We start from the raw sequence: 57,671 nt of genomic DNA on the forward strand, positions 1-57,671 counted from the left end.
CCTTCCATTCCAATGAAAGGATCGCACCATCAAACCGTGGGATCAAACACCTAGCTAACAGCCTCGTCTCGCCGTCGCGCGAGATAGGCATCAACATCAGCCTTTAGGTATCCGACACGGCGTCGCCCTACCTTGATCTTAACGGGAAAATCGACACCATTTTTTGCATACCGCCGCAGTGTGGGCTCACTAAGTTTCACCCGTTCGCACACCTGTTCGACAGTTAGAATCATGATGGGGTCTGACATGGGATGCCTCAAAAAAATCGTTAGGGAGTGCAGGCATCCACCTGCAAGCGCCGCGACTCTCACCCGGCAAGGTCATCCGACCCTAGCTCCACTTCACTTTCACGGCTCCAGCCGCCAAGCGTTCCCGCACGAACGAGGAAGTGGCGGACTAAGAATGCACATTGCATCATGAACGGTCAAGAGGGAACCATGAATGCAATCGAACCGGCTTGAGCGCTAAACTTCCTCGACTAGTCCCCGGCTTTCTCGATTTGCTTTATGACAATTTCGGCAGCTTGCTTCACCCAAGGCGCTCCTGCTCTCGTGGCTGCGCTGCCAACCGCAATTGCCCCAGCTAGAGCAATTCCTAAAAGGCCAGCGACAATTACTGTCGAAGCGGCAGATGAAGCACCCTCTACAGTTTTATCGGCGGTCTTGTCTAAAAATGACATGGTGTGTCGAATTATAACTGCAACAAGGTTTTCGATCGTCCGTAGCATGGCTAGCGCGGCTTTTTTTGCCGATCGACCTGGGTAAGCCAAAAATTCTCTAACATACTTTATAGTCTTTGGAACATCTGGATGAGACAGACTGGGATTTGTTTCTAGCTCTTCAATAATTGCTATTGCTGCATTGTCTATTTCTTCAATGTCGTTATTGTCCAGTTCCACCGATTGGGCTTTTTGCATAAATTTTTCCCATTGTGGGAACTGTGCAACATATAGAGATACACTGGAATTGTAAGAATTAAATCGAGCAACGACAGCATCAGGGAGTTCGCTTTGAAACTGCGCGGCCATAATTGCGCAGCCCATATTTGTTAGGCCAATCTTTACGATATTTTCGTTACAAACGAGTTGAGTTTGAAGGTCTTTTACGATATCTATCAGTCTCCGATCGCAATTTGAGTTCTCAAGATTTTGTAGTAACTGATCGCCAGCTCCAGTTATATGTTGCAATGCAGATTCAATATTTGTGCGATCAGTTTCATAAATTTCTGGCGTGTCTCGCAGAACTACAATTACATTGTTAACAATACTAAATTGTGCTGGGGCAACTTGCTGGGGCGGAACGAGCTTTGTTAAATCTTTCGCAGTTAATGATTTCGGCGGGAGGCTTCGTTCTACGCCAACGTAACTTAAGTACGATTTGAACTTAATAATGCTTCGCCGATTGTCAGGTACGGACTTCGATCGACAGGGTCGGCGTAAAATATTGATAGCAATGCGCTGTTTTCGGAAGATCCACGAGAAAACGTAGGTGATATCAAAAATCGGCGGTCATAAAATTCTCGATCAAGATATTTATTATCCGAAAACTTATACAGAAACTGCAATAGGTGATCTCGTATGACAATCCATTGCTCGTAATTGGGCGAGGATTGAAATCTAGTATAGGAATTGAAACGGATTTTGGCTTCTTCGATCATCAGCATCGTTTCAGTGAAGCGATCACGCTCTAACTCGGTATTGGCTGACCTTGAACGAAAGGGACGGTCAGCCGATTGCCGTAACGCATTCAAAAACATCAATATGTCACTGCGCGATTCACCGAAGTCATCAGCCATTTCATTGCCCTATCGATTCCTAACGGTACGAGAATTCACATTATATCATTTTCCAGTTAGCGCCAATTCAGTTATCGTCCGAATATCGCCGATACGTTTACTCATTGAGTATGTGCATTGTCAGGAAGCAAGGTATTTGGCCCATTTCGCACGGTATGTTGCACTATCTAATGACAGGTAGTCACTCCACTGTTGCATCAAATCCTTGCGACGCGCGAACGCATCCCCACGTCGATAAGCCCGTTCGGTCTTGCTTTCGATAGCGTGGGCAAGAGCCTGTTCGGCAACAGCATCAGGATGCAAGGTCGTTTCGGTGATCCAGTCACGGAATGCCGATCTGAAACCGTGGACGGTAATCCCGTCATTCCTCATTCCGCGTAGCATCTCCAACATCGCCATGTTCGAAAGGGGGCGCCCCGATTTTGCGCCCGGGAACACGTATGGATTGCCTTCGACGCGGAGAATCCCGTCTATAAGCTGAACAGCGGTGGTCGAGAGCGGGACGCGATGCTCTTTATTGGCCTTCATCCGAGTAGCGGGGATTGTCCAAACGGCACGCTCGATATCGAACTCCGACCAAGTCGCGTTCAGCGTCTCATTGGTCCGCGTCGCGCACAATATCGTGAACGCCAATGCCTTTGCGGAATAATCTGGTTTGGTCAGCAAATCGGTGACGAAACTCGGGGCCTCGTTCCAGTCCATTGCCTTAAAGTGCCCTTTCGATTGCTTCCCGTTAAGCCAGTGCGCGAGGTTGTCCTTCCATTGCGCCGGATTGTGATGGTCACGCCAGAACTCGCGCGTGTCGGGATTGGATATGCCCTTGGCTTTGGCCGCACCGATAACGATTTCGATGCGGCTGCGGACGCGTGACGCCGTTTCGCGGGCGTTCCGCCAAAGCGTCCCCTTGGTACCTTTTTTCTCGTGCGGTTGGTGTAGGACTCGCAACACATCGTCGCTCGTAATCAGATGCGACTCCTTATTTCCAATCATTGGGAATACGTACGTGCAAAGCGTATTTTCCCACTGCTGCTTATGCTTCGGGTTCTTCCATTCTCCTTTGTGGTGAGCGATGTAGTCGCGAGCGACGTTCTCGAATGTCTCGCCGGCGCGTTTGGACTCCGTATCAGCCGCGATCTCGGTTGCTTTCCGTTCTGCGAGTGGGTCGCCTCCGGCCCTGATCGTTCGGCGATACTCCAGCGCGTCCAGTTCAAGGGCTTTAAGTTTGGCCGCATCAATCGTGGTGAATGGCTCAAGCGTCATGACCCGGCGTTTGCCGGCCTTCGTTGAATAGCGAAGGGCCCACGTGGCTGACCCGCTAACCGATATAACGAGATAAAGGCCATGCGTGTGTGCCCACATGCCCGGTTGTTCGGCCTTAATGAGCGATTGGATAGTGCGGGAATTCAGCGGCATGGGCGTTACCTTAGTTGGTTAGTCGACGTGTCGACCACCCACCAAAAATGCCCGCCAGCTTCGTATCTCCATGACCATCCGTGAGCGCTCATGGCGCGTCAAAACGACGGATAGTCAGATGGTTAGTTCCGCTGGTGACACCTTGTGACGGGTAGTGACGAGTCGAAACTAAGGACACCCTCTCCGCCACGAAGCCCCGGAATGGACCCGCGAACATGAGCGGCCAGGGGCCTCGCAACTCCGATAAGCCGCATGGGCCGAACAATCGCGCTCCGCCGCCTGGGCCTGATGGGGTATCGCGATGCATCCATATGCGATGCAACTCCGTCTCGCGATTGCTTCAAGTCTTTGGTAGCGAGAGGGAACGTTGCCGGAGAATTTTTGATTCCGGCCTTGGTGTTGGCGTGAAGCGTGCCCCGTTGTTTCGGGACTCTTTCGACCGGCGTATATTGGGAGAGGGATTGAGTGACTGGATCGGTGACGGCGCAGTTCGAGGCGCGCGGGGGGGGGGCCGCGACACGTTCAGGGTGTGGTTCGAGGCAGCGACATCATCCACCTGCTGGATCCAGCTTTGGGTTTCAAGGCTTACTGCACGGGATCGAACCTCGTGCTGACCTCGCCGGATACGACGATCACCATCCCGATCGGGCTGAACGCGACGATGCTCGACTTTGACGGGGCCGCACTCGCGCTGCGCTATGACACCGCAGCCGGCGATGAGGATCGGCGACCAGTCGATCACCGCCACCACTCCCGAAACCGCCGATCCCCTGGGTCCGTCGGCGCTGGCGGCGCAGGTCTTCGCTTAAGCCCGAACCAGCGGTGATTGAGATAGAAATCGAAAGGCGTGGAGCGCTTCATGGCTACATATGTCGGTGATGACGGGAACAATTCCTATCAAGGGGGTGCGGCTGCCGACACGATCATCGGCGAGGCCGGATATGATACGCTGGGCGGTGGCGCCGGTGCCGACAGCATCGAGGGCGGTGATGATCAGGATCTGATATCTTCGGGCAAGATCATTGGCCATTCCGAATGGAGGCACAGCTATTATTATTTCGACCCCATCGTGCCAGAACTCGACCGTGGCACTGAGCGTGATACGCTGAAAGGCGGCGCAGGGTTTGATATTATCTTCGCCGGCTATGGCGATGTCGTCGATGGCGGGGCGGATGGAGCGCTGCTGCTCCTCAGTCTGAGGGGTGCGACCAGCGGTGTGACCGCCGATTTCAATCAGCTTGCCGATGGCGGCACGATGACGATCGGCGGCGGAACAATCAGCAACCTCGACTCAATAACGATCATCGAAGGCACCGACTTTGCCGATAATCTGACCGCTCAGGCCGGCAACATCAGCGGACAAGTATCGCCCGATATGTTCGGCTTCGGCGGCAATGATGTGCTGATCTCCGGTTATTATACCAGCAACCTATACGGCGGCGATGGTGACGATACGCTTGAGGGTCCTTACTCGGGCTATGGCGGCTATTATTATGGCGAGGCGGGAAACGACCTCATCCGTGCGAAAGGTCTGGCGCAGGGTTACGGCGGCGATGGTAACGACACCATCGAAGGTGCCGCTCACGCATTTGGCGGTATCGGCGACGATATCTTGATCGTTGGCGAGAATCCTTACGGCGCCGATTATCTGGGTGACGAAGGGAATGATCTTCTTGTCGGCGGCCAGCAGGACGATGCTCTGTCTGGCGGTGCCGGCGAGGATACGTTGAAGGGCGATATCGGTAACGATGCGCTTTATTCGGGCGATTTTTCGGGTGATCCTGCGCAGGAGCTCGACATACTCGAAGGTGGCGACGGGAATGATTACCTGTCGATCGGCTATGGGGACCATGCCGATGGCGGCGCGGGCTACGACATTCTCGAGATCGACCTGAGCGCGGCCAGTACCGCGATCACGATCGACTTCGCCAGAATCGCCGAAGGATTTACGATCGGCGGCAGTGTCGTTCAGAATATCGAACAGGTCGTCAAGATGAAGGGAAGCGCGTTCGACGATACGATTACGCTGAGCAGCACAACGCAGGATCTGACGTCGCTTCGTGCATTCGGAGGCGGCGGCAATGACCATCTCGAAGCCTTGAGTGGCCAGGTCTCGCTCTATGGCGAAAGCGGCAACGACACGCTGATCGGCGCATCGGGTCAGGATTCGCTTGATGGCGGCGACGGCAATGATGTGCTCGACGGCGGGTTCGGTGAGGACGAATTGAACGGCGGGTTCGGCGACGATTTCTATCGGATCAATTCGATTGGCGATCGTATTTATGACTATGAAGGCGGCAACGATACCGTTGAAAGCAAGATTACGTATGTGCTGTCGGATCTACTTGAAAACCTGATCCTGGTTGGCAATGCGCTCGACGGCACCGGCAATATCCATGCGAATATGCTCACCGGCAATGCGCGGGGCAACCTGCTCAACGGCATGGCCGGCGCCGATACGATGAGCGGTGGTCTTGGCGATGATATCTATGTGGTCGATGATACAGGCGACATTGTCGTCGAAGTGGCGGGTGAAGGGCTGGATACCGTCAGGACGGCGCTGACCCACTATAAGCTCGCGTCGCATGTCGAGATTCTCGAATATCTGGGCTCCGCTTCAGCAGCACTTGTCGGCAATGGCCTTGCGAACACCATCACCGGCGGTCGCGGCGACGACACGCTCGACGGCGGTGCGGGGATCGATCGTGCGATTTTCAGCGGTAACCTTGCGGATTACCGGATCGTTTTCGAAGATAAGAGCTACCGCGTGACCGACCTGCGTGCCGGCACCAATGACGGCAGCGATCTTTTGACCAATGTGGAACGACTGGTCTTCGCCGATGGCGAAGTCACGCCCCTGCCATTGCCCGGCACCAACCTCGATTTCCGTCTGGTGACGATGAGCGGCTTTGTCGGCGGCGTCAGCGGCTATGGGACAGTGTTCGGCACGAATGATTTCGAGGACATCGCCATCCTCGACGGACCGGCCAGCATCGCCCTGGATGCATCGTTCGCACGCGGTGGCGACGTGCTGCGCCTGCCGGGCAATGCCGGTGATTATCAGGTCTCGATCTCGGGCTCCAATGCGCTGCTGGCGGCGGAGAATTTTGCGGTCACCGTTCCCATCGGTTCTACGGGGCTGCCGATCGTCTTCGCCGATGGCGTGCGGACTTTGGTGTATGATGCCGGGGCCGGCGGCGCCAGGATCGGCGCGCAGCTGATCACCCAGCCTGCACAGATCGCCGCCGCCCCCGACGGCGCCGCCCTTCCCGATCACGGCGATCCGGCGGTTGCGGGTCGGCTTATCCTGTTCCCCGATATCGATGCTCCCTTGGTCGCTGCCGGTAAGCTCAATGTCTTCGGCACCAACGGCAGCGACGAGGTGGCGCTGGACAAGGGCAGCTTCGTGCTCGACGCATCGTTCGCGCGCGGCGGCGATACGATCCATCTGCTGGACCCCGCTTCGGACTTCAGGGCCCATGTCAAGGGATCGAACGTAGTGCTGACCTCGTCGGACACGACGATCACCATCCCGATCGGCGCCAACGGAGTGATGCTGGACTTTGCCGGAACTGAACTCCGGCTCCGCTATGATGGATCTGCCGATGCGATCAGGATCGGCAGCCAGGCGATCATTGCCACCAGCCTGGAAACCGCCGATCCGCTGGGGCCATCAACCCTGGCAGTGGTAGCGCAAAGCTTCGCCTGAAGCGGCCATCACCGCTTCGCTCTCGACGCCCAAGCGCTCAGCGTCGCGACGATCGGCGCGGCGCCCAGCGTGAGCAGGCCGAACCACAGCACCGTGCCATAGCCCCAGCCGAGCGCGGCGATGGCGGCTGCCAGGCTCAGCGCAATCACGGTGAAGCCGGTCAGCCTGATTCCCCGCGATGCGGAATCGGAAAGCCGCCGGCCGAGCAGGTCGCGCTGGTGGCGGTCCATGGCGAGGCACAGGCAGGCGAAGCCGAGCCATGCCGTCGCGGCGGCCAATATGCCGATCATGCCACGGCCTCCAGCTTCGCCGCGGGTGTGGGCCGGACGCGTTGCTTCGGTTCGGCGCGTTTATGGGCCGCCTTGCGCGCGGCCAGCGCGAACAGCACGGCGCAGACCAGCATCGCCGCATCGAACCCGATGAACAGCAGGTCGCGATGGATCAGGCTATGCACGATCCCGCGTTCGGTGGTCATCAGATTGACCATCGGCACGCTCGCGAAGAGCAGCGCGCCCGCACCCAGTATCTCGACCCAGCCGCGCCGCGCGGGGCGCAGGATCGCCCATGTCGCGAACGCCGTCCAGAGCATGAACATGGCATGCACTTCCCAGTCGGCGCGTCCCTCCATGCGGAGCGGCAGCAGGCGATTGGCGAGGAAATAGCCGGCCAGGCTGGCGGGGAAACCTGCGACGGTGGCGACGTTCAGTTTCTCGACGATGCGGAAGCCCAGATGCGGCCGGGTGGGATCCGGCAGTTTCTGGCGCCGCTTGACCGTCCACAGCACCAGCCCCGTGCCCACCATCGCGATGCCGCCAAGGCCGGAGAGGAAATAGAGCCAGCGCAGGCCGATATGCGCATAGCGCCCGGCATGAAGGCCGATCATCGTGCTTTCGGTCAGCGCCGCGCCACCGAGCCCGGCGGCAACCGGCGTGATCGGTGCGCCGGTCACGCCGTTGAATTCCAGCGTCTCGCCGCGCGACGCGATCGAGGCTTCCGAGGCGCGCGTCAGCGATATGCGCGCCGACGCATCGCCGGGATTGGCGATACGGATCGATCCGACCGGCGCGCCGTTCCAGGCGGTGCGGGCGGCCGCCATCATCGGGGCGATCGGCGCGAGCGGGGCGGGGCGATCCTGCCGCTCCACGTCCTCGCGCGACGGAAAGCGAGCCTCGAAGAAACTGTCGCTCGACTGATAGGTCGCCGCGATTCCCCAGGGCATATAGAGCGTCGCGAGCGTGACCAGCCCGGTATAGGTGATCATCAGGTGGAAGGGCAGCGCGAGCACGGCGGTCACATTGTGCGTGTCGAGCCAGCTCCTCTGCCCCTTGCCGAAGCGCAGCATGAAGAAATCGGTGAAGATCTTCTTGTGCGTGATCACCCCCGAGACGATGGCGACGAGCATGAACATCGCGGCAAGGCCGACCAGATAGCGCGCCCAGATCACCGGCATATAGTGAAGGTCGAAATGGAAGCGGTAGAGGAAGAAGCCGCCGCGCGTGTCGCGCGCCTCCACCTTGTTGCCCTCGCTGTCCAACTGCGCGCTGGTGTCGCGGCGCCGGCGCCGCTTTTCGCCGCCGTCATCGGCGGGCTGCCAGAACACATTGGTGGTCTGGGTGCGACGGCCCGGGGGTGAGATGAACCAGCTTTTCGCGTCCGGCGCGGTCCGTTCGAGATAGCGCCGCGCGCCCTCAACGGCTTCCGCCGGCGCGGCGCGGCCCTTCAGTTCGGGCTGCATCCAGCGCGTGATCTCTTCGTTGAAATAGGCGGCGGTGCCCGTCACGAACATGGTGAAGAGCAGCCAGCCGAACAGCAGGCCGGACCAGGTGTGCAGCCAGGACATGGATTGACGCAGCGACGCCTTCACAGCCGGCCCTCCAGAAGGATCGAAATCCAGAGTGGCCCCGCCATCGCCGCCGCCGAGAGCGCCATCAGCAATGCCGCGCGGCCCAGATGCCGCGCATGGACGATCCACACGATCAGCGCCGCATAGATGCCGAACGATGCGAGTGTGGCGGCGGTCGTCGCCTCCAGCGCGGACAGCGGCAGGAAGCGCGCTAGAAAACCGGTCGCCAGCGCCGTCCAGCCATAGCCAGCCGGAATCGCGAGCAACAGCCGCAGCGCGACATGCCAGCCGGGCGGTTCGATATTGCGGGGCGCGGCGGCGGTGCGGCGCGAGCCGGTGGTCTGCATTCCAAATCTCCTGTTCGGGCTGGCTTTATTCATTAATGATAGTGACTCGCAATATATCTTTTCACTAAGAGCCGATCACACGAATCGGAAAGGGCGCGCGATCGCGTGGATCGTCGCCGCGCGGCGGTCGATCGGAGCCGGCGCGACCCGCCAAATGGTCAGCAAGAAGGAGATGAAGATGAGGACTGGTTTGTGGCTGGCGGCGATTGCCGCGTTGTCGAGCGTGCCAGCGGCGGCACATGAAGTCTGGGTGGAGCGCGACGGCAACGGCCCCGCGCGCATCTATCTGGGCGAACCCGCCGAGCCCGTGTCCGCGACGGGCGATCCCGAATTCCATCGTCTCCGCGCGCCTGTCGTGCTGGCCGGCGGATCGCGGGAGGCCGTCGCGCTCGATCGCAAGGCCGATCATATCGAGGCAGCGGTCACGGTGCCGGGCGACGTCCGCGTGCGCGATGATGCGGTGTTCGACCCCTGGGACGGCAAACAGGGCAAGCAGGGCGCGATCTTCTATGCGCGCGCCGGCCGCGCCGAGACGCATGCCGCGCTTGATCTGGAGATCGTGCCGGTGGAGGCGTATGGCGATACGCTGACGGTGATTTTCCGGGGCAAGCCTGTTCCGGACGCATCGGTCAACGTCATCGCGCCCGATCGCGCGCAGCGCGAACTCAAGAGTGACGCGCAGGGGAGGATCAGCGTGCCCGCATTGGGGGCGGGGCGCTACATATTGGCCGCGTCACATCAGGAAAATGGCGCCGCCCGGATCGCCGGCAAGGATGTGGCGTCGATCGTCCATGTTTCCACGATCAGTTTCACGCGCTGACCGGCCCTTGCGTGGGGAGTGTCTGCCGCACTTCCCAGGCTTGCCGGGCCAATCTTTTCGATAAACTGCTTCTCCTCACTTGCTAATGAATATGATTCGCAATATCGACGCCGCGTCATCAGAACAGGGGCTGACATGCGGAAAATTGCGATCTCTTCGGCGACGACCATCGCGGTCATTTCATTGATGTTTGCCGAGGCGGCGTTCGCGGCCGAGGACGACAAGGACAGGGTCGATGATCCGATCATCGTGACCGGGGTCGCGATCCGCGAAACGCCGATGGCGGCCAAGGCGGACATTCCGCCGCTCGAGAATTCGCAGGCGATCTCGGTCATCTCGCAACAGACGCTGGCGGACCAGGGCGTGCTCCGGCTGGGCGACGCACTCTACAATGTCGCCGGCGTGTCGCGGAACAACACCTATGGTTTCTTCGACGGTTTCAACATCCGTGGCTTCAACGCCTCTTCGGGGGCGACCTATCTCGACGGCCTGCTCGACGATACCGGCTATGGCACCTCGGAACTGACCGGACTTGAACGTGTCGAGGTGGTGAAGGGGCCGGCGTCCGGCCTGTTCGGGCAGGGACCGCTATCCGGAATCGTCAATCTCGTCAGCAAGCGCCCGCAAAACGATGCGTTCCTCGATGTCGCGCTGACCGGTGGATCCTATGACATGCTGGAGGTGCGCGTGGATGCGAACGCACCGCTCACGCAGGACGGGCAGTTGCTCGCCCGGCTGAGCGCGGTCTATCGCGATCAGGATTTCTTCGTCGATCATTCGGGGCAGCGCCGCATCTTCATCGCACCCGCCCTGACCTGGCAGCCGACGCCGGACACCACGCTGACTGTGCTCGGCCGCTATGTCGACGACAATATCAATCCCTGGTCGCCCACCACCGCCTATGGCACCGCGCTGCCCAATCCCAACGGCCCGATTTCGATCAAGCTGTCGATCAACGATGCCGAATATCCCGCGGTCCAGAAGAACGACTATTGGAATCTCGGCTATGTGTTCGATCACAAGTTCAGCGATGCGATCGCGATCCATCAGTCGCTGCGCTACCAGGATTTCCACAATAGCTGGGACAATTGGCTGTTCGTGAGCAGCATATCGCCCGACTATCGCAAGGTCGGCCGCTTCTATTACGGCCCCTACGACCAGCACGGCACCTATTTCCGGGTCGATACCAATATCAGCCTGAAGTTCGATACCGGCCCGCTGGACCATTATTTGCTGGCCGGCTTCGATTATGGGCGCCGCTCCGCGCACGACACCAACTTGTTCGATCCCGGCCCCTATTGGCTCGATCTCTACGATCCGGTCTATGGCACCGTCAGCGCGCCCAATCCCGCAGTGGCGAAGACGAGCTCGACCTCGCTGACCAAGCAGCGCGGCTTCTATCTGCAGGATCACATCAAGTTTGAAGACCTGCTGACGATCACGCTCGGCGGTCGCTGGGACAAGGCGAAGAGTCGTGTCGGCAACAACGGCATTCCGAACCCCGAGGTCAGTGACACCGCGTTCAGCCCGCGTGCCGGCGCGACGCTGGCGCTCAGCGACAGCGTGTCGCTCTACGTCAACTATGCCAAGTCGTTCATGCCGCAGGGAACCTACAAGTCGTCCGACGGATCGACGCTGCCGCCCGAACGGGGCGTGAACTACGAAGGCGGCATCAAGGTGTCGCGCGCCGATGGCAAGCTGACGGGCATGGCGACGCTGTTCCAGCTGACCCGCGCCAATGTCGCCACCGCCGATCTCTCGCCGACGGCGCCGCCCAACACCTATGTGCTGACCGGCGAGCAGCGCACGCGCGGCATCGAACTGGAGGGCGTCTGGCGGCCGCTGGCCGGGATCGAGCTGACCGCCGCCTATACCTATCTCGATGCCAAGGTGACCGCGGACAGCCGCCTGCTCGTCGGCGCGCGGCTGTCGAGCGTGCCGAAGCATATCGCCAATCTATGGGCGCGCTACACCATTCAGGACGGTCCGCTCGCCAATCTGGGGGCGGGCCTGGGCGTGCATCATGAAAGCAATCGCCCGGCAAGCACGGCGACGAAGACCGCGCTGCCTTTCTATCTCGACAGCTACACGCTGGTCGATGGCGCGCTCTACTACAAGTTCGACGACTGGTCGGTGCAGGCCAATATCCGCAACATCTTCAACGAGCGTTATTTCCCGACGGCCTCGCTCACGCGCACCACGCCCGGCGAACCTCGCACCTTCATGGTCAGCCTGCAGCGGCGTTTCTGAAATGCGATCAGAGCCGGCTCGTCAATGCCGCGTCTGCGCCTCGCGCTGCAGCGCCACGCGTTTCAACAGGTGCAGGAAATGGTCGGCGGCGGGCGTGATGTCCGCGGCTGCCCTGCGGGTGACGCCGATCGCGCCGGAACCGATCACGAAATCGATCGGCAGCCGGCACAGGTCGGGCTGGGTATCGACGACGTTGCAGGGCAGTGCCGCCACCATGTCTGTCGCCTTGAGCATCGAGAAATTGGCGAGGATCGAGATCGATTCGACCGCTTCCCGCGGCAGCGCCCGTCCGGCACTGCGGAAGCAGAGTTCGAGCTGGCGGCGCAGCGCGGTTTCCGCGGGCGGCATGATCCATTGCTGCGCCTGCAGATCGTCGAGCGTCACCACCGCCTTGCCCGCCAGCGGATGGTCGCGCCGGACGGTGATCGCGACGGGCTCGTGGCAGAGTATCTCCTGCACGAGATCGGCGTCGGGCGCGGCGCCGGACAGATAGCCGACGACGCAGTCGAGATCGCCCAGGCGCAGCATCGCCATCAGTTTTTCGTTGCTGTCCTCGACCAGCGAGAAACTGATCTCCGGGCGTTCGCGCTTCAGCGTGACGATGCCGTGCGGCAACAGGCTGGGGGCTGCGGCGAGCAGGGTGCCGACGGTGACATGTCCGGTCATGCCTTGTGAGAGCGCCTGCAACTCCTCGCCGGTATGGTGGACCTCGCCCAGGATGCGCCGGGCGCGCCGCACCACCACTTCGCCATAATGGGTGGGGACCACGCCGTGCGAAATCCGCTGGAACAGGCGCCGGCCCAGCGCCGCCTCCAGGTTGCGGATGATCTTCGTCGCAGCCGGCTGGGCGACGTTGAGCGACGACGCCGCATGGACGATATTTCCGCGCGCCGCGACCTCGACCAGCAGGGTGAGATGGCGCAGCTTCAGGCGGCTGAAGACCTCATCCGTTGTCCGGGTGCGCAATCCGACGCTCGCCGCCATGGCTCAGCCTCCCTTTGGCGTGAGAACGGGTTTGCCCAGTGCGTCCGACGACAACAGGTAGATGCCGGCGGTGGTGAACGCCCAGATCAGCTTGCGGTCCCATTCGACATGGATGCTTTCGACCGGCGAATTATAGGAATTGAGATCGCCGAACTTGCCGCCCATCGGCGGGACGTAATAACCGACATTCTTCGGCTTCGTCGCGTCGGAGATGTCGAACACCTGCACGCCCGCGTTGAAATAGGGATAGATGGCGATGTTCGGATCGGGCTGGCCCGGCGAGTAGGATGGTGACGCCCGCTTGGGGCCGAACTTGCCGCGCCGCAGGCAGAAATCCTTGTAGGGCGCGTCCTTGGGCGGCATCGGGCGCGGCAGCACGCTCAGCACCTTGGGGTGCGCGGGATCCTTGACGTCGACGATGCTGACGTCCTTCCACGGTTCGTAGCAATCCTCGTTCATCGGATAGCCGCCCGTTAGCACGATGCCGCGCCGGGTGACGCGCGAGGCGTCGACATGATCGCCCTCGACGCCGCCCGCGCCCTTGGCGAGCTGCAAGGAGCTCACCGTCTTCGGATGCGCAGGATCGGCGATGTCGAGAACATAGAAGCCCAGGCTGCCCATCGCGGTATAGGCGTATCTGCCGCCCTTTTCGGGGGATATGGGGACTTCCATCGGCAGCCGCCCGCCGGTCCAGGATGTCTGGTCGCCTGCTGTCGGCCATTTGCGATAGGCTTCCTCCTCCCCCAGTCGCTGCCCCGGCACCCACCAGGTCGAAACCAGCCTGGGGTTCGCCGGATCCTCCATGTCGTAGATCATCTGCGCCGGCGAATAGAGCTGGTTGGAAAACTCCATATGCGTGAACGTGTTGTCGGGCGCGCCCAGCATATAGGCGTATTTGCCGCCGTCATAATTGGGCACGTCGTACCCGCCGCCGCCCTGCTGCACGACGGCGGAGGGGTTGAGCACGTCCATGCTGCGTTCTGCCAGCAGCACCCATTCGGTGGGGCTCTTCAGCTCATAGACGCGGAAGCCGCGCAGGCCGGGTGCTTCGAGCACATGATTGATGACGCTGGGATCGCTGTACTTCTTATCGTCGAGCCCACCCTTGGAGCGCGGCACCTCGAACGTCTGGATCATGATCCATTTGCCGAGCTTCTTGTTGAAGGCGATCGATGCGGCGCCGAACCAGGAGCCGTCCTTATATTCCTTGTCGAGCACGGTCTTCAGATTGGTCGGATCGGTGACGTCGTAGACGCGCACATATTGCCGGTAATAATGGAACATGTAGCGGCGGCCGTTCATGTCGACGAAGTGCTGCCAAGTATGGCCGGGGCGGACGATGATGTCCCAATGCCCCAGGATCTTCATGTTCTTGATATAGTCCTTCTGTTCCAGATGATCGAGGCTGCCCTTCACCGGATTGGGGCCGGCATAGGTGGTCGATGGCGCGGCCTCGGGATGGATGAAGCGGCCGGTCGCCGGGTCCATGCCATAGGTCGCCGGATCGACGGGCTGGGGCGGACCGCTCGCGAGCGAAGCCGTCGATGCCAGGCAAGATGCGATCGTCAGGAGCGTACGCAGTTTCATCGAGATCATCCTTTCCCGTCGGTCGCGTTCAGTTCGCGTCGTCGATCACCGCGACCGCCTGGATCTCGATCAGCATCGCCGGATCGGCAAAGCCGGTGACGGTGATCGCGGCGCTGGCGGGAAAGTCGCTGCCGAAGATTTCGGTGCGCAGCTCGGTCATGCGCGTCGTGTGGCGCACATCGACGAGGAACACCGTCATGGTGACGATGTCCTTGAGCGTGCCGCCCGCCTCGGCGAGTGTCGTTTCGAGGTTGCGGAAGGTCTGGTGGACCTGCGCGTCGAAATCGCCCGCCAGCGCATTGCCGGCATCGTCCTTCTGCCCGGTATGGCCGGCCAGCCAGATCGTGGTGCCGCCCCGCGTGATCACCGCTGGTGAGAAGGCCCGCGTCTTTTGCCAGGTTCCGCGCACAAAGCTCTTCTCCATCACATGTCCTCCATTCGCATTCGGCTTCGGACTCGCTGGAATCCGTTCTCGCAATCGATTGCAGAGAAAGATGGAGTCTGTCAATATTCAACGCGCATCGTTATTCGGAAACAGCGGCCCCGCAGCGATGCGCCGGGGCCGGCGGGAGATTATGGGATGGCGAAAAGGACGGGGCAGGTCCGCGCGATCACGCTGAAGCAGGTGGCGGAGGCCGCGGGCGTGCACGCGTCGACGGTGTCGCGCGCGCTCAACCCCGCCACCCGCTCGATGGTGGTGCCCGAAGTCGTCGAACGCGTGCTCGCCACCGCCACCGCGCTGGGATATCGGCCCAATCTGATGGCCGCCGGCCTGCGGACGGGGCGCTCGCACCTGATCGGCGCGCTCGTGCCCGATATCGCCAATACCGTGTTTTCGCCGATCCTGAGTGGCGCGAGCGATCGGCTCGCGTCGGACGGCTATTCGATCGTCGTCGCCGATGTCGGCACCAATCCGGCGCGGCACCTGGAACTTGCGAACCAGCTCGTCGCGCGGCGCATCGACGGGTTCATTCTCGCGACCGTCAGCCGCGACGATCCCGTTGTCGATTTCTGCCTGGATCAACATCTGCCGGCGGTGCTGGTCAACCGCGCGGAGGAACGACGGCGCATCTCGGCGGTGGTGTCGGACGATACACTGGGCATGCAATTGGCGGTCGATCATCTTGTCGCGCTCGGCCATGCGCGGATCGGCCATCTTGCCGGGCCGGAGGGGGTCTCGACGGGCTTCCTGCGGCGCAAGGGCTTCTACGACGCGCTGGAGGTCCACGGCCTGCCTGCCGGGGATTATCCCTGCGAACCGGCCGGCGCCTATAATCGCGAGGAGGGGGCGAAGGCCGCGCGCAGGCTGCTCGACGCGGCGCCGGACATTACCGCGATCGTCGCCGCGAACGACCTGCTGGCGCTGGGGGCTTACGATGTCGCGGCGGAACGTGGCCTGTCGGTCCCCGCCGATCTCTCGATCGTTGGCCATAACGACATGCCTTTGGTCGACATGGTCGCGCCGCCGCTCACGACCGTGCGGATCAGCCATCGCGAGATCGGCCGCGCGGCGGCCGATCTGCTATTGCAGCAACTCACCGGCGGCGAAAGCTCGACGCGCAACGTCGTGCTCGCGCCCGCCCTGATCGTCCGGGGATCGACCGCCCCGCCGCGCGCGCAGTCGCGCATGCGCAATCAGCGACGGGGCGCGGGCTGAGGTTCGATCTATCCTTTGCCATTCCCGCGCACGCGAGAATGACAAAGGGGCGTGATTACCCTCTGGCCAAAACCGAATCCCGCAGCGTTTCGTCGATAAAGGCCCCCGCATCGGATGCCGCGATCGCCTGCCCGCCATGCTGCCTGCGCAGATCCAGCACCGCTTCGGCACCCGCGCGATCGATCGCCAGCGAGCGCGTCAGCGCGTCGGGCGAATCGACGAGCAATTCATAAGCCTGGTCGGCAAGCCGCGCGTCGAGCCGGGGCATCTGCGCGTGCAGCAATTGCACGGCCTCGTCGCGGTTCACGGGATCGGCGAGCCACGCCAGCGCATCGTGCATGGCGCGGATGAACGCAGCGAGGGTGGCTGGATTGGCGCTCGCCCAGCTCTTCCGCGCGGCGCCGACGATTCCCTGATAAGGGCCGATCACGTCGCGCGCGCGGCGAAGCGGAATGCAGCCGGCACCGGCTGCGATCATGTCGAGCGGGCTGTTGAGCAAGGTCGCGGCCTGTTGTCTGGCGATCAGCGCGTCCAGCCGCTGTGCGCCGCCGCCCACCGCCTCCAGGCGATAATCGCCCGCCCCCAGGCCCGCATCCTCAAGCAGGGCGCGCAGCACGAAGGCGAAGCCCGTGGTCAATGCATCGACCGCCACGGCCTGGCCGCGCAGTGCCGCGATTTTGTCGAAACCCTCCGCGCCCACCAGGCTGAGCAGTCCGTTGTCGAACCCCGCAAAGGCGAAGAAATCGGGCGTTTCGGGAAGTGCGATCGCGCCATGCCCTTCGGCATAGGCGACGACATTGTCGAACGCGGTCAGCGCGATCTGCGCGGTGCCGTCGAACAGGTCGCGCGCCATCTGCGCCGATCCCGGCGTGACCGACAGCCGGACGTCGAGCCCGCGTGCCGCGAACAGTCCATTATGCTGGGCGATCCACAAGGGCCAGTTGGAGGCGCCGGCGAAGATCACGATATGAAGCGGGGTCATTTGGCGCCTTCCACGGCGCTGTCATTCTCCATCGCCAGCAGGATCGTCGCGGGCAAGGCCGAGTGGTTGGCGACCGCGCGATCGGCGCCCGGCGCGATCCGGCAGGAATCCCATCGATCGAGCGTCACGGTTTCTCCCAGGCTGGTCATCTCCACCCTGCCTTCAAGGACGACATAGACTTTTTCCAGTGGCGATATGCTGGTGGAAATGCCGCCGCCCGGCGCGATCGTCGAGATGGCGAACCACATCGCGCGCGACGGCCCCGCTTCCTTGCCCTGGATGCGCAGGCATTGCATCGCGAAATGCCCGGGCGCTTGATATTCGCGCGCTTCGGCGAACCGCGTCACGTGCATCGCGTCGCTCATCGCGGCACGATCACCACGCGCTCGCGATCCGAACGCATCACCTTGGCATAGGCGAGCGCGGCTTCCTCCAGGCTGTGCATGCCGTCGGGCTTCACCGCAAAGGGGCGGAGCGCACCCGATTCGAAATGCGGCGCCAGTTCGGTCAGGCAGGCCACGGTCGCGCGAGTGTCGAGCGCGAGCGTGTCGATACCCAGATACTGATGCTGGCCGCGATAGAATTGCAGGATGTCGAAGGGGACGACGCGATCGATCGTACCGATCAGGATCTGCCGGCCGCGCCGCGCCAGCCCGTCGGCCGCCGCCTGCATATAGGGGCTGCCGACCGTGTTGTAGATCAGCGACGCGCCTTGTCCTTCGGTCAGGTCGCGGATCGCGACGCCGACATCGGCGGCGCTCGAATCGATCATCTCCACCTCGGCATTGGCGTGGCCGACATAGCTCTCGTCGCGCCGGGTGACGCCGATCGCGCGCGCGCCGAGCATCGTCACCATCTGCATCGCCGCCTGGCCGACCTTGCCGTTGGCGCCAAGGATCACCACCGATTCGCCGCGCACGGGCAGCCCCGCGCGCTTCAGTCCTTCCCAGGCGGTGACGAACGGCACGCCAGCGGCGCCCGCCTCGATCAGCGAGATATTCGCGGGCTTGCGCGCCACACAGTCATGGTCGAGCACCAGGTGCGTGGCGTGCGATCCGTCGCGACGGATGCCGAGATCGCCGCTCGATCCCCAGATTTCCGCGCCGATCAGCTCGCTTGGGCCATCGACGACCCGTCCCGCGAAATCGCGGCCGGGCGTGCGCGGCCAGACGGCATAGGGCATCATGCCGATCGCCGCCTTCACGTCGCTGGGATTGACCGCTGCGCAGGCCACTTCGACGACGATCTGGTTGTCGCTGTCGCGCCGGGGCGCGCCGTTCTCGATCACCGGAGACAGGCCTTCGACGCTTTCGGCCTTGCTCAAGAGGCGCAGCCTGCGCGAATGGCTGCAATCGGTTGTCATAAAACTCGTCTCCTTCATTCCGTCCAGTTTCGCGCCCGGCGATCGCGCATCCCCGAATTTCAGCCAGAAATCGCGGCGTCTCCGATCGGGTCGGCCACGCGATTGCACTGGAGAAAACGCGTATTGCATTTTTCGTTTGCATCTTCTGCAATCGATTGTAAAGTCATTCTTGTCCGATGCGTCCTGGCGTCCGTGTTATTCGGTCGAGTAGCGCACTCGGAAGATAAGAAAATTACGTAATGGCCGCCGAGCGGGCGGCCGGGGCCAAGGGAGGCGGGGCATTGCCCGAACGGATTGCACCGGATCAGCCTGTATCGCGGACGCATGTCGTGACCGATGCGGTACTGCGCGCGCTGGCGGGGACCGGCGATGCGCGCCTGCGCGGCATTTCCGAGGCGATCACCGTCCATCTCCACGATTTCATTCGCGAGACCGGGTTGACCCGGGACGAGCTCGATATCGGTCTCGCCTTTCTCAACGCGGTGGGCCAGGCGACGACCGCCACGCATAACGAAGCGATCCTGCTTGCCGATGTGTTCGGCCTGACCACGCTCGCCTGCCATGGCGAAGAGGAGCGGGCGGGCGACGAGGCGTTGCTGGGGCCGTTCTGGCGGATGCATTCGCCGGTGACGCCCAATGGCGGCTCGATCGTTCGTTCGGCCACGCCGGGGCGGCCCTTATCGGTCGCCGGGCGGATCATCGATATCGACGGACGGCCGGTCCCCGATGTCGAGGTGGATGTGTGGCAGGCGTCGCCATGTGGCCTCTACGAGAATCAGGATGCCGAGCAGGCCGAGATGAACCTGCGCGGCAAGTTCCGCACCGATGGCGACGGCGTCTTCGCGTTCGAGAGCGTCATGCCCGCCGGATATCCGGTGCCGACGCATGGGCCGGTTGGGCGGCTGCTCGAACGTCAGGGGCGCCATCCCTTCCGCCCGGCGCATATCCATTTCCTCGCCTGGAAGCCCGGATATCGGACGCTGATCACGCAGATCTTCGTCCAGGACGACGAACATCTGGGCAGCGATGTCGTGTTCGGCGTGAACGACAATCTGGTGGGCACCTATGAACGGTCCGGAGACGGTGACGGCGCGCGCTTCAGCCTGATGCGGACATTCACGATGCATGCGGGGGAATCGCGGCTTCCGCATCCCCCGATCGATTGAGGACGGCGCGATGGCGATGGAGCTTCAGGGCAGAGCGGCGGTGATTATCGGCGGCAACGGCGCGATCGGTGCGGCGACCGCCGGGGCGCTCGCCGGCGCGGGCGCGCGGATCATCCTCGTCGATCGCGAGGGCGAGGCGGATCGCGCGCGAATGCAGGCGACTTTGGCCGGGCTGCCGGGCTCCGGGCATCGCGTCGCCACCGCGGACATCCTCGATCATGTCTCGCTCGCCCAATTGCGGGACAGTCTTGCAATCGATTGTGAGGGCGTGGGCATCCTGGTCAACTCCGCCGGTTTCACAAAACCCATCGCCCATGCCGATCTCGACGCGCTCGACGATGCGCTGATCGACGACATCTTCCGCGTGAACTGGCGCGCCCAGTTCGCGACGATCCGTGCGTTCGCGCCGCTGCTCAAGGCATCGGGCGACGGCCTCGTCGTCTCGCTCTCGTCGATCGCCGCGTTCACCGCGGTGGGATCGAACATCGCCTATTGCGCGGCGAAGGCGGGGATCGATGTGATGACCAAGGCGCTGGCGCGCGCGCTGGCGCCCGAAATCCGCGTGCTCGCGGTGTCGCCGGGCGTCGTCGATACCGCGTTCGTGCCCGGGCGCGGCGCCGATTTCAACGCGCGGGTGGAAGCGAGCACGCCGCTCGGTCGCATCGCCACCCCGCACGACATCGCCGACGCGATCCTCGCCTGCGCCACCCACCTCCGCTACTCGACCGGGCACATCGTCCAGGTCGATGGCGGGCGGGCGCTCTAGGGGGATCGGCGATGTTCCCGATCAACGATCCCGTCATCCTGACCTGCGCGATCACGGGCAATCTGACGACGCCCGAACAGACCCCGCATCTGCCGATCACGCCACTCCAGATCGCGAACGCCGCGATCGAGGCGGCGGATGTCGGCGCCGCTGTCGCGCATATCCATGTCCGCCACCCAGAAACGGGGATGCCGTCGATGGAGATCGCGCATTATCGCGAGACCGTCGATCGCATCCGCGATGCCCGGCCGGATCTGATCATCAACCTGACGACGGGGCCGGGCGGGCGTTTCGTGCCGTCGCAGGACGAACCGCGCGTCGCGGCCGCGGGCACGACCTTGCTGCCGCCGGAGGCGCGCGTCGAACATATCGCGCTGCTGCGGCCGGACATCTGCACGCTCGATCTCAACACGATGAATTCGGGCGCGGCGGTGGTGATCAACACGCCGGGCAATGTCCGGCGGATGGCGGCGGTAATCCGCGAGGCGGGCGTGAAGCCGGAGATCGAGCTGTTCGATTCTGGGGACATCGCGCTGCTGCACGACCTCGTTCGGGACGGGACGCTCGATCCCGCGCCCTTGTGCTCCATCGTGACGGGCGTGCGCTACGGCTTCCAGCCGGGCGCCGCGACCACGCTGTACGCGGCGGGGCTGCTGCCGGCCGGATCACCCTGGGCGGGGTTCGGCATCGGCCGCGCGGCCTTTCCGATGGTCGCGCAATCGGTGCTGGCCGGCGGGCATGCCCGCATCGGGCTGGAGGATAATGTCTATCTCGATCGGGGTGTCCTCGCCCCGTCGAATGCCGCGCTGGTCGTGAAGGCGCGGCGGATCGTCGAGGACATGGGCAGCCATCTGGCAGACTGCGCGACGGCGCGGCGCCTGCTGGGCCTGGGCGGGAACCGGGCGAATGCCGTGGTGACCGCCATTTCAAACAAGAAACCACAGGGATAAGGGAGCTTCGCGATGAAAAAGGGTAGCAGATTCATATTCGGCCTGCTGGCGGCGTCCGGACTGACGATGCCGGCGATTGCGCAGACCGATCCGCAGCCCGCCGAAGAGACCGGTGGGCTTGAGGAGATCGTCGTCACCGCGCAGAAGACGCGCGACAATCTGCAGACCGTGCCGCTGTCGCTGACCGCTTTCACTGGCGACAATCTCACCCGTTCGAACATCGAAAACGTGAAGGATCTGGCGGCGCGCACGCCCAGCCTGAACGTCGACACCTTCTCGCCCGGCCAGCCGCGCTATTTCATCCGTGGCATCGGCGGGACGGCGGCGGGCTCTGCGCGTGACGCCGCCGTCGGCGTCTTCGTCGATGAGGTCTATATGGGCCGTCCGTCGATGACGAGCACCGACTTCGTCGATATCGATCGCGTCGAGATCCTGCGCGGGCCGCAGGGCACCTTGTTCGGCCGCAACGTCGTCGGCGGCGCGCTGTCCTATTTCACGCGCAAGCCCGATGACGAGTTCCGTGCCCAGGCGGCGCTGACCGTCGGCAATTACGACAAGATCGACGGCAGTTTCGCGGTCAGCGGTCCGCTGTCCGAGGGGGTTTCCGCCAAGCTGTCCTTCTCGTCACGCAATCATGGCGGCTACGCCTTCAACGAAACCACCGACAAGGACATCGAGACCGAGCATTCCAACGCGGTTCGCGGCGCGCTGCGGTTCCAGCCCGGCGAGGGCGTCGATATCCAGTTGAACGCCGACTATTCGAAACTGACCGGAAACGGCAACTGGTGGCATCTGCTGCGCGAAGGGCCGAACTCGATCGGCAAGGCCAATGCCGATCCACGGCGCGGGCGCAACTACACCGATGACGGTTTCAACCGGATCCGCAACGGCGGCGTCAGCCTCAACGCGCGGTTCGAATCCCCGATCGGTGAAATCGCGTCGATCACCGCCTATCGCGAATCGAAGCTGCGCACGCGCGCCAACACCACCGGCCTGTTCGTCGCGGAACTGACCGACCCCAACCGCAATCAATATCACCACACCCTGTTCATCCAGGAGGATGACACCGATTCGAAGCAATTCTCGCAGGAGTTGCGGCTCGCCAGCGATATCTCCGATCGGTTGAGCTCGGTGGTCGGCATTTATTATTTCCACGAGAAGGTCGATACGACCAACATCACCGATTATCGTTTCCTGCGCTTCAATTCGCAGGGGCGTCGCCGCTTCGATGCGAGCAACACCACCGATTCCTATGCAGTCTTCGCCAATCTCGCCTGGGACGTGACCGATTGGCTGAAGCTGCGCGGCGGCCTGCGCTGGAGCCGTGACGAGAAGGATCATATCGTCGTCGCGGGGGGCAACAACTATACGCCCTATCGTGACGGCGGCGTCATCGTACCCGGCTTCACCGCACCCGGCCGTGCGGCGTGGAGCGCACTCACGCCCGCTTTCTCGGTCAATTTCCAGGCGACGCCGACCAAGTTCCTCTATGCCTCGGTCTCGCGCGGCTTCAAGAGCGGCGGCTTCAGCGACACCGAAGTCGAGCGGCTGAGCGCGATGGAGCCCTTCGATCCCGAATTCGCCTGGAATTACGAAGTCGGCCTCAAGAGCGAATGGCTCGATCGCCGGCTGCGCTTCAACGCCTCGCTCTTCTACACCGACTATACCGACCTGCAGGTCACCGTGATCCGCCAGGTCGATCCCAACTTCCCGCCCTTCGGCGTCACCGGCAATGCCGGCAAGGTGGTGATCAAGGGCGCGGAGCTCGAGATCAACGCGGTTCCGGTCGAGGGCTGGAACCTCTACGGGACCTATGCCTATACCGATTCCAACATCAAGGAATTGATCAGCGGCACGACGAACCTGCGCGGCAATCGCCTGCCGCGCGCGCCCAAGCATAAATTCTCGATCGGCACATCCTATTCGGTCGATGTGCAGAACAAGGTTCGGATCACCGGGCGTGCCGAATATACCTACAGCTCGAACTTCTATTCCTCGATCCTCAATTCCCCGGTCGATCAGATCCCCAATCTCAAGAATCTGGATCTGGGCTTGTCCTTTTCCACGCCCGACGACCGATGGTCGCTCGAACTCTGGGGCAAGAACGTCACAGACCGGCTCAATATCAACACCATCTCCGAAGTCCCGCCGCTCGACGGCTATGCGCAGTTCCAGCCGCCGCGTACCTACGGTGCGACGTTGCGGTTCCGCTACTGACGAGGCCGGGATCCGGCCGGGCGCGTACCGCGCCCGGCCATGTGCAGAAAACCGGTTGTGGAGGGTGCAAGTGAAAAAGTGGCTCGCTCTGTCGATGGGCGTGGCGGCGCTGGCGGGAAGCCCGGCGCTGGCCGAAACCCGGCAATTCTCGGTCGACGAAGGCACCAACTTCGCGGCTGCCCTGTCTCCCGACGGCAAGGACGTCGTCATCGATCTCCAGGGCGAACTCCGCATCCTCCCCGCCTCGGGTGGTGAGGCGCGCCTGGCCGTCACCTTGCCTGACGAGGCGCGGCTGCCGGCATGGTCGCCCGATGGCCGCTGGATCGCCTTCCAGCATTTTTCCGCCGGCCAGTGGCGGATCTTCGTGATGGCGCGCGACGGCACCGGCCTGCGCCAGCTCACCAACGGCGCGGCCGACGATCGCGAGCCGGTCTGGGCACCCGATGGAAAGTCGATCCTGTTCAGCTCCGATCGCGCGGGCAATTTCGATATCTGGCGGGTCGGCCTGGATGGGGGCGATCCCGAACAGGTGACGACATCGCCGGCCGAGGAATATTTTCCCGCCGTCTCCAAAACCGGCCGGCTGGCGTTCGTCGCGATGGGCAAGGAGGGCCGCGATCTCGTCGTGCGCGAGAATGGCCAGGATCGCGTGATCCTGTCGTCGAAGGACGAACTGGTCGGCCCAAACTGGAACGCGGCGGCCGATCGGCTCGCCTATGTCGAATATCGCGAGATTTATGAGGGCCGCGATGCCGGCATGAGCGCGCTCAATCTCGTCGATCCCGCGACGGGCAAAATGGTGCGCGGCAGTGGCGCGCGCGAGGATGTGTTCGTCGGCCGGCCGCAATGGGCGCCGGACGGGCAGCTTTTCTATACCGCCGATGGCAAGATCCGCCTGCGCCGCGATGCGCGGACACGCGACATTGGCTTCACCGCGCAATTCACGGTCGAACGCCCGGCGCCCTATCGCTTCAAGCGCCAGGATCTCCGGTCGGCGGCGGCACAGCCGGTCAAGGGTATCATGGCGCCGGTCGTGTCGCCCGATGGGCGCCGGATCGCCTTTGTCGCGCTGGGCGATATCTGGCTGCTCACCACCGGCAAGGCCGAACCCGAAAGACTGACCGATGATCCCTGGGTCGATATCGATCCCGCCTGGTCGCCTGACGGGTCGAAGCTCGCCTTCGTGTCCGACCGGCGCGGCACCGGCACGCTCGAAGTCTATGTGCGCGACATGAAGACCGGGCACGAGGAACGGGTGAGCGACACGGCGGAAAGCCTGACCGCACCGGCTTTCTCCCCCGACGGCAAGAGCCTGGCGGTGACCATGCTCAACCATGGCGACTGGCACGCCAACACGCTTCATGTCCTCGATCTGGCGACGCATGCCTTGCGCAAGCTCGACGATCCGCAGTTCAAGCCCAGCGGGCCGCGCTGGCTGCCCGACGGCAGCGCGATCGCCTCGGTCGCGCTCGACTATATCTCCAAACGCTACCGCAAGGGGCTGAACGAGGTCCGCCTGGTGCCGCTCGACGGCTCGCCCGCGCGCTTCGTCAGCCCCACGCCGGGCGTGGCGCTGGGCATCCGTTCGGCCAACGGCATCACCTGGTCGCCCGATGGGCGCCAGGCGGCGTTTATCGAGGACGGGATGCTATGGTCGGTCGCGACCGCGCCCGATGGCGGTTTCATCGGCACGCCGCGGCGGCTGACAAATGATGTCGCGGATTATCCGAGCTGGACGGGGGATTCGAAATCGATCGTCTTCGCGTCGGTCGAGAAGCTCAAGCGCCTGAACATCGACGACGGATCGATCGAGGAGATTCCGCTGGCGCTGAACTGGGCGCCACGCCGCGCCAAGGGGCGCAAGGTGATCCGCACCGGCCGCCTGTTCGACGCGGTCGCGAACGGCTATCGCACCGATGTCGACATCCTGGTCGAGGACAATGTCATCAAGGAGATCGTGCCCCGCCGCGCGCGCTGGGACGATGCCGAGATTATCGACGCGTCGGACAAGACGGTGATCCCCGGCCTGTTCGAGAACCATATCCACAATTTCATCATCAACGGCGAGATCACCGGTCGCGTCGCATTGTCCTATGGCATCACCGCGATCCGCGAGCCCGGCACCGAGCCGAGCGAAGGACGCGAGTCCAAGGAAGCCTGGGCAAGCGGGCGCCGTGTCGGGCCGCGACTCTTCACCACCGGGCTGATCGAGGGCGGACGGGTCTATTATCCCATGTCCTATCCGGTGCGCTCGCCCGCAGCACTCGAACTCGAGCTCGATCGCGCGGCGCGCTTCGACGTCGATTTCATCAAGACCTATGAACAGCTCGACGCGCCCTTCCTCAAGCGCACCATCGAATTTGCGCATGGGCTGGGCATTCCCGTCACCTCGCACGATGCCTATCCGGCGGCGCGCTTCGGCGTCGATGCCGTCGAGCATCTCACCGCGCGCGATCGCGCGTCGATCGGAGACCGGCAATCGGCGCTCGGCAATATCTACAAGGATGTCGCGCAGATCTACGCCCAGTCGGGCATGGCGGTGGTGCCGACCGCGATCGGCGGCTCGATGCGCACCGGCGGCTATTATCTGCAACAGGCCGGGCGTTCGATGCTCGACCTTCCCCAGATGCGGTTGCTGCCCGAGCGTTTCCGCAACTCGCGGCAGATCGCCGGCGCGGTCGTGCCGGGCACAGCCGCGCTCGATGCCAAGCTGCTCGCGGAGTCCACCGGTGCGCTGCGCACGCTGATCGCGGCGGGCGTACCGATCCCGACGGGCACCGATACCGCCTTCTACAATATCGGTTTCGGCGTGTTCGGAGAGCTTTGCTATTATGTCGATGCCGGGCTGTCGCCGGCACAGGCGATCCGCCAGGCGACGATCGAGTCCGCCAAGCTCAACCATGTCGAGGATCTGCTCGGCTCGATCGAACCGGGCAAGCTGGCGGACATGGTGATCCTGTCGGGCGATCCGCTCGCGCGCATCACCGATCTCGTCAACGTCTCCGCCGTCGTGAAGGACGGCGAACTCCACACGCTCGATCGGCTGCTGGCCGGGCCGCGCTGAAGGAATCATGATGCGCAAGACAATCAAGCTGCTGCTGCCGAGCCTGATCGCGATGGCGGCCTGCCCGGCGCTGGCAAAGCCGGTTTCGTTCGAAATTCGCGAAGGCACCAATTTCGCGGTCGCGGCGTCGCCCGATCGTTCGGCGATCGCGCTCGACCTCCAAGGACGGATCTGGGTGCTCCCCTTCAAGGGCGGCGCCGCCCGGCCGATCACGCCGGTGATGGACGAAGCGCGCTTCGCCGCATGGTCGCCCGACGGCAAGTGGCTCGCCTATCAATATTATCGCGATGGCGGTTGGCATATCTGGATCAGCCGCTCTGACGGCAGCGAGCAACGCCAGCTCACCTTCGGCACCAGCGATGATCGCGAGCCGCGCTGGAGCGCGGATGGCCGCGCGATCCTGTTCGGATCGGATCGCGCCGACGGTTTCGATATCTGGCGCGTCGATGTGGCGACCGGCGCGATCGCGAGGCATAGCGCGGCGTCGAGCGATCCCGCGCGCGAGGAATATTATCCCGACGCGTCACCCGATGGCCGCAGCATCGCCTATATCGCCGCTGCCGGCCGTGGGCAGAGCCTGGTGGTCGAGACCGATGGACAGGCACGCACGCTGTTGACGGTGGAGGGTGACGATCTCGCCTTGCCGCGCTGGAGCGCGGATGGCGCGCGCATCGCCGTCAATCGCTACAATGAGGATCGCGCCGAAAGCACGCTCCAGATCGTCGATGTCGCGACGGGCGCGGTCGTGCGCGCCGACGATGGCAGGGAGGATCTGTTCCCGACCGGCGCGTCCTGGCTCGATGGCGACCGGATCGCTTATGCGGCGGATGGTCGGATCAAGATCCGCCGGATTGGCGGCAGCGCCTTGGTCGTGCCCTTCCGGGCGCGCTTCGACGTGGTGTCTCGGCCCGATTATCCCAAGCGCCGTTTCGATCTGGACTCGACGGGGCCGCGCCCGGTGAAGGGCATCATGCGCCCGCGCGTGTCGCCGGACGGCAAGGCGATCCTCTTCACCGCGCTCGGCGATCTGTGGCAGCTCGATATCGGCAACCCCAAACCGCGCAGGCTGACCGACGACGCCTATCTCGACATGGATCCGGCATGGTCGCCGGATGGCCGGACGATCGCCTATCTGTCCGACCGCCGCGGCGTGGGGACGACCGACCTTTATCTGCGCGATGTCGCGACGGGCAAGGAAAGGCGGCTCACCGAAACGACGGACGATCTGATGCAGCCCGTCTGGTCGCCGGATGGCAAGAGCATCGCGGTGTTCATGCGCGACGCCAATGACTGGCATGCCGCGCGGCTCCATATCGTCGATGCGATGACGGGCACGCTACGCAAGGTCCATGACGGCCTGTTCCTGCCCTCCACGCCGACCTGGTCGCCCGACGGCAAGTCGATCGTCACGCTGGCGCTGCGCACGCCGGGCAAGCGCTTCCGCAAGGGATATAACCAGTTCATGACGATCGACGTCGCGACGGGTGCGACGCGGTTCTCGACGCCCGACAAAAGCCGGTCGGTCTCCGCGCGCAGCCAGACCGCGCCCGCCTGGTCGCCCGATGGCGGCAAGATCGCCTATCTGCACCAGGGCGTGTTGTGGACGGTGGCAGTGGATGCGCGCGGCGACATGGTTGAGGCGCCGGTGCAACTGACGCGCGGTGACGCCAGCTATCCGAGCTGGAGCGGGGATTCGCGATCGATCGTCTATCTCGACGGCACCGCGTTCAAGCGCATTTCACTGATCGACGGCGCGATCGAGACCATTCCGTTCGATCTGAGCTGGAGCCGCAAGACACAGGCGCAGCGCACCGTCATCCGCGCCGGGCGCGTGTTCGATGCGGTCACCTCGGGGTATCGTCGCGACGTCGATATCGTGATCGACGACAACCGCATCACCCAGATCGTGCCGCGCCGCGCCGACTGGCCGGGCGCGCGCATCGTCGATACAGCGGGCAAGACCGTCATTCCCGGCCTGATCCAGACGCATATCCATCATTTCGTCAGCGATGGCGAAACCCCCGGGAGGACCTGGCTGTCGTTCGGCGTCACGTCGGTGCGCGAACCCGGGGCCGAACCCTATGAAGCGCTGGAACGGCGAGAGGCCTGGGCCAGCGGCCGCCGCCTCGGCCCGCGCCAATTCTATTCGGTGATCCTGGAGGGCGACCGGCTTTACTACTGGATGAATATCGGCGTCGGACCCGATGCGCAGCTCGATATGGAACTGCATCGCGCGCTGACGCTCGATTACGACTTCATCAAGACCTATGAGACGATGACGCACGAGGTGCAGCACCGCATCGTCGATTTCGCGCACCGCAACGGCCTGATGGTCGCCTCGCACGAGCTGTATCCCGCCGCCACCTTCGGTGTCGATGCGATCGAGCATATGGGCACGCGTGACCGCATGCAGTTCGCCGATCGCATCTCGATGCACAATCGCGCCTATGACGATGTCGTGCAGCTCATGACGGCGTCGGGCATGTATATCAGCCCCACATCGGGCGGGCGGCTGCCGGGCACCAGCTTCACCTACCAAATGCGCAAGCTGCCCGGATTGCTCGACCTGCCGCAGGTGAAGGCGTTCCCGCCCCGCTATATCGCGGCCTACAAGCGCGCGATGGGCTATTTCGAAAAGGCGCATGGCGATCGTGCGGCGGAAGCGGCGCGCGACGAACTGGCGACGCTCAAGACCTTCAGTGATCGCGGCGTCGTCATCGGCGCCGGTACCGATGGCGGCACCGTCAGCTATGGCTTCGGCGAGGTCGCGGAGATCATGCATTTTGCCGAAGCCTTCGGTGCTGAAAAGGCGCTGCGGTCGGCGACGATCGAGGGCGCGCGTATCCTGGGCGCCGATGCGCAGCTCGGCACGATCGAGCCGGGCAAGCTCGCCGATCTGGTGGTGATCGACGGCGATCCTCTCGCCGATATCCGCGATCTCATGAAAGTCGATACCGTGATCCGCGACGGCGAAGTCCTGCCGATCGCGACCTTGCTCAAGGCGCCATGACGGGGGAGGGGCCGGTGGCCGACAACAGGATCGATATCGCGCGGGCGATCGACGATGCGCCGATCGGCGGATTGCAGATCCGCGTTTTCCTGCTGTGCGCGTTCGTCGCGATGCTCGACGGGTTCGATACCCAGTCGATCGCCTTCGTGACCCCGGTCATCGCCGAGGATTGGGGCGTGGACGGCAAGAGCTTCGGCCCGATCTTCAGCGCCGGCCTTGCCGGGCTGATGCTCGGCCAGCTCATCTTCAGCATGCTTTCGGATCGGTTCGGGCGGCGCCGCGTCATCATACTCTCCACCCTGTGCTTCGGCGCGCTCACGCTCGCCACCGCGGCGGCGCAGAACTGGTGGATGTTGCTGGGGCTGCGTTTCCTCGCCGGCTTCGGGCTTGGCGGCGCCATTCCCAACATCATGGCGATCACCGCCGAATTCGCGCCCCGGCGGATACGCGCGACGATGGTCGCGCTCGTCTTTGGCGGCTTCCCGCTCGGCGCGGTGCTCGGCGGCTATCTCAGCATGCATCTGATCGCGGCCTTTGGCTGGCATGCGGTGTTCATCGCAGGCGGGATCGCGCCGCTGGTGCTGGTGCCCGTGCTGATCGCCGCCCTGCCCGAATCCCCGCGCTTCCTGTTGCGTGCGGGGTCGGGCCATGAAACCGCGCTGGCGCGCGTGATGCAGGCGATCGTTCCTGCGGCGGCGCAGCCCGGCTGCACATTCTTCGCCGACGAACCGGCCGCGGCGCGTGCGTCGCTGGCGTCGCTGTTCAGCGATCGCCGCGCCGGGCCGACGACGATGCTGTGGATCGCCTTCTTCATGAGCCTGTTGGTGATCTATTTCCTGATGAGCTGGCTGCCGCTGATCATCAAGGATCGTGGGCTTTCGCTCGATACCGGCATCGCCGCCGCGATGGCGCTCAATCTGGGCGGCGCGTTGGGCGGGGTCGTGCTCGGCTGGCTGATCGACCGCCATAGTCCCTATCCGGTGCTGATCGGCGCCTTTCTGTCGGGTGCGCTCAGCATCGTCGCGATCGGGCTGAGTGGGGGGGCGATGACGCCGCTGATCGCGAGCGTGTTCGTCGCGGGTTTCTTCTCGGTCGGCACGCAGACTGGCCTCAGCGCGTTCACGACGGGGCAATATCCCACCGCCTTGCGATCGACCGGTATCGGCGCGGCGCTGGCGGTCGGCCGGATCGGATCAATCGTGGGGCCAATGGCCGGCGGCGCATTGCTGGCCGCCGGCTATCCGATCGATCGGATCTTCTTCGCCGTCGCCGTGCCGCCCCTATGCGCCGCGCTCGTGCTGATGGCGCATGGCGCATTTTCGCGCCGCGCGGCGGCGCCTGCGGCGATCTGAAGCCTCTCAGCCTTTCGCCAGATGGGCGTCGAGCGCGTCGTGCGCCGCCGCGACCGCCGCCCAGAGGTCGGGATGATGCAGATCCTCGGCGGCGATGGTTTCCGGCCACCAGGTCTCGACCAGCCGGACCAGCGCATCCCAGCGCCGCTCGTCGAGCAGGAAGGCGGGATCGATGCCGGCAATGGCGGCCTCGCTCGCCGGTACGCGCAAGCGCAGGCAGGCGGGGCCGCCGCCATTGCGCATGCTTTCGCGGACATCGACGATGATCGCCTCCGCGATCGGATTGTCGGCGGCGAGCAGCCGGTCGATCGCGGCCTTCACATCGGGGTCGCGATTGACCTCGGAGGGCAGGACGAGCGCCATGGCACCGGGTTCGAGCGTGACGAGCTGCGAGTTGAACAGATAGCTGCGCACCGCGGATTCGAGCGATACGCCCTCCACCGCGATCAGATGCGCGTCGGGCATAAGTTCGGCGATGCGGGCAAAGGCCCGTGCATCCTCATCGAACGCCTGGGGATGGGCGAGAAGAACGGTCTCGTTCGCGACGGCGACGACGTCATTGTGGAAAGCGCCCGCCGCGATCGCCGCCGCCGACTGGCGGATATGCAGCGCGCCGCCTTCGTTCAAACCGGCCAGCCGCGCGACCGCTTCGCCTGCGCGCCGGCACTGGCGTTCGGGGAAACGCCCGCCGCGCTCCTCGCCATGGACGAAGATGTTGAGCCCGGCAGCGCCATGATGCGCGGCGATGCGCATGTGATTGGCGGCGCCCTCGTCGCTCAGATGCCGGCCCGGCGCCAGCGGCGCATGCACCGCGAAATGCCGTTGGTCGGCAAAGACGCGGCGGAGATTGGCGAAGGTCTCTGCGGCTTCCAGGCTGCGGTGCAACATCGTGTCGAGATTGGCGGTGACGAGGTGGACGCGTCCGTCGCGCGCATCGGCGGCGGCGATGACGGTCGCGGCATTGGCGGTCCACATCGAAGATGCCGAACAGGCATTGTTGAACAGCGCCGGATCCTCATGCGCGGTCTGGCGCAACACCTCCTGATCGGTGCCCGCGAAGCCCAAGGCGCGCAGCGCGTCGATAGCGGGGCGGCGCAGCGGCGGCAGGAAGCCCTGGGCCAGGCCGCGATCGAGCAATGTCCGCATCTTCGCCAGGCCCTGCAGCGCGGCCGCGCGCGGATGCGACGTGCCGCCGGCATTGCTGGCGCTCGCGACATTGCCCAGCGAGAGCCCCGCATAATTGTGCAGCGGCCCCACGAGCCCGTCGAAATTGATCTCACGCACCTGCATTGGTTTGATGTCCTTCCTGTCGATGTGCCGGATGCGTCTCAGAAACGCGTATGCCGTGCCATGTCGCCCTTGCCCAGCTTGAGTGCCGTCGCCGTTTCCGGCGCGATCGCGATGCCCGATGCGGTGCGCGTGGCCGGCGCGCGCATCACACGGAAATCACCACCCTCGTGCGCGGCGATCAGGCTGTCGACGCCATCGGCGCCCACTGGCTCGATCGCGTCGATCCGGTCGACCATGCTCGACCGGATCGACGCGAGCCCGTCGATCTCGGCGATCAGCGTCGGCCCGGCGTCGAAGATGTCGATATAGCCATCCTCGCGAAACCCTTCGGCCAGCAGCAGGTCGCGCGCGCGCCGGCCATCGGCATGCGGTTGCCCGATCGCCGCCTGGGCCTCGTCGCTCAACAGGTTGGCGTGGATCGGATGGCGCGGCCCCATATCGGCGATCATCTGGTTGCCGGTCAGCGCGTTGAGCCGGTCGGCTTCCTCGAACGGCATGTCGTAGAAGCGGCGGCCCACCGCATCCCAGAAGGGCGAATGCCCGTCGACATGGACGCCGCGAAGGTCGGCGATCACCTTTTCCCCGAAGCGTTCGCGATGGCCGGCGATGAAGAGATAGCGGCTGCGCGACATCAAGGCGCCGGCGGCGCGGCCCTGGAACGCCGGATCGACGAGCAGTCCGCCGACTTCGGCATGGCCGTCGAGATCGTTGGTCAGTGTCAGCATGCGGAACGAGACGCGCCGGCCGGTCACCACCGATCGCTGGTTCGTGCGGCTGATGCGGTAGCTGTAGAATGGCCAGTCGACGCCGACGCGTGGAAACACCATGCCGCAGCCGATCAGGTCCGCGCCGTGCGACAGGACAAGGATGATGGGGCCGGGCGCCTGGGGATCGGCGAGCGCTTCGGTGCCGGCATGGAGCCGGGCCGCGAGCGCGTCGCGATCGGGCGGCAGGTTGGTCATTCCCGCGCCGCCCTTGCGGGCGAGCGCGAGCAACGCGTCGCTATCGTCGATGGTCGCGATCCGGACGAGCATGCCGGCACTGTCTCCCCTCAAACTTCGATCGGACAGCCGTAGCGGTCCTGTTGGCGAAGAGGTGATGGAAGGCTGGTCGGCCTGCCGCATTTTCTGCGGCAGGATGGCGTCAGGAACGCATCTTCTTGTTCATGGATCGCGCTAGTGCGAGGATTGAAGCCCAATCGGAAGGACGGCAGTGCAGCAGAATCTTTTGGATCGAATCGATCTCGCCATCCTGGATCGCCTGCAGCGCGACGGGCGCATGACCAATCAGGCGTTGTCGGAAGCGGTCAACCTGTCGCCAAGCGCGTGCCTGGCCAGGGTCCGCGCGCTCGAGAAATCGGGCGTCATCATCGGCTATCATGCGCGCGTGGCCGCCGAACGGATCGCGCCCACCATCATCGTGCTGGCGGAAGTGACGCTGAAGAGCCACCATCCCGAGGATTTCGGCCGGTTTGAACAGGCAGCCGCCGAGATCGACGAAATCGTCGAGGTGCTCGAACTGAGCGGGTCCTTCGATTATCTGCTCAAGATCGCGGTGCCCGATATCCAGGGCTGGCGCGCGCTGTCGGACCATTTGCTCGCATCGCCGCTCGGCATCGACAAGATCACCTCTCATGTCCTGATGAAGCAGAGCAAGGCCTTTACGGGCTTCCCCATTCGCCATCGCGATCCGCGGATTGTCCGCTAGCCGTCGCAGGGGCTTTGAAAGTCGAGCGGAAACAGTCTGATCTTGGCCGTGGCCTTGTTGATGATCGGCGCATCGGCAAGGATGACGTTACGGTCTTCGAACGAAATCTGTCCGCATTTCGTAAGCAAGATACTGTTCTGACTGCGAAAATCGCAGCATTATTGGGAGGGGGCAATGCCGGCTGTCAGCCGGCGCGATACCGATCCCTGTCGGCGGATACTGAGGAGGGATTATGAATCGTCGCGCCCGATTGATCATGCTGATGAACACCGTTGCCGCCATGCTGTGTGCCGAGCCGGCCTTCGCCCAGGCCGAATCCGCAGAATCCGCCGCCCCCGCCAATGACGAGATCGTCGTCACCGCACAGCGCCGCGAGGAAAGGCTGGTCGATGTTCCGATCTCGGTTTCCGCGATCGGCGAGCAGCGCCTCGAAAATGCGGGCGCGACCACCGTCACCGCGATCGGCACCGTTGTTCCCAATATCCAGATCAACGAGACCGTCGGCAATTCCTGGAGCCCGCTGATCTCGATCCGTGGCCTCGCACCGGCAGGCGATACCAGCCTGGGCCGTGACCAGCCTGTCGGCATCTATATCGATGGCGTGCCCGTCTCGAAATCGACGGGGGCCGCGTTCGACACCGTCGATCTCCAGCGCGTCGAAGTGCTGCGCGGGCCGCAGGGCACGCTCTACGGCAAGAACACGATCGGCGGCGCGATCAATCTCGTCACGCGCAAGCCCAGCGGCGAGTTCGGCGGCCAGCTCCTGCTCGGAATCGGTGAGGACGGGCTCTACACGCAAAGGCTGATGGTGAACGTGCCGACGATCGAAAGCGGGCTCGGCGCGATCAAGATGAAGTTCGGCGTCTCGGGCCGGCAGTTCGGCGGCTTCTACAAGAATAGCGGCCCGGCGCATGGCGATTTCGGCGAGCAGGAACAGGTCGCCGCGCGTGCCGATATCCTGTGGGAACCGACGAGCAACCTGTCGATCGGCTATGCCTATGACATCACCGACAGCAAGGGCACCGGCGTCATGCTGGCGATCAGCGCGCCGGGCCTGATCTCGCCCACGGGATCGCTGAAGGCGCTGTATCCGCTGATCGCCAATTCCATCCATACCGAACGCCCCCGCGGCATCGCGACCGATGCCACCGGCCGCAGCAATTTCAGCGTCCATGGCCATGCCGTGACCGCCGAATATGATGCGGGCGCGACGCCCTTCGGCGAAGTCACGCTCAAGTCGATCACCGCCTGGCGCAATCTCAAGACGCGCAGCAACAGCGATTTCGACGGCACCGTTTCCGATCTGCTGCGCTTCACGCTCGACAATGATTATCGCCAGTTCACTCAGGAATTGCAGGTGATCGGCACGAGCGACGATTTCCGCTACACGCTTGGCGCCTTCTACATGCGCGACAGCTATGGCGTGTACAATCCGCGTTGGTCGGTCCAGCTCGGCGTCAAGAACCGCTTTGATCTGAGCGATCGCGGCGCGCGCAACAAGTCGATCGCCGGCTATGGCCAGTTCACCTGGAGTCCTTCGGCGCTCGACAACCGGCTGGACGTGACCGCCGGCCTGCGCTGGACCAAGGAAACGAAGCGCGTCCGCAACCTGTTCTTCTCGTACAGCAACTATGCGGCCAATCCGGCCAATCCGCTGTCGGGCGTGTTCCAGCGCGATGCGAACGGCAATCCGGTCACGCGCAGCGGCGGCCCCGCTTCGGGTGTGCTGCCCAGCGGCAACGGACCCGGGCCTTACGACCTGATCCCGCTCGAGAACCAGAAATCCTGGTCGCGGCTCACGCCCGAAGCGAGCATCTCCTTCGCGATCCAGCGTGATTTCAACGTCTATGCGCGCTTCGCGACGGGCTTCAAGAGCGGCGGGTTCAACGATACCGCGGCCAACAACTCGGCGTTCAACACGCCCTTCGATCCCGAAAAGCTCACCTCGTTCGAACTCGGCACCAAGGGCATCTTCCTCAATGGACGCCTCAGCCTGAACGCCGCTGTCTATCACAGCATCTACAAGGATTTTCAGGCGGGCGTGTTCGTCCCCGCGCTCATCACCACCAACATCATCAATGCCGGCAAGGCGAGCTATACCGGTTTCGAGCTGGAAGGGCAGGTGCGCCCTGTCGACAATCTCACGCTCAATTTCGGCTATGGCTATGTCGACGCCAAATATGACGAGTTCATCCTGCCCAATGGCCAGGATGTCACGAACAGCTATGTCATCCCGCTCGTGCCCAAGCATAATTTCCAGATCGGCGGGCAGTGGCGCATCCCGATGGGCGAGGTCGACCTGACCCCCAGCCTCAATTATTCCTGGCGCGGTTCGCAGCACAGCAACATCGCGCCCGATCCGCTGACCAAGCGCATCGCCTATGGCCTGCTCGACGGACGCGTCACCCTGGGCGGCATCGATCTCGGCGGCGGGACGGAATTCGAATTCTCGGTCTGGGGCCGAAACCTCACCGACAAGAAATACTGGACCGCCGCGATCAATCTCGGCCTGTTCACCGTCCGCCAATGGGGTGATCCCCGCACCTTCGGCGCCGAGGCCAGGTTGCGTTTCTGATCCTCCGCCATCGCAGCGTCAGGCAGTGGATCGGATGTCACTCGCAGCGGGACCACGCCTGTCGCGCATCGCCTTCGCGTCGCTGTTCGCGACCACGCTGGCGACCGCGATCGGCAATACCGGACTGATCTCGGTGATGCCGACGGTCGGCCGCGAGATCGGCATCTCCGACTTCCTGATCGCCGGCATCTTTTCCCTGTCGGCGCTGATGTGGGCGATCTCCTCACCCTATTGGGCGGGCTTGTCGGATCGGCGCGGCCGCAAGCCGCTGATCCTGGTCGGGCTATGCGGCTTCGTCTTCTCGATGATGGGCTGCGGGCTGGTCGTTCTCGCCGGGCTCGATCGGATGGCGGCGCCCTTCATCGTCTTCCTCGCCTTCCTCATCATCCGCTCCAGCTACGGCATCTTCGGATCGGCGTCGGCCACCGCGGCGCAGGCCTATGTCGCCGATCACAGCAGCGGCGAGGCGCGCGTGCGCGCGATCGCGGCGCTTGGCGGCGCGCTCAGCCTGGGCACGATATTGGGGCCGGCGATGGCGCCATTCCTGATTCTGCCGCCCGCCGGCCTTGCCGGGCCGATGTTCCTGTTCGGGCTGGGCGGCGGCGCGATCCTGCTGCTCGTCGCGGTGGCGCTGCCGCGCGACACGCCGCGACATCTGGCGCAGCCGGGCGAGAATATCGGGATGACGGCGCGCGAGATCTGGCGTGATACGAAGGTGCGCCCATTCCTTGTCTACGGCTTCGTGATCAATTCGGCGCAGGCCGCCAACACCTATACGCTGGGTTTCCTCGTCATCGATCGGCTGGCGCTGCCCCCGGTCGCGGCTCAGGGAGAGATCGGCATCGCGATGGTGGCGGGCGCGGTCGCGGGGCTGGTCGCGCAATGGGGCCTGATCGGGGTCGGTGGCATGATGCCGCGTGCGCTGCTGCGCTGGGGCGCGGCGCTGGCGCTGGCCGGAAACGCGCTGATCGTGTTGCTGCCGGGCTATCCCGCGCTCGTCGCCGCCTTCGCCCTCGTCAATCTGGGCTATGGCCTGGCGCGGCCGGGCTTCAGCGCGGGCGCCTCGCTCATGGCGCCGGATGCCGGGCAGGGGGCGGTGGCCGGCGCGCTGTCGGCGATCGCCGGCGCCGCGATCGTCGTGCCGCCGATCATTGCCGTCATGCTTTATCAATTGTTTCCAGCCGCGCCTTTCATCGTTCTTGCCGGATCGCTGGCGGCGTTGCTCGTCTACACGTTGATTACGCCGACATTGGCGGAATTCCGCGCTTCAGCACCATCGATCGTTTCCTGTGAGCGATAGTTTGTGCGCGGTGGTTGCCTTGTGGCGGCGGGGAACGGCGCGGTATTCTCGGGAAGAAGGATCGGATGGGCGGTGGAGCCGAAACGGCCGGCCCAGCCCGACATCAGCAGGAGAGTGAGTTTCATGGATCGCTATCTCGTCATTTCGTCCGACGGCCATGCGGGCCTGCCGCCCGAACGCTATCGCGACTATCTGGAGAGCAGATACCATGCGCAGTTCGACGAGCGCGTCGCGCGCGAGATCAAGATGCGCGAGGAGCATGAGAAGCTGTTCCTGCTCGACGATTTCAACACCAAATGGCGCGCCCGCGTCGGCGACGGACTGGAGGGCGCATGGGATCCCGTGATCCGCAACCGCGTGCTCGATCATGACGGCGTCGCGGCGGAGGTGCTGTTCCCCGACGGCATCACCGAGCGCAACGCGCCACCCTTCGGCGCCGATGTCGGGCTGCGCCCCTTCGGCGTCGATCCCGAACTGCAATGGGCAGGCGCACGGGCGCATAATCGCTGGCTCGCCGAATTCTGCAGCGAGGATCCGGTGCGGCGCATCGGCCTGGCGGTGATCCCCGCGCTCTACGATGTCGAGGCGAATCTGAAGGAGATACGCTGGGCGCGAGAGGCCGGGTTGAAGGGCGTGTTCCTGCCCGCGATCATGGACGGCTACGCCATGTACAACCACCGGAAATATTATCCGATGTGGGATCTGCTGCAGGAACTGAACATGCCTGTTCATTTCCATTCGGGCGGCGCGCCGGCCTATGACACCAGCCAGCCCGGCTGGATCGGGACCTATCTGTCCGAATATGCCTTCTGGCTGACGCGGCCGATGTGGACGATGATCTTCGGCGGCGTGTTCGAGCTTTATCCCCGGCTCAACGTCGTCTTCACCGAGGCCGGCGGCGAATTCTGGTTCCCCTGGATGATCGAGCTGATGGATGTGCGCGCCTCGGTGAAGCACACCAGCGGCAAGCTGGGCGATTACAATTCGAACCTGACGATGAAGCCCAGCGAATATTTCGCGCGCAACATCCATGTCGGTTGTTCGGCGCTGCCCGACGAGGAAACGACCGAGGCCTATTACAAGATCGGCATCGACCGCATCATGTGGGGCACCGACTATCCGCACCCAGAGGGTACGTGGCCGGCAACGCTGGACAAGATGACGATCAGCCTGGGCGGCCTACCCGATACGGATATCCAGAAGATGTTGGCCGGCAATGCGCTGAACGTCTACGACGTCGATACGGACGGGCTCTGGGCGCTCGCCGCGAAGATCGGTCCCCAAAAGGCGCAGTTCGAAAAGCGTGCCGCCTGAACGCGAGCGGCTGTCGGGCCGTGCGCGTCCCGGCCTCTCGCGTTTCGATCCTCAATATCCCGATTTGTCGCGTATCGTGAACAATCGCGACGGATCGGGATTTCCATCCGCCCCGGACCCGACTAGCCTTTCCCGCAACGCCGCGCTCGACGCGGCATGGCAGGGGATGCGGCCGGTGACGTGGCGAGGGATCGAGGAGTTTCTGGCGGTCGTCGATACCGGCAGCTTCACCGCCGGAGCGGAGGCGCTGGGCGTTTCCAAATCCTATGTCAGCAAGATGGTGAGCGAGCTGGAGGCGCGCGTGAACGCGCAGCTTCTCGTCCGCACGACGCGGCGGCTGTCGCTCACCGCCGCGGGGGACGTGTTCCATCAGCGCTGCCAGGAAATGCGCGCCTCGCTCGTCGATGTCGAACGCCAGATGGCGCAATTCCAGGAACGTCCGGTCGGACGGCTGCGCGTGGGGCTGAGCGATATCTTCGGCGTCAGCTATATGTCGTCGATCGTCGCCGATTTCAGCGCCCGGCATCCCGACATCTCGGTCGAGGTCGTCGCCTATCTGCGCGAAAGCGAACTGGTGCAGGAACAGTTCGACGTCGTCATCCGCTATGGCCGGCTCAACGATTCAAGCCTCAAGGCGCGGCTGTTCGGCTTTCTCTCCTACTGTTTGTGCGCGTCGCCCAACTATGTCGCGCAGCATGGCTGGCCGTCCTCGCCGGCCGAACTGGCCGGCCATTCCTGCCTGACCGATCTGGGCGGGCACTTCCATTTCAACGACGACGATGCGGCGAACGGCCGGGTCAGGGTGTCTGGCAACTGGAAAAGCAACAGCGGCCTCGCGCTGGCGTCGGCGGCGCGGCATGGCATCGGCATCGCGCAGATCCCGATCAGCGTGATCCGCGACGACCTGCGCGAAGGGCGGCTGGCCGCGCTCGACGAGGAATGGGCCTATTATGACAAGGAGGTCTGGGCGGTGTTCTCGCCAGGCATGATGCCGGCCGCGACCCGCGCCTTCATCGATCATCTGGCGGTCAGCTTCGAACATCGCAAGCTGCGCCCCTGGATGGAGCCGGCGATGAGCGCGCTCGCCAGCCATCTGCACCGTAGCAGATAGGATGTTTTGAGCCGGATTGTGCATCACCGCGCACAGTGCGTCCCCATCGGGGCGCTTCCGTGTCCGGCCCGAGCGGCTATGCTGATCGTAGAAGGACCGGTGCAAAGCCGGCCGATGGGAGAATAGGATGGTGGTTCAGCGTTTCCCGATGGGCATCCCGTTCGGCTGGTTCTTCGTCAGCTATAGCGACGAGATCGCTGTGGGCGAGGTGAAGCCGCTCCACTATTTCGGTCGAGACCTGGTGATCTTCCGCGGCGAATCCGGCGATGTCGGCCTGCTCGACGCCTATTGCCCGCATCTCGGCGCGCATATGGGACATGGCGGCACGGTTGATGGCGACAAGCTGCGCTGCCCTTTCCATAGCTGGGCGTTCCGCCCCGACGGCTTCTGCGTCGATATCCCCTATGCCAAGGCGATCCCGCCGATCACCAAGCGCGAACCGATCGCGCGGCCCTATCCCGTGGTCGAGAAGAACGGGGTCGTCTGGGCCTGGTATCATCCCGATCGCATCGAGCCGACCTTCGACGTGATCGAGCATGCGCCCTTCACCGAAAGCGGCTGGAGCGCGCCGGTTCGCCGTTTCTGGGCCTTCTCCAGCAATCCGCAGGAGATCGCGGAGAACGGCGTCGACCTCGCGCATTTCGAATATGTCCACAAGATGGAGGCGGTGCCCGAGGGCAAGACAGCCTATGACGGGCATATCCGCCGTAGCGATGCGCAGGGCGAGCGGGTGATTTCGCTTCCCGACGGTACGACGAAGATCATCCCGTCGAGCGTCAGCACGATCCAGAACGGCGCCGGACAGAAATTCACGCAGTTGAAGGGCGTGGTGACCCTGTCGCTGATGGTGCTGGCGACGCCGGTCGAGGCCGATCAGGTCGAACTGCGCTTCTGTTTCACTTTCCCCGAGACGCCGGAGGGCTCGCCCGAGCACAAGGCGGCGCTCATCGCGATCGAATATACCTGCGGCCAGAGCGGGGTCGAGGGCGACATTCCGATCTGGCACAACAAGATCCATCGCGCTCGCCCGCTGCTGTGCGACGGCGACGGCCCGATCCTGCGCTTCCGGCGCTATTTCGAGCAATTCTATACCGAGGGTGACACACCGCGGCAGATGGCCGCGGTCTAGCGCCCAATAACCAACAAGGACGATCGGCACGCGGACGACAGGTTCGCGTGGTCGGAGAGTCATGGCCCGCAAAGGAGAGACGATATGGTCAAGCTACGCTATGTTCAGGGTCCGGTCGCGACGCCGCAATCGGGCGGCCTCAACAACACCGTCCGCACCGTGCGCGCGCTGTACGAAACCGATGCGGAGATCGCGCGCGCCTTGCTGCCGCAGCCGCTGGTGCCCGCCGCGCGGCCTGAGATCTTCCTCCAGTTCGCGCATGTCGCGATGCATGTGACGCCGGAGACGACGGTCGAGATCGGCGCGCTGACCCTGGGCGTGATGTGCGATTACGAGGGCACGCGCGGCGGCTATGTCTTCCACATGGCGATGGAGGGCGAGACCGTCGTCACCAGCGGCCGCGAACGCTTCGGCGAACCCAAGAAGATCGCGGAAACAACGTTCGACAAGAATGGCGACCATGTCCGCGCCACCTGTTCGCGCCACGGCATCACCTATTTCGAGGTGGAGGGCACGATCGGCGCGGACCAGGGCAAGCCCGATCCGTTCGAGGAATATTTCTACTGCTACAAGGGCCTCCCCTCGATCACCACGCCCGGCGAATTCGACGGCGACGTCTATCTGACGCGGCTCAACTGGAAGCGGAACTATAGCCGCCATCATGCTTTCGATGGGGCGATCCGCTTCCATGAATCGGCCTATGATCCGATCGTCGACGTGCCGGTCCGGCGGATGTTGAGCCTCGATTATGTCGAGGGCGCGACCAACACCAGCGGGCAGTTGCTGCGCACCGTGCCGTCCGAATGGATCGCGCCCTTCTGGGTGCAGCGCAACGACGCGCCGTCCAATCCCGGCGTCGAGATCGCGCTTGCCGAAGCGAAGGCGGCCTGATGCGCGATTTCGCGGATCGCGTCGCGGTGGTCACGGGCGGCGCCAGCGGCGTCGGCCGTGCATTGTGCGAACAATTGGCGCGGGCGGGGGCGAAAGTGGTGCTCGCCGATATCGATCAGGCCCGGCTCGATGCCGTATCGGCAGAGATCGCGGCCGACACCGGCGCCGACGTTACAGGCATCCGTGTCGACGTCACCAAGGCGGATTCGGTCGAGGCGCTTGCGGATGCGATCTGGGCGCGGCACGGTGCGGTCCATCTGCTGTTCAACAATGCGGGGGTGGGGCTGGGTGAGGCGCAGCGCGCGATCTGGTCCTTGCCCGCCAATGACTGGCATTGGGGTTTCGACGTCAATCTGTTCGGCGTCGTCCACGGCATCCGCGCCTTCGTGCCGCGCATGCTGGCCTCGGGCGAGGAGGGGGTGGTGATCAACACCTCCTCGTCGAACGGCGGGCTGCGGTCGCTGCCCAATACGCCGATCTATGCCGCGTCCAAGGCGGCGGTCACCAGCGTCAGCGAAGTGCTCTACCAGCAATTGCTGCGCGAGGGCGATCGTGTCCGTGCAGCGGTGCTCTTTCCCGGGCCGCATGTCGTCAACACTTCGATCCTCGCGTCCAACCGCAATCGCCCCGCCGATTACGGTGCGACCGACGGCAACAAGCCGGCTTATGAGACGATGGAGGATCTTGTTCGCACCACCGGCCTCAAGATGGCGCTGACCGAGCCGGAGGAAGTCGCATCCTTCGCGCTGGAGGGCATTCGCGAGGGCCGTTTCTGGCTGCTGCCCGAAAGCGAGGATGGCGACGGCAAGCTGCGCGACAGGATTTCGGAACTGCTGGCCAGGGCCAATCCCGTATCGGCATGGTGAGGCGGATGATTTGAAGAGGGAAACGCGCAACGATGGCTAGCAATGCGGTGCGGGACGTGACAACGACGACGAACGGAGCCTATCGCTGGTATGTCGCGGGCGTTCTCTCGCTCGCCTATTGTTTCAGCGCGATCGATGCGCGCGTGCTCACCTTGCTGGTGGTGCCGATCAAGCAGGATCTCGGCCTCACCGATTTCCAGATCAGCCTGCTCCAGGGCTTCGCCTTCGCGCTGCTCTACAGTGTCGCTGCGATACCGATCGGCCGTTTTGTCGATACCAGCCGCGCGCGCACCCGCATCATCGTCGGGGGCGTCGTGCTCTGGTCGATCATGACGATGGCGTGCGGGCTGGCGCGCAGCTTCGGCCAGCTCTTCGCCGCGCGGATCGGCGTGGGCGTGGGGGAAGCGACGCTCAGCCCCACCGCCTATTCGCTGATCAGCGACTATTTCGATTCGAAGCGGCGGGCGCTCGCGATCAGCGTCTACGCCATCGGCTATCCGATAGGGGGCGGGCTCGCGCTCATCATCGGCGGGGTCTTGCTGCAATATTTCACCGGAACCGGCGGCATCACATTGCCCGTGATCGGCGCGCTGGCGCCGTGGCAGGCGGTGTTCGTCGTTGTCGGCCTTCCCGGTGCGATCATCGCGGGCCTGCTGATGACGGTGCGCGAGCCCGAAAGACGCGAACTGGCGAAGGGCTATGAGGGGCGGACGCTGCCCTTGTCGGGTGTCGTCGCCTATCTCCGTCAGCATTGGCGGCTCTATGGCATGCTGATCGGTTCGATTTCGCTGATCGGCATGCTCTCGATCGGCGTGACCTTGTGGTATCCGACATTCCTGATCCGCACCTACAAGATGTCGGTCACCGATGTCGGCCTGTATTACGGCACGGTGATGCTGATCTGCGGAACGATCGGCACGCTCGGTGGCGGCTGGCTATCGGGCCGGCTGATGCGCGCGGGGCGGCGCGACGCCAATATGCGGATCGTACTGATGACGACGATCCTCAAGGCATTACCGTTGATCGTCGGACCACTGATGCCCTCGCCGGCGCTTGCGTTGGGTTTCATGGCCGTCGGAACATTGATCGGCCAGGGCGCGCAGGGCGTGATCATCGCGGCGATCCAGGATGTGACGCCCAATCAGCTTCGCGGGCAGGTGATGGCGTTGACCCTGTTGTGCGTGAACCTGATCGGGCTTGGGCTGGGCGCCAGCTTCATCGCGGCGATCACCGATTTCGGCTTCGGCGACGAAGGCGCGCTGCGCTATTCCATCTCGCTCGCCGGTGCGGTGCTGCTGCCCTGCATCATCCTGCTGATCGCTGTCGGCATGCCTGTCTATCGCCGCGCTCTTGAGCGCATGGCGGCGGACGAGGCTCAGGATCAAGCGTCGGTATAACGCTCGCGCAGCACCGTCTTCTGGATCTTGCCCATCGCGTTCTTGGGCAGCGCATCGACGAAGTGGATCCGGCGCGGCTGCTTGAAGCGGGCGAGCTGCTCGGCGAGCGCCGCCTTCAGCGCGTCGCCATCGGCGAAGCCGGGATCGCGCGGCACCACCACGGCGACGACCGCTTCGCCCAGATCGGGATGGGGCACGCCGATCACCGCCGATTCACGGACCTGCGCCAGTTCGTCGAGCGCTGTCTCCACTTCGGCGGGATAGATGTTGAACCCGCCCGAAATGATCAGGTCCTTGGCGCGGCCGACGATCGAGACATAGCCGCGCGCGTCGATGAAGCCGAGATCGCCCGAAATGAAATGACCGCCGCGAAACTCCGCCTCGGTCTTTTCGGGCATCCGCCAATAACCCTTGAACACATTGGGGCCGGCGATCTCGATCACGCCGATCTCGCCCTGCGGCAGCACCACGCCGCTTTCGGGGTCGGCGATGCGGATGCTCACGCCCGGCAGCGGCTGGCCGACCGTGCCCGCGACGCGATCCCCGTCATAGGGGTTGGACGTGTTCATGTTGGTTTCGGTCATGCCATAGCGTTCGAGGATGGCATGGCCCGTCCGCTCGCTGAATTCACGGTGGATATCTGCGGAGAGCGGCGCCGAACCCGAGACGAACAGCCGCATGTGCGAAACCAGCGCGCGATCGAAGCCCGCCTCGCCAAGCAGCCGGATATAGAAGGTCGGCACGCCCATCATCACCGTCGCGCGCGGCAGCGCGTTCATGATCGCGCTGACGTCGAAACGCGGCAGGAACAGCATCGACGCGCCCGCCGCCAGCACGACATTGGTCGCGACGAACAGGCCATGGGTGTGGAAGATCGGCAGCGCATGCAGCAGCACATCGGCGCCGGTGAAGCGCCAATATTCGCGCAGCGTGAAGGCGTTGGAGGCGAGATTGTCGTGGCTCAGCATCGCTCCCTTGGAGCGGCCGGTAGTGCCGGAGGTGTAGAGGATCGCGGCCAGGTCGTCGTCGTCGCGCGGTACGGTCTCGAATGTGCCTTCGCAATCGGCGGCGATCGTGGCGAGCGAGCCGCCGCCCGCATCGTCCAGCGTCTCGACGCGCGCCACGCCGGCTGCCGCCGCGAGCGCGCGGATCGCTTCGGCCTTGGCGGGATCGCAGACGAACAGCGCGGGTTCGGCATCGCGCATGAAATAGTCGAGTTCGCCGCTGGTATAGGCGGTGTTGAGCGGCAGGAAGACCGCGCCCGCGCGCAGGCAGCCGAGATAGAGCATCAGCATGTCGATGCTCTTTTCCGTCTGCACCGCAACGCGGTCGCCCGGGGTGACGCCCAATGCGACGATGGCATTGGCGTAGCGGGCGGATCGCGCGGCGAGATCGGCATAGCTGACGATGCCGCCGCCGGGCAGCGTCGCGAAGGGACGTTCGCGATCCTCCGGGAAACAATCCGCGAGCCGCGCATAAAGATTGGTCATCGTCGATTCCTCGCCATCGCGCGTGCGGTGGGTTTCGTCAGTGGCCGCATCGTCGCGCGGAACGGATCGCCCAATATCACGGCGCCGTCATTGGCATAGGCTTCATGATAGGTTTCGATGTTCGCAAGATCGTAGAGATAATTGACCATCAGTCCCGCGCTCTGCCGCATGCCGTTGGCGGACGTGTCGCCCATCCAGTTCAGCCGTTCAAGTCGCGCGCCGTTGCCAAGGTGGAAACGCGCGACGGGATCGACCGGCCGGTTGTCGGCGGTTCGGGCGGTGGTGAAATACTCGATCGCCCGTGCGGTCAGGCTCGCGCGTGCCTCTTCGTCGAAATCGTCCGATTTGCAGGCTTCGGCCAGCGCCGGATCGCTCTTGCCGAGCCACGCGATGAAGCCCGGAATTGGTGACAGGGTCACGAAACAGTCGAGGCCGGGCAAGTCGCGTTTCAGATCGGACGCGACCTGCTTGATCAGGAAATGCCCGAACGACACACCCTTTAGCCCGGGTTGGCAATTGCTGATCGAATAGAAGACTGCGGTGTCGGCATCGGCCGACGCCATGGGAGCACGCGCGGGATCGAGCACCGCCTGGATCGCATCGGGCATGCCGCGCGTCAGCGCGACCTCCACGAAGATCAGGGGTTCGTCGGGCATGGCCGGATGGAAGAAGGCGAAACAGCGTCGGTCGGGCGGATCGAGCCGGCTCCGCAGATCGTTCCAGTCGCGGATATGGTGGACCGCTTCGTACCGGATCACGCGTTCGAGCAGGCTGGCTGGCGACGACCAGTCGATCTGCCGCATCGTCAGGAAGCCGCGATTGAACCAGGATTGCAGCAGATGGAGCAGGTCGGCGTCGACGGCATCGAGCGTGCCGCCCGCGCTTCTCGCTGCGCGCAGGAGATCGGCGCGCATCCCGACCAGTGCGGCGGTGCCGCCCGGCGCGAGGTTGAGCCTGCGGAAGAGTTCCTGTCGCGGCGCCTCGACGGCCTGCGCCAGCGCCGGCAACGCCGATGGTCCGTCAGCCTTGTAACGTGCCCATGCCGCATCGAGCGCGGTCGCGCCGGTGTCGAAGCGTTCCGCCAGCAGGCGGAAAAAGGCGAGGCGCTCGTCGGTCGTCGCCCCGGCATAGATTTGCAGCAATTCGGTCGCGATCAGTACGCCTGATGCCTCGCCGCGTCCCGACAACAGGCTGTGCGCCAGCCTTTCCAGCTGCATCGCATGCGATCCGGATCCGCTGGTGCGCCGTGCGAATGCGCCGGCCGCATATCGGCGCAGAAGGTTGCGGCCCTGGCGGGTGACGCCGTCGATCAGCCTTGGCAGCGCGATGCGTATCACGCGTGGATCCCGAACCGCTCCGCCACACGCGCGATGAAATTCTCCGGCAGCGGCTGCGCCCGGCGTTGCTTAAGGTCGAAGCAAACGGTGCGCGCGGCGAGCGCGGCGCACAGGCGATCCTCGGTGCGTTCGAACATGCGATATTCGATGCCGACCGACGTGCGGCCGATGCTCGTCACGCGGCCGTCGATCCTGACCAGCGCGCCGGCGGCCAGTTCCGAACGATAATCGATCTCGTGGCGGACATCGGCCCAGCCGCGATGTTCGAGCATGTCCTGCGCGGGGGCATGGCCGAGCGTCGCGAACAGATGATAGGTCGCGTCATCGAACATGCCCAGATAATGGCGTGTCGTCAGATGTCCCATCGCGTCGCATAGCCAGGGATGGACGACGGCGAAGCCGCAATCGATCGGATGGCCTTCAGCCATGGCTGCCGATTTCCCAGCCGTGCGGCGCCAGATGTGCCTCGGCGAAACCGCGTGGCGTTTCTTCTAGCGGCATCGCCAGGCTGTCGTTCCAGCGATTGAAGAAGCCGTAGAGCGCGATCGCGGACAGCAGTTCCACGATCTGCCCGTCATCATAATGCGCGGCCAGTTCGGCATAGGCCTGGTCGGTGACGCCCGAAGGCGACTGGCCGGCGAGCATCGCGAAGCGCAATGCGCTGCGTTCCGCGTCGGTGAAGAGCGGACTGCGCTCGAAATCCCAGACCGCGTCGATCCGGGCGCTGTTCCCGCCATGCGCCGCGTTGCTCGCCGTGTGCGCGGCGCAATAGCGGCAGCCCGCCGCCATGCTCGCGACATGGCCCGCGAGATATTTCAGTTCGAGCGGCACGGCGCCGGTCGCCATGACGGCATTCCACAGGCCCAGCGTCGCGCCCAGGATCGCCGGTCGGTGGCCCAGTGTGGCGACGCTGCCGGGCAGTTCGGCGAAATGCTCGAGGAACGGCGCGACATCGATGCCTTTCGCCCCGAGCGCATCGGCATCCAGCAATTGCATGCGGCCCATTGGTCAGCCCTCCCACTCGGCATTGCCATCGACGCCGATGATCTGCGCGGTGATGTGGCGCGCGGCATCGGATGCGAGGAACCAGGCCATCTCGCCGATCTCGCTCGGCTGGATCTTGGTCCGCATCGAGATATAGCCCAGCGCCTCGGCCTCGATTTCGGCGACGGGGCGCTGCAGGCGTTCGGCGGCGCGCGCCATTAGTCCGCGCATGCGTTCGGTGTCCATGAAGCCGGGGCGGATGGCGTTGACGCGGATGCCGGCCGGGCCGAATTCGCGCGCGACGTTCCGGGTCAGCCCTTCCAGCGCCCATTTCGACGCGACATAGGCCGATCGGCCCGGCAGGCCGGTGACGGTCGACGCGGTCGAGATGTTGATGATCGCGCCTTCGCCCGTCGCGCGCATCGCCGGTGCGACCGCATGGATGGTATGGAACGCGCCATGGACGTTGACCGCGAAGCAGCGTGCCCATTCGTCCGGATCGTTGGTTTCGATGCCGCCGATCGGGCCGGCGACGCCGGCATTATTGATCAGTACCGAAATCGGCCCGACGCGATCGATCATCGCCGCCACGGCCGCCGGATCGGCGACGTCGGTGCGGCTGGTGACGATGCCCGGCAGCGCGGCCGCGATGCTGTCCAGCGCGGCCTGATCGACGTCGCAGACGATGACGCGATCGCCGCGCGCATGGAAAAGCTCCGCGATGGCGCGCCCGATGCCCGATGCGCCGGCCGTGACGAGTATCGATCTGCCGCTCATGCCGCTGCCCTCCGTTCGATCCGTGTTGCGGTTTCGTCGAGTGTGCCGTCGTCGGAGACCACGACGCCGTAGATTTCGCGCGCGCGCGCAGGGCTGATCAGGCCGCCCGCGACGTCGTCCGCAACGCGATTTGCCGGGCGTTCGCGCGGGTCGCCATAACCGCCGCCGCCGCACGAGATCGCGACGATGCGTTCGCCGTCCCGGATATGCACCTGCGCACAGGCATCGAGTGGGCCGTGCGTGCCGTCGCGCCGGATCAGATATTGATCGGCGCCGCCACCGGGCTGGCCGCCGCGCACGCCCGCCGGCAAATTGACATGCCCGTCGGACAGATAGCCGATATCCATGCCCGCGCCGACCGGGCCGAACTCGACGATGGTCGAGGGCGCGCCATTCTGCGTGCCCGCGCCTTCGCTATCGGTGACGAAACCGCGCCGGTGGACGATGATCGGTTGCGACAATTCGGCCAGTTCGACGCCGTCGATGCAGCACAGCCCGGCATTGCCGACATGGCCGATCGTCCACCAGGCGTCGCTGGCCGGGCTCGCGGCGCCGCCGCTCATCGCTAGGAATATCTGGTTGACGAAGGGGCGGCCGGTGCGCGGATCGATGCCGGAGACCACGCCCGCCGAAGGCGCGATCACCGATCCCACTTCCGCCATGCCGATGCCCTCGCCCAGCCCGGCAAGCGCGGTCTGGACGCTGTTGGCGGCACGGTCGGCGATGTTGGTGGTCGCGGCCGAGCAGGAAAAGGGATGGGTCGGTATCCCGGCGATACAGCCCTCGCGCAGCTTCACGTCGATCCGCCGGAACGATCCGGCGTTTTTCGGCACGTCATGATCGATGCTGTTGAACACGCCGATCATCGCCGCGGTGCGCGCGCAGGCTTCGGACAGGTTCATGCCGCAGGGCAGGCAATCGGGATTGTCGGCCATGTCGACCGCGACGCGGCCAGCCGCCGGATCGACATCGACGGTCGCGGTGATCTTCAATCCTTCGGCGGGCAGCCCGGGAAAGGGATCGTGCGTGCTCGATCCGGTCACGCGGCCGGCGGGCAGCCTGCCGATCGCATCGGCCATCCGTGCTTCCGAATAATCGAACCACTGTGCGGCGAATGCTTCCAGCCGGTCCCAGCCGATCTCCGCCGCCAGTTCTCCCAGCGCTTTTTCGCCGATCCGCGCCGCGCCGACGGTGGAGAGATAATCGCCCCGCCATTGATGAGGCACGCGGATGCGCAATTCGCACATGCGGATGATGTCGTCGATATCGCGTCCGTCGCGCTGGACCTGTACGGCGGGAAACAGGAGAGCGCCCTCATGATAGACGTCGCGTGCTTCCGCCATGTACGTCGTCGGCTGGCTGTTGCCGATATCCGCCTGATGCGCCTTGGCGAGAACGGTGAAGCGATGCCGCCCCTCCGCGTCCATCACCGGCACGATCACACTCAGATCGGCGGGGTGCGAGCAGCCATGATAAGGCGAATTGTGCAGGAACGCATCGCCCGCGCGCAGCCCCGGATGAAACTGCTTCATGCTGCGCGCCATCATGTCGGGGCCGGAGAGGACATGGATGGGCAGGCTGTCAGCCGCGGTCAGAAGATCGCCGTCGCGCGTCAGCAGGCAGCAGGAAAAGTCGCGCGCGCGGTTGATCACGCCGGAGCGGCCGGTGCGGAGCAAGGTGTTGGACATCTTGCGGACCACGCCGTCCAGCCGGCTGCGCAGCACCGCCATTTCTGCGCCGTTCATCGGTTTGTCGGTCATCTCTCAGGCCTCGATCAGGATCGAGCCGTCGGCCGTCCGGCGAAAGCGGGCCGGCGGATCGACGACGATGGTGGTGAAGGCGGATTCGATCAGCGCCGGGCCGGCCACGGGCTGTTCGGCGGCCATGGCATCCCAGCGCAGCACCGGGGTCTCGATCCAGCCATGGCCGGAGAAATAGACCGGCCGCGACCGCGCTTCGCCGGTCGCCTCGGGGTCACCCTTCAACCGGAAAGCGGCGCCGGACCGCGCGGGACAGGATACGCGCGCGCGCAGCCCGATCAGTTCCACGGCGGAGCTTTCGTCGCGGATGGTGAAGAGCTGTTCGTGCGTCGCATCGAAAGCCGCCCGGAAGCGCGCGACATCGTCCTCGGTGGCGAAGGTGGCGCTGTCGAGCGGCACGTCGATATCCCATGCCTGCCCTTCATAACGGGCTTCCGCCACATAGCTGATCGATCCGGCGCGTTGCGCCCGCTCGATAAAGGCTTCGGCCTGACGCCGGACATCGGCGATCGCCTTGTCCGCGCGATCCAGATCGAAGGATGCGGTCGATGCGAAAGTGGTGACCGCGAACTCCGCCGCGATGTCGGACATCATCGCACCCGCCGCGCTCATCGCGGCGCCGGTTTCGGGGATCAGCAGTTCGCGGCAGCCGAGCCGCCGGGCGATGAACACCGAATTGAGGCCGGCGGCACCACCGCCGCCGATCAGCACGGCCTGGCCGGGATCGATGCCTTGATTGACCGTCATGTCCTGAATCGCCTGCACCATATTCTCGGTGGCCAGATCGAGGATGCTCCACGCGGCGTCCTCAACGCTGGTGCCGAGCCGGTCCGCGACGTCGCGGGCGATCGCAGCGCGCGATGCATCGCCGTCGAGCCGCATCGCACCGCCCAGGAAATAATCGGGATCGACATAGCCGAGCGCGACACAGGCGTCGGTCACGGTCGGGCGCGTGCCGCCACGTCCATAGCAGGCGGGACCGGGCGTCGATCCCGCGCTTCCCGGGCCAACGCGGAGCAGGCCCGCCGTATCGACGGTGGCGATGCTGCCGCCGCCGGCGCCGACGCTCTTCACGTCCACCGAGGGATAACCCGCCAGATGACCACGATAGGGCTCGCCGATCCACAGGTCTCGCGTCATCGGGATGCGGCCGTCGCTGACCAGGCTGATATCGTAGGTGGTTCCGCCGGTATCGGCGACGATCGCGGTGCGCCATGCACCTTCGCGTCCCGCATAATGGCGCCCCGCGACGGGCGCCATCGATGGGCCGGAGTTGATCACGCGGATCGGCGCGGCGGCGACTTCGCTCGCTTCCACCATGCCCCCCGCGCTGGTCAGAACCATCACCTTGCCGCCGAAGCCCGCCTCGGCCAGCCGCGCGGTCAGGCCGCCCAGATAATGCGTCATCAGCGGTTTGAGCGACGCGTCGATCGCGGCCGAGGATGCGCGGCGGAATTCGCGCAATGTGGGATTGACCGCATGCGACAGGCTGTAGGGAGTGCCGGGCAGATGTGTTTCGATCAGCTCGCCGACGCGGCGTTCATGCGCCGGATTGATCGTCGACCAGAGCAACGCCACCGCGACCGCTTCCACTCCCGTCTCGCCGATGCGGCGCAGCGTCTCGACCAGCGCGGCCTCGTCGAGCGGCGTCATCACGACGCCGTCTGCTCCGATGCGCTCGTCGGCCTCGAATGTCAGTGCGCGCGGCACGAAGGGGGCGGGATAGGGGATGGTGTGGTTGAAGGGCTCGGTGCGGCCGCCTTCGCGGAACAGCAATATGTCCCGGTGGCCGCGCGTGACGATCAGCGCGGTGCGCGCCGTGCGCCCGGTGATGATCGCGTTGATCGCATGGGTGGTGCCGTGGATGAAGCTGTCGCAGCGGCCGAGCAGTTCGGCCAGGCTCAGCCCGCGCGTGGAAGCCGCGCTGCGCAGCGCGTCGAGCACGCCGACGACGGGGTCGGACGGCACGGTCGATGCCTTGTGCAGCGTGATCGAGCCGTCATCGTCCTCGACGATCAGATCGGTGAAAGTGCCGCCGGTATCGGTTGCGAGACGCATGATCGTTCCGTCAGAAGGCGACCGAGTCGCCGCCCTTGAGGCCGAGCATCTCGCGCGCCTCCGCGGGGCTTGCGATCTCGATGTCGAGCGAATCCAGGATGCCGCGGATCTTGCGGACCTGCTGGGCATTGCTGGTCGCGAGTTCGCCGCGTCCGATATAGAGGCTGTCCTCCAGCCCGACGCGGACGCTGCCGCCGACGAGCGCGCATTGCGTCAGGAACTTCATCTGCGGCCGGCCGACGGCGAAGCAGGACAGCATGTAATCGTCGCCGAACAGACGGTCCGCCGTCTGCTTGAACAGCATGAAATTCTCGAGATCGGCGCCGATCCCGCCAAGGATGCCGAAAATCCCCTGGATCAGGAACGGGGGCTTGATCAGTCCCAGATCCGCGAAATGCTTCACATTGTAGAGGTGGCCGATATCGTAGCATTCATATTCGAAGCGCGTGCCATGGCCCTGGCCAAGCTCGACCATGATCCGTTCGATCAGCGCGAAATTATGGTTCGCGGGAAAGCGCTTGGACCCGAGCATCAGCTCGCGTTCCCAATCGTGCTTCCAGTCGAACTTGTCGGCGAGCGGCCAGAATCCGAAGTTCATGGAGCCCATGTTGAGCGATGTCATTTCCGGGCTGGCGCGCAGTGGTCCGGCCAGCCGATCCTCCTCGCTGAAGCCGGGGGCACCGCCGGTGGTGATGTTCACCACGGCGTCGGTCGCCTGTTTGATGCGCGGCAGGAACTGCATGTAGAGTTCTGGATCGGGCGAAGGCCGTCCATCACGCGGATCGCGGGCATGCAGGTGCAGGATTGCCGCGCCCGCCTCGACCGCCTCGATCGATTGTTCGGCGATTTCATCAGGTGTGATCGGCAAATGCGGAGACATCGATGGCGTGTGGATCGATCCGGTGACGGCACAGGTGATGATTGCCTTGTTCGTTCGGCGCATGGGGCAGCTCCCTGTTTCGGGTTCAGTGGACGGCGTTGGCCGTGATGGTTCGTGCGAAAGGATTGCGGCTGGCGAGGGCGGCGAGGGTACCGATGATCGCGATCACGGACAGGATGATGACCAGCGCCGTCGCCAGGTGCAGCGGCCCGCCGAGCAGATCGGCGGTCAGCCCCACCAGCGGCGGCCCGCAGCCGATGCCGATCAAAGTGGTGCAGGCGAGGAATATGGCGGTGACGACGCCGCGCAGCCGGTCCGGGGTCAGCATCTGTACGCCCGCCAGGCTTGCCGGCGCCCCCAGCGTCATGAAGAAATTGAGCAGGCCGAGCAGGACGAGCGACATGGTGAAGTCCGTCGTCGATACGAAGGTGAGGAGCACAAGCATGCCGCCGATCAAGCTCGCGATCATCACCGGCGCGGCGGGCGAGGCGAAACGTCGGGCCTGGAAGATGTCGGTCAATATGCCGCCGCACAGATGGCCGAGCGGCGCACCGATCAGGATCACGCTGCCCACCGCCAGACCGGCCTGTGACGGCGTCAGCGCGAAGAAGCGGACATAATAGGACGGCGTCCAGGCACTGAACGACTGAACGACGAGCACGACCGAGGCGGCTGCCGCCATGTGAAGGACATAGGCCGCACGGTGCCGGCGCAGATAGGCGAAGGCCTCGGCCATGCCGGGGCGCACCGCCGTGGTTTCGGCGCGCTGCGGTTCGCGCACCGTCAGCAGCAGCGCCGCCAGTGCGATGCCCGGCAGCGCCATGAGCACGAACGTGCCCTGCCACGGCGCGAGCAGCCCGAGGCCGGGCATGTGCAGCCCGCCGGTGGCGACGAGCGCCGCCAGTAACGCGCCGCCGCCGACCAGCGCCATGCTCTTGCCCAGCGACGCGCCCGTCGTGAACAACGAAACCGCGCGGCCAAGCTGATGGCGGGGGAAATAGGCGGCGAGCAGCGACATCGCGGCGGGCACCAATGCCGCCTCGCCGAAGCCGACGCCGATCCGTGCCAGGAAAAGCGATCCGAACGAATTGGCGAGCCCGCACAAGGCTGTCGCCAGGCTCCAGATCAGGATGCCGGCGATGATCAGGTTACGGCGATTGACCCGGTCCGCCATCCGGCCCAGCGGCACGGCGGCGACCGTATAAAGGATGACGAAGCCAGTGCCTTGCAGCAGGCCGAGCTGCGCGTCGCTGACGCCCAGATCGGCCTTGAGCGGTTCCATCACCAGGCTCATCAGGAAACGATCCACGAACGACAGCAGATGCGCCGCCGCCATCAGCAGCGCGACATACCAGGCATAGCCGCTTGCCCGTATGGCGAGGGGCGCCTGTGTCGCCATCAGCCGATCGCCGCCGAAATGCCTTCATCGGCAAGCCAGGTCGCACCATGCACCGGACGCGCCTTTTCAGAGAGGAGGAACAGCACGATGCCCGCGATGTCGTCGACATTGCTGAAGGCGTTGCCGCTCGGCGTCATCCGCCGCATGCCTTCCGCCATGTCCGGGTTCGAACGGACATCGGCGTTCATCGGCGTGGCGGTGTTGCCGGGCGCCACCGCGTTGACCGCGATGCCGTGCGGCGCGAGTTCGGCCGCGAGCGAGCGGGTCATCATCGACACGGCGGCCTTGCTGGCGGTGTAGAGCGCGAAACCGTTGACGCCGATCTGCCCCGCGACCGAGGAGAGGGAGACGATGCGCCCGCCGCCGCGTTCGCGCATGCCGGGCACGACCGCCGAGATCGCGTTCCAGGGACCCTGGATATTGATGTCGAGCAAGCGCCCGGCATCGGTGGCGTCGGTCGCGCCCGCCGGCGTCGGGTAAAACACGCCTGCCGCGTTCACGAGCAGGTCGATGCCGCCAAGATCGCCTTCGACCTGCTCGACGAGTGCGCCAAGCGCCGCCGCGTCGCGAACATCGACCGCATAGGGTTTCGCCTTGCCGCCCCTGGCCTCGATATCGTCGACTACGGCCGCCGCCTTCTCGACCTTGCTGCTGGCGACGACGGCGACGCTGCCGCCCTCCGCCGCGATCATCTCCGCGACGCGCTGGCCGATGCCCGAGCTTCCGCCCGTGACGAGCGCGACCTTGCCGGTGAAGGCGCCGCTCATGCGTACACCGAGGCGGCAAGCGCCGCGCAGCGCTCGCCTAGGCCGCCGCCCGCGCACATCAGCGAAGGACTGTAGGAAAATGACATGCGGTTCTCCGGATCGGCGAAACCGAGCGCGCCGCCGGCGCCGGGATGGCCGAAAGCCAGTGGATTGGTGCCCATCGGCGACATATTGGGTTCGTTGAGGAAGAAGCCGTGCGCGTAGCGGAAGACGCGATCGGTCATCGCGCACTGGCCGAACCAGCTTTCCTCGCGCATGCGATCGATGGTCGCGGCGGACAGCAGGTGGACGCCGTCGAGCGATCCGCCACAGGCCAGCGCCGCATAGATGCGCGCGACCGCGCGCGCATTGCCATGGCCGTTGGTCGACGGCATCAATCCTTCGCGCATGCGCCGGTCATTATAGTGATCGGGCGATTGCGGACGCATGCGCCAGGCGCGACCCAGTTTCGTCGACGGATCGCGCGACTGGACGAAAGTATGACTCTCGGCCGATGGGATCATGTCGGCGACGCGATCGGAATCGGCGCCGCGCGTGCCATAGCCATAATCCGCGCCCAGCGGGTCGCAGACTTCCTGCGCCAGGAAGGTGTCGATCGGTCGGCCGGCGACGCGGCGGACGAGTTCGCCGAACAGATATCCGGCGGTCGAGGAATGATAGCCATGATCGGTGCCGGGTTCCCAGCAGGGTTCCTGCCGTTCCAGCGCACGGATCATCACGTCCCAGTCATAGCCCGCGCCATCGGGTGCATGATCGGCATAGAGCAGGCCCGCCTTGCCGGTGATCAGCGTGCGAACGGTGATGCCAGCCTTGCCTCCTTGCGCGAATTCGGGCCAGTAGCGGGCGACGGGCGCATCCATCTCGATCAGGCCGCGATCGACGAGCATCCACACGCAGAGCGCGGCCATGCCCTTGCCGACCGACATCATGCAGACGATCGTATCCTCGCGCCACGGGCGGGTGCGGGCGGGATCCGCCCAGCCGCCCCAGAGGTCGACGACCTTCCGGCCGTCGCGATAGACCGCGACGGCCGCGCCATGTTCTCCACGATCGCGGAAATTCGCCGCGAAGGTATCGGCGACAGCGCCGAAGGCGGGATCGAACACGCCATGGATCGGCATGTCGGAGTCCGCCTGGACAAGGGCGGGCGCGTTCATGATCAGTACTTCACGATCGCGCGCAGGCCATAGGTCCGCGGCTCACCGACGCGGCCGACGATCCCCGCCGCGAAGCTGGCTGTGCTGGTCACATAGGCCTTGTTGCCCAGATTGCGGCCAAAGGCGATGATCTGGAAACGGTCGCCGGGGAAATTATAGCCGATGCTGCCGTTGATCAGGCCGTAACCCGCCTGCTGGTCGAGCCCGG

The 57,671-nt window shown here is 64.4% G+C and carries 47 protein-coding genes (1 of these 47 running past the window's edge); 20 read left to right on the forward strand and 27 right to left on the reverse strand.

Annotated features, from left to right (window positions below):
* Nucleotides 1-50: 50 nt before the first annotated feature.
* From ACODTA_RS16840 to ACODTA_RS16855, 4 genes are all read right to left on the reverse strand, one after another.
* Nucleotides 51-248: a helix-turn-helix transcriptional regulator gene (locus ACODTA_RS16840; RefSeq protein WP_489067128.1), complete on the reverse strand. Its 198-nt coding sequence runs from the start codon at nucleotides 246-248 to the stop codon at nucleotides 51-53.
* 230 nt (nucleotides 249-478) lie between these two features.
* Nucleotides 479-1,186, reverse strand: a complete 708-nt coding sequence (locus ACODTA_RS16845; RefSeq protein ID WP_489067129.1) for a hypothetical protein — start codon at nucleotides 1,184-1,186, stop codon at nucleotides 479-481.
* A 179-nt stretch (nucleotides 1,187-1,365) separates the two neighbouring features.
* Nucleotides 1,366-1,794 carry a hypothetical protein gene (locus ACODTA_RS16850; protein ID WP_489067130.1) on the reverse strand — a complete coding sequence of 143 codons (429 nt, stop codon included), beginning with the start codon at nucleotides 1,792-1,794 and terminating at the stop codon, nucleotides 1,366-1,368.
* Nucleotides 1,795-1,914: 120 nt separating this feature from the next.
* Nucleotides 1,915-3,207 carry a tyrosine-type recombinase/integrase gene (locus tag ACODTA_RS16855; protein ID WP_489067131.1) on the reverse strand — a complete coding sequence of 431 codons (1,293 nt, stop codon included), beginning with the start codon at nucleotides 3,205-3,207 and terminating at the stop codon, nucleotides 1,915-1,917.
* Between the two features lie 859 nt (nucleotides 3,208-4,066).
* On the opposite strand from ACODTA_RS16855, the gene ACODTA_RS16860 reads away from it, so the two are divergent.
* On the forward strand, nucleotides 4,067-6,916 hold the full coding sequence (locus tag ACODTA_RS16860) for a hypothetical protein (RefSeq protein ID WP_489067132.1): 2,850 nt from the start codon (nucleotides 4,067-4,069) through the stop codon (nucleotides 6,914-6,916).
* A gap of 8 nt (nucleotides 6,917-6,924) precedes the next feature.
* Here ACODTA_RS16860 and ACODTA_RS16865 read toward each other — a convergent pair whose 3' ends face one another.
* The 3 genes from ACODTA_RS16865 to ACODTA_RS16875 are packed head-to-tail and all read right to left on the reverse strand — an operon-like array spanning nucleotide 6,925 to nucleotide 9,106.
* The gene (locus ACODTA_RS16865) at nucleotides 6,925-7,206 is read right to left on the reverse strand and encodes a DUF3325 domain-containing protein (RefSeq protein ID WP_489067133.1); all 282 of its coding nucleotides are present in this window, start codon (nucleotides 7,204-7,206) and stop codon (nucleotides 6,925-6,927) included.
* The gene (locus tag ACODTA_RS16870; protein ID WP_489067134.1) at nucleotides 7,203-8,756 is read right to left on the reverse strand and encodes a PepSY-associated TM helix domain-containing protein; all 1,554 of its coding nucleotides are present in this window, start codon (nucleotides 8,754-8,756) and stop codon (nucleotides 7,203-7,205) included. The genes ACODTA_RS16865 and ACODTA_RS16870 overlap by 4 nt, the downstream gene beginning before the upstream one ends.
* Nucleotides 8,757-8,776: 20 nt before the next feature.
* Nucleotides 8,777-9,106 (reverse strand): hypothetical protein, encoded by a 330-nt coding sequence (locus ACODTA_RS16875; protein WP_489067135.1) that lies wholly within the window; start codon nucleotides 9,104-9,106, stop codon nucleotides 8,777-8,779.
* 178 nt (nucleotides 9,107-9,284) lie between these two features.
* On the opposite strand from ACODTA_RS16875, the gene ACODTA_RS16880 reads away from it, so the two are divergent.
* On the forward strand, nucleotides 9,285-9,926 hold the full coding sequence (locus tag ACODTA_RS16880; RefSeq protein ID WP_489067136.1) for a DUF4198 domain-containing protein: 642 nt from the start codon (nucleotides 9,285-9,287) through the stop codon (nucleotides 9,924-9,926).
* A gap of 135 nt (nucleotides 9,927-10,061) precedes the next feature.
* Nucleotides 10,062-12,176 carry a TonB-dependent siderophore receptor gene (locus ACODTA_RS16885; protein ID WP_489067137.1) on the forward strand — a complete coding sequence of 705 codons (2,115 nt, stop codon included), beginning with the start codon at nucleotides 10,062-10,064 and terminating at the stop codon, nucleotides 12,174-12,176.
* 21 nt (nucleotides 12,177-12,197) lie between these two features.
* On the opposite strand, the gene ACODTA_RS16890 is transcribed toward ACODTA_RS16885, so the two are convergent.
* Genes ACODTA_RS16890 through ACODTA_RS16900 form a run of 3 tightly spaced genes read right to left on the reverse strand, consistent with a single transcriptional unit; the run spans nucleotide 12,198 to nucleotide 15,171 of the window.
* Complete coding sequence (locus ACODTA_RS16890; RefSeq protein ID WP_489067138.1) at nucleotides 12,198-13,160, reverse strand: LysR substrate-binding domain-containing protein; 963 nt, start codon at nucleotides 13,158-13,160, stop codon at nucleotides 12,198-12,200.
* 3 nt (nucleotides 13,161-13,163) lie between these two features.
* Nucleotides 13,164-14,747, reverse strand: a complete 1,584-nt coding sequence (locus tag ACODTA_RS16895) for an LVIVD repeat-containing protein (protein WP_489067139.1) — start codon at nucleotides 14,745-14,747, stop codon at nucleotides 13,164-13,166.
* Between the two features lie 28 nt (nucleotides 14,748-14,775).
* Nucleotides 14,776-15,171 carry a RidA family protein gene (locus tag ACODTA_RS16900; protein WP_489067140.1) on the reverse strand — a complete coding sequence of 132 codons (396 nt, stop codon included), beginning with the start codon at nucleotides 15,169-15,171 and terminating at the stop codon, nucleotides 14,776-14,778.
* A 156-nt stretch (nucleotides 15,172-15,327) separates the two neighbouring features.
* Here ACODTA_RS16900 and ACODTA_RS16905 point away from each other — a divergent pair, with 156 nt between their 5' ends.
* Nucleotides 15,328-16,404, forward strand: coding sequence for a LacI family DNA-binding transcriptional regulator (locus tag ACODTA_RS16905; protein ID WP_489067141.1), 1,077 nt, complete (start codon nucleotides 15,328-15,330; stop codon nucleotides 16,402-16,404).
* A 55-nt stretch (nucleotides 16,405-16,459) separates the two neighbouring features.
* On the opposite strand, the gene ACODTA_RS16910 is transcribed toward ACODTA_RS16905, so the two are convergent.
* The 3 genes from ACODTA_RS16910 to ACODTA_RS16920 are packed head-to-tail and all read right to left on the reverse strand — an operon-like array spanning nucleotide 16,460 to nucleotide 18,749.
* Nucleotides 16,460-17,386, reverse strand: coding sequence for an ABC transporter substrate-binding protein (locus ACODTA_RS16910; RefSeq protein ID WP_489067142.1), 927 nt, complete (start codon nucleotides 17,384-17,386; stop codon nucleotides 16,460-16,462).
* On the reverse strand, nucleotides 17,383-17,751 hold the full coding sequence (locus ACODTA_RS16915) for a cupin domain-containing protein (protein ID WP_489067143.1): 369 nt from the start codon (nucleotides 17,749-17,751) through the stop codon (nucleotides 17,383-17,385). Before ACODTA_RS16915 ends, ACODTA_RS16910 begins: the two co-directional genes overlap by 4 nt.
* Nucleotides 17,748-18,749 (reverse strand): quinone oxidoreductase family protein, encoded by a 1,002-nt coding sequence (locus ACODTA_RS16920; protein ID WP_489067144.1) that lies wholly within the window; start codon nucleotides 18,747-18,749, stop codon nucleotides 17,748-17,750. The genes ACODTA_RS16915 and ACODTA_RS16920 overlap by 4 nt, the downstream gene beginning before the upstream one ends.
* A 329-nt stretch (nucleotides 18,750-19,078) precedes the next feature.
* Between ACODTA_RS16920 and ACODTA_RS16925 the strand changes: the two genes are divergently transcribed.
* The 7 genes from ACODTA_RS16925 to ACODTA_RS16955 all read left to right on the forward strand — a co-directional run bounded on the left by ACODTA_RS16925 (nucleotide 19,079) and on the right by ACODTA_RS16955 (nucleotide 31,274).
* Nucleotides 19,079-19,915 carry a dioxygenase family protein gene (locus tag ACODTA_RS16925; protein ID WP_489067145.1) on the forward strand — a complete coding sequence of 279 codons (837 nt, stop codon included), beginning with the start codon at nucleotides 19,079-19,081 and terminating at the stop codon, nucleotides 19,913-19,915.
* A gap of 10 nt (nucleotides 19,916-19,925) precedes the next feature.
* Nucleotides 19,926-20,681, forward strand: a complete 756-nt coding sequence (locus ACODTA_RS16930; RefSeq protein ID WP_489067146.1) for an SDR family NAD(P)-dependent oxidoreductase — start codon at nucleotides 19,926-19,928, stop codon at nucleotides 20,679-20,681.
* An 11-nt stretch (nucleotides 20,682-20,692) separates the two neighbouring features.
* Nucleotides 20,693-21,631, forward strand: coding sequence for a beta-keto acid cleavage family enzyme (locus ACODTA_RS16935; protein ID WP_489067147.1), 939 nt, complete (start codon nucleotides 20,693-20,695; stop codon nucleotides 21,629-21,631).
* 12 nt (nucleotides 21,632-21,643) lie between these two features.
* On the forward strand, nucleotides 21,644-23,848 hold the full coding sequence (locus ACODTA_RS16940; RefSeq protein ID WP_489067148.1) for a TonB-dependent receptor: 2,205 nt from the start codon (nucleotides 21,644-21,646) through the stop codon (nucleotides 23,846-23,848).
* Between the two features lie 70 nt (nucleotides 23,849-23,918).
* Nucleotides 23,919-26,912, forward strand: a complete 2,994-nt coding sequence (locus ACODTA_RS16945; protein ID WP_489067149.1) for an amidohydrolase family protein — start codon at nucleotides 23,919-23,921, stop codon at nucleotides 26,910-26,912.
* Nucleotides 26,913-26,922: 10 nt separating this feature from the next.
* A complete protein-coding gene (locus ACODTA_RS16950) occupies nucleotides 26,923-29,922 on the forward strand; it encodes an amidohydrolase family protein (RefSeq protein ID WP_489067150.1) in 3,000 nt (999 codons plus the stop codon).
* Nucleotides 29,923-29,936: 14 nt separating this feature from the next.
* Nucleotides 29,937-31,274 carry an MFS transporter gene (locus tag ACODTA_RS16955; RefSeq protein ID WP_489067151.1) on the forward strand — a complete coding sequence of 446 codons (1,338 nt, stop codon included), beginning with the start codon at nucleotides 29,937-29,939 and terminating at the stop codon, nucleotides 31,272-31,274.
* Nucleotides 31,275-31,280: 6 nt separating this feature from the next.
* Here ACODTA_RS16955 and ACODTA_RS16960 read toward each other — a convergent pair whose 3' ends face one another.
* Together ACODTA_RS16960 and ACODTA_RS16965 are read right to left on the reverse strand one after the other, a co-directional pair.
* The gene (locus tag ACODTA_RS16960; RefSeq protein ID WP_489067152.1) at nucleotides 31,281-32,564 is read right to left on the reverse strand and encodes an N-succinylarginine dihydrolase; all 1,284 of its coding nucleotides are present in this window, start codon (nucleotides 32,562-32,564) and stop codon (nucleotides 31,281-31,283) included.
* A gap of 38 nt (nucleotides 32,565-32,602) precedes the next feature.
* The gene (locus ACODTA_RS16965) at nucleotides 32,603-33,598 is read right to left on the reverse strand and encodes an arginine N-succinyltransferase (protein ID WP_489067153.1); all 996 of its coding nucleotides are present in this window, start codon (nucleotides 33,596-33,598) and stop codon (nucleotides 32,603-32,605) included.
* Between the two features lie 178 nt (nucleotides 33,599-33,776).
* Between ACODTA_RS16965 and ACODTA_RS16970 the strand changes: the two genes are divergently transcribed.
* The 9 genes from ACODTA_RS16970 to ACODTA_RS17010 all read left to right on the forward strand — a co-directional run bounded on the left by ACODTA_RS16970 (nucleotide 33,777) and on the right by ACODTA_RS17010 (nucleotide 44,854).
* Nucleotides 33,777-34,271, forward strand: a complete 495-nt coding sequence (locus ACODTA_RS16970; RefSeq protein WP_489067154.1) for an Lrp/AsnC family transcriptional regulator — start codon at nucleotides 33,777-33,779, stop codon at nucleotides 34,269-34,271.
* 232 nt (nucleotides 34,272-34,503) lie between these two features.
* Nucleotides 34,504-36,846 (forward strand): TonB-dependent receptor, encoded by a 2,343-nt coding sequence (locus tag ACODTA_RS16975; protein WP_489067155.1) that lies wholly within the window; start codon nucleotides 34,504-34,506, stop codon nucleotides 36,844-36,846.
* Between the two features lie 34 nt (nucleotides 36,847-36,880).
* The gene (locus tag ACODTA_RS16980; protein ID WP_489067156.1) at nucleotides 36,881-38,146 is read left to right on the forward strand and encodes an MFS transporter; all 1,266 of its coding nucleotides are present in this window, start codon (nucleotides 36,881-36,883) and stop codon (nucleotides 38,144-38,146) included.
* 123 nt (nucleotides 38,147-38,269) lie between these two features.
* Nucleotides 38,270-39,460, forward strand: a complete 1,191-nt coding sequence (locus ACODTA_RS16985; protein WP_489067157.1) for an amidohydrolase family protein — start codon at nucleotides 38,270-38,272, stop codon at nucleotides 39,458-39,460.
* Nucleotides 39,450-40,571, forward strand: coding sequence for a LysR family transcriptional regulator (locus ACODTA_RS16990; protein WP_489067158.1), 1,122 nt, complete (start codon nucleotides 39,450-39,452; stop codon nucleotides 40,569-40,571). The genes ACODTA_RS16985 and ACODTA_RS16990 overlap by 11 nt, the downstream gene beginning before the upstream one ends.
* Nucleotides 40,572-40,698: 127 nt before the next feature.
* Entirely contained in the window at nucleotides 40,699-41,700 is a 1,002-nt protein-coding gene (locus tag ACODTA_RS16995) for a Rieske 2Fe-2S domain-containing protein (RefSeq protein WP_489067159.1), read from the forward strand.
* An 84-nt stretch (nucleotides 41,701-41,784) separates the two neighbouring features.
* Nucleotides 41,785-42,591 carry an acetoacetate decarboxylase family protein gene (locus tag ACODTA_RS17000; RefSeq protein ID WP_489067160.1) on the forward strand — a complete coding sequence of 269 codons (807 nt, stop codon included), beginning with the start codon at nucleotides 41,785-41,787 and terminating at the stop codon, nucleotides 42,589-42,591.
* Nucleotides 42,591-43,457 carry an SDR family NAD(P)-dependent oxidoreductase gene (locus ACODTA_RS17005; protein WP_489067161.1) on the forward strand — a complete coding sequence of 289 codons (867 nt, stop codon included), beginning with the start codon at nucleotides 42,591-42,593 and terminating at the stop codon, nucleotides 43,455-43,457. Before ACODTA_RS17000 ends, ACODTA_RS17005 begins: the two co-directional genes overlap by 1 nt.
* A gap of 32 nt (nucleotides 43,458-43,489) precedes the next feature.
* Entirely contained in the window at nucleotides 43,490-44,854 is a 1,365-nt protein-coding gene (locus ACODTA_RS17010; RefSeq protein WP_489067162.1) for an MFS transporter, read from the forward strand.
* Here ACODTA_RS17010 and ACODTA_RS17015 read toward each other — a convergent pair.
* The 12 genes in view from ACODTA_RS17015 to ACODTA_RS17070 are tightly spaced (at most 22 nt apart) and all read right to left on the reverse strand, a layout consistent with a single transcriptional unit that may run on beyond the window.
* Complete coding sequence (locus tag ACODTA_RS17015; protein ID WP_489067163.1) at nucleotides 44,839-46,344, reverse strand: malonate--CoA ligase; 1,506 nt, start codon at nucleotides 46,342-46,344, stop codon at nucleotides 44,839-44,841. The two genes, ACODTA_RS17010 and ACODTA_RS17015, sit on opposite strands and share 16 nt — an antisense overlap.
* The gene (locus tag ACODTA_RS17020; protein ID WP_489067164.1) at nucleotides 46,341-47,681 is read right to left on the reverse strand and encodes a malonyl-CoA decarboxylase; all 1,341 of its coding nucleotides are present in this window, start codon (nucleotides 47,679-47,681) and stop codon (nucleotides 46,341-46,343) included. The genes ACODTA_RS17015 and ACODTA_RS17020 overlap by 4 nt, the downstream gene beginning before the upstream one ends.
* Complete coding sequence (locus tag ACODTA_RS17025) at nucleotides 47,678-48,109, reverse strand: acyl-CoA thioesterase (RefSeq protein WP_489067165.1); 432 nt, start codon at nucleotides 48,107-48,109, stop codon at nucleotides 47,678-47,680. Before ACODTA_RS17025 ends, ACODTA_RS17020 begins: the two co-directional genes overlap by 4 nt.
* Nucleotides 48,102-48,686, reverse strand: a complete 585-nt coding sequence (locus ACODTA_RS17030) for a carboxymuconolactone decarboxylase family protein (protein WP_489067166.1) — start codon at nucleotides 48,684-48,686, stop codon at nucleotides 48,102-48,104. The genes ACODTA_RS17025 and ACODTA_RS17030 overlap by 8 nt, the downstream gene beginning before the upstream one ends.
* 3 nt (nucleotides 48,687-48,689) lie before the next feature.
* Entirely contained in the window at nucleotides 48,690-49,442 is a 753-nt protein-coding gene (locus ACODTA_RS17035) for an SDR family oxidoreductase (RefSeq protein ID WP_489067167.1), read from the reverse strand.
* Nucleotides 49,439-51,202 carry a hydantoinase B/oxoprolinase family protein gene (locus ACODTA_RS17040; RefSeq protein WP_489067168.1) on the reverse strand — a complete coding sequence of 588 codons (1,764 nt, stop codon included), beginning with the start codon at nucleotides 51,200-51,202 and terminating at the stop codon, nucleotides 49,439-49,441. Before ACODTA_RS17040 ends, ACODTA_RS17035 begins: the two co-directional genes overlap by 4 nt.
* A 3-nt stretch (nucleotides 51,203-51,205) precedes the next feature.
* A complete protein-coding gene (locus ACODTA_RS17045; RefSeq protein WP_489067169.1) occupies nucleotides 51,206-53,260 on the reverse strand; it encodes a hydantoinase/oxoprolinase family protein in 2,055 nt (684 codons plus the stop codon).
* A 10-nt stretch (nucleotides 53,261-53,270) separates the two neighbouring features.
* Nucleotides 53,271-54,203, reverse strand: a complete 933-nt coding sequence (gene kce, locus ACODTA_RS17050; protein WP_489067170.1) for a 3,5-dioxohexanoate:acetyl-CoA acetone transferase — start codon at nucleotides 54,201-54,203, stop codon at nucleotides 53,271-53,273.
* A 22-nt stretch (nucleotides 54,204-54,225) separates the two neighbouring features.
* Complete coding sequence (locus ACODTA_RS17055; protein WP_489067171.1) at nucleotides 54,226-55,539, reverse strand: MFS transporter; 1,314 nt, start codon at nucleotides 55,537-55,539, stop codon at nucleotides 54,226-54,228.
* A complete protein-coding gene (locus tag ACODTA_RS17060) occupies nucleotides 55,539-56,306 on the reverse strand; it encodes an SDR family NAD(P)-dependent oxidoreductase (RefSeq protein WP_489067172.1) in 768 nt (255 codons plus the stop codon). The genes ACODTA_RS17055 and ACODTA_RS17060 overlap by 1 nt, the downstream gene beginning before the upstream one ends.
* Complete coding sequence (locus tag ACODTA_RS17065; protein ID WP_489067173.1) at nucleotides 56,303-57,463, reverse strand: serine hydrolase domain-containing protein; 1,161 nt, start codon at nucleotides 57,461-57,463, stop codon at nucleotides 56,303-56,305. The genes ACODTA_RS17060 and ACODTA_RS17065 overlap by 4 nt, the downstream gene beginning before the upstream one ends.
* Before the next feature lie 2 nt (nucleotides 57,464-57,465).
* Nucleotides 57,466-57,671: the 3' portion of a TonB-dependent receptor gene (locus ACODTA_RS17070; RefSeq protein WP_489067174.1), read on the reverse strand. The gene runs 1,927 nt beyond the window's last position; the window shows 206 of its 2,133 coding nt (coding positions 1,928-2,133); its start codon lies beyond the right edge, outside the window; it ends in the stop codon at nucleotides 57,466-57,468.

This window comes from Sphingomonas sp. FG14 (genome assembly GCF_057809675.1).

Bases quoted from the DNA above. Each gene is read 5' to 3' on its own strand.
- ACODTA_RS16840 (WP_489067128.1), bottom strand. From the start codon at position 248: ATGTCAGACCCCATCATGATTCTAACTGTCGAACAGGTGTGCGAACGG.
- ACODTA_RS16850 (WP_489067130.1), bottom strand. From the start codon at position 1,794: ATGGCTGATGACTTCGGTGAATCGCGCAGTGACATATTGATGTTTTTG.
- ACODTA_RS16855 (WP_489067131.1), bottom strand. From the start codon at position 3,207: ATGCCGCTGAATTCCCGCACTATCCAATCGCTCATTAAGGCCGAACAA.
- ACODTA_RS16860 (WP_489067132.1), top strand. From the start codon at position 4,067: ATGGCTACATATGTCGGTGATGACGGGAACAATTCCTATCAAGGGGGT.
- ACODTA_RS16865 (WP_489067133.1), bottom strand. From the start codon at position 7,206: ATGATCGGCATATTGGCCGCCGCGACGGCATGGCTCGGCTTCGCCTGC.
- ACODTA_RS16870 (WP_489067134.1), bottom strand. From the start codon at position 8,756: ATGTCCTGGCTGCACACCTGGTCCGGCCTGCTGTTCGGCTGGCTGCTC.
- ACODTA_RS16875 (WP_489067135.1), bottom strand. From the start codon at position 9,106: ATGCAGACCACCGGCTCGCGCCGCACCGCCGCCGCGCCCCGCAATATC.
- ACODTA_RS16880 (WP_489067136.1), top strand. From the start codon at position 9,285: ATGAGGACTGGTTTGTGGCTGGCGGCGATTGCCGCGTTGTCGAGCGTG.
- ACODTA_RS16885 (WP_489067137.1), top strand. From the start codon at position 10,062: ATGCGGAAAATTGCGATCTCTTCGGCGACGACCATCGCGGTCATTTCA.
- ACODTA_RS16890 (WP_489067138.1), bottom strand. From the start codon at position 13,160: ATGGCGGCGAGCGTCGGATTGCGCACCCGGACAACGGATGAGGTCTTC.
- ACODTA_RS16895 (WP_489067139.1), bottom strand. From the start codon at position 14,747: ATGAAACTGCGTACGCTCCTGACGATCGCATCTTGCCTGGCATCGACG.
- ACODTA_RS16900 (WP_489067140.1), bottom strand. From the start codon at position 15,171: ATGGAGAAGAGCTTTGTGCGCGGAACCTGGCAAAAGACGCGGGCCTTC.
- ACODTA_RS16905 (WP_489067141.1), top strand. From the start codon at position 15,328: ATGGCGAAAAGGACGGGGCAGGTCCGCGCGATCACGCTGAAGCAGGTG.
- ACODTA_RS16910 (WP_489067142.1), bottom strand. From the start codon at position 17,386: ATGACCCCGCTTCATATCGTGATCTTCGCCGGCGCCTCCAACTGGCCC.
- ACODTA_RS16915 (WP_489067143.1), bottom strand. From the start codon at position 17,751: ATGAGCGACGCGATGCACGTGACGCGGTTCGCCGAAGCGCGCGAATAT.
- ACODTA_RS16920 (WP_489067144.1), bottom strand. From the start codon at position 18,749: ATGACAACCGATTGCAGCCATTCGCGCAGGCTGCGCCTCTTGAGCAAG.
- ACODTA_RS16930 (WP_489067146.1), top strand. From the start codon at position 19,926: ATGGCGATGGAGCTTCAGGGCAGAGCGGCGGTGATTATCGGCGGCAAC.
- ACODTA_RS16935 (WP_489067147.1), top strand. From the start codon at position 20,693: ATGTTCCCGATCAACGATCCCGTCATCCTGACCTGCGCGATCACGGGC.
- ACODTA_RS16940 (WP_489067148.1), top strand. From the start codon at position 21,644: ATGAAAAAGGGTAGCAGATTCATATTCGGCCTGCTGGCGGCGTCCGGA.
- ACODTA_RS16950 (WP_489067150.1), top strand. From the start codon at position 26,923: ATGCGCAAGACAATCAAGCTGCTGCTGCCGAGCCTGATCGCGATGGCG.
- ACODTA_RS16960 (WP_489067152.1), bottom strand. From the start codon at position 32,564: ATGCAGGTGCGTGAGATCAATTTCGACGGGCTCGTGGGGCCGCTGCAC.
- ACODTA_RS16965 (WP_489067153.1), bottom strand. From the start codon at position 33,598: ATGCTCGTCCGGATCGCGACCATCGACGATAGCGACGCGTTGCTCGCG.
- ACODTA_RS16975 (WP_489067155.1), top strand. From the start codon at position 34,504: ATGAATCGTCGCGCCCGATTGATCATGCTGATGAACACCGTTGCCGCC.
- ACODTA_RS16980 (WP_489067156.1), top strand. From the start codon at position 36,881: ATGTCACTCGCAGCGGGACCACGCCTGTCGCGCATCGCCTTCGCGTCG.
- ACODTA_RS16985 (WP_489067157.1), top strand. From the start codon at position 38,270: ATGGATCGCTATCTCGTCATTTCGTCCGACGGCCATGCGGGCCTGCCG.
- ACODTA_RS16995 (WP_489067159.1), top strand. From the start codon at position 40,699: ATGGTGGTTCAGCGTTTCCCGATGGGCATCCCGTTCGGCTGGTTCTTC.
- ACODTA_RS17000 (WP_489067160.1), top strand. From the start codon at position 41,785: ATGGTCAAGCTACGCTATGTTCAGGGTCCGGTCGCGACGCCGCAATCG.
- ACODTA_RS17005 (WP_489067161.1), top strand. From the start codon at position 42,591: ATGCGCGATTTCGCGGATCGCGTCGCGGTGGTCACGGGCGGCGCCAGC.
- ACODTA_RS17010 (WP_489067162.1), top strand. From the start codon at position 43,490: ATGGCTAGCAATGCGGTGCGGGACGTGACAACGACGACGAACGGAGCC.
- ACODTA_RS17015 (WP_489067163.1), bottom strand. From the start codon at position 46,344: ATGACCAATCTTTATGCGCGGCTCGCGGATTGTTTCCCGGAGGATCGC.
- ACODTA_RS17025 (WP_489067165.1), bottom strand. From the start codon at position 48,109: ATGGCTGAAGGCCATCCGATCGATTGCGGCTTCGCCGTCGTCCATCCC.
- ACODTA_RS17030 (WP_489067166.1), bottom strand. From the start codon at position 48,686: ATGGGCCGCATGCAATTGCTGGATGCCGATGCGCTCGGGGCGAAAGGC.
- ACODTA_RS17035 (WP_489067167.1), bottom strand. From the start codon at position 49,442: ATGAGCGGCAGATCGATACTCGTCACGGCCGGCGCATCGGGCATCGGG.
- ACODTA_RS17040 (WP_489067168.1), bottom strand. From the start codon at position 51,202: ATGACCGACAAACCGATGAACGGCGCAGAAATGGCGGTGCTGCGCAGC.
- ACODTA_RS17045 (WP_489067169.1), bottom strand. From the start codon at position 53,260: ATGCGTCTCGCAACCGATACCGGCGGCACTTTCACCGATCTGATCGTC.
- kce (WP_489067170.1), bottom strand. From the start codon at position 54,203: ATGCGCCGAACGAACAAGGCAATCATCACCTGTGCCGTCACCGGATCG.
- ACODTA_RS17055 (WP_489067171.1), bottom strand. From the start codon at position 55,539: ATGGCGACACAGGCGCCCCTCGCCATACGGGCAAGCGGCTATGCCTGG.
- ACODTA_RS17060 (WP_489067172.1), bottom strand. From the start codon at position 56,306: ATGAGCGGCGCCTTCACCGGCAAGGTCGCGCTCGTCACGGGCGGAAGC.
- ACODTA_RS17065 (WP_489067173.1), bottom strand. From the start codon at position 57,463: ATGAACGCGCCCGCCCTTGTCCAGGCGGACTCCGACATGCCGATCCAT.